Source organism: uncultured Paraglaciecola sp., from assembly GCF_913020055.1.
In the GTDB taxonomy this organism is placed as follows: Bacteria; Pseudomonadota; Gammaproteobacteria; order Enterobacterales; family Alteromonadaceae; genus Paraglaciecola.
In genome coordinates this window covers 1-42661 of sequence record NZ_CAJWCF010000032.1, presented here as the reverse complement: position 1 = coordinate 42661, position 42661 = coordinate 1, and the positions used below count along the sequence as shown (strand labels likewise).

41 protein-coding genes are annotated in these 42661 nt (G+C 39.8%); 22 read left to right on the top strand and 19 right to left on the bottom strand.

Features of this window, described 5'->3' with window-relative positions; all coding sequences use genetic code 11:
* Nucleotides 1–60: 60 nt before the first annotated feature.
* The 5 genes from QZ488_RS09000 to purM all read right to left on the bottom strand — a co-directional run bounded on the left by QZ488_RS09000 (nt 61) and on the right by purM (nt 5929).
* Entirely contained in the window at nt 61–423 is a 363-nt protein-coding gene (locus QZ488_RS09000; protein ID WP_293747772.1) for a histidine kinase dimerization/phospho-acceptor domain-containing protein, read from the bottom strand.
* A 446-nt stretch (nt 424–869) separates the two neighbouring features.
* On the bottom strand, nt 870–3335 hold the full coding sequence (gene fadE / locus QZ488_RS08995) for an acyl-CoA dehydrogenase FadE (RefSeq protein WP_293747770.1): 2466 nt from the start codon (nt 3333–3335) through the stop codon (nt 870–872).
* A gap of 169 nt (nt 3336–3504) precedes the next feature.
* A complete protein-coding gene (locus QZ488_RS08990) occupies nt 3505–4242 on the bottom strand; it encodes a DUF3108 domain-containing protein (protein ID WP_293747779.1) in 738 nt (245 codons plus the stop codon).
* Entirely contained in the window at nt 4235–4891 is a 657-nt protein-coding gene (gene purN, locus QZ488_RS08985) for a phosphoribosylglycinamide formyltransferase (RefSeq protein ID WP_293747768.1), read from the bottom strand. Before purN ends, QZ488_RS08990 begins: the two co-directional genes overlap by 8 nt.
* Nucleotides 4892–5929: a phosphoribosylformylglycinamidine cyclo-ligase gene (gene purM / locus QZ488_RS08980; protein WP_293747766.1), complete on the bottom strand. Its 1038-nt coding sequence runs from the start codon at nt 5927–5929 to the stop codon at nt 4892–4894.
* Between the two features lie 226 nt (nt 5930–6155).
* Here purM and QZ488_RS08975 point away from each other — a divergent pair, with 226 nt between their 5' ends.
* Together QZ488_RS08975 and hda are read left to right on the top strand one after the other, a co-directional pair.
* Entirely contained in the window at nt 6156–7271 is a 1116-nt protein-coding gene (locus tag QZ488_RS08975) for a DUF2066 domain-containing protein (protein WP_293747764.1), read from the top strand.
* Nucleotides 7259–7978 carry a DnaA regulatory inactivator Hda gene (gene hda / locus QZ488_RS08970; RefSeq protein WP_293747762.1) on the top strand — a complete coding sequence of 240 codons (720 nt, stop codon included), beginning with the start codon at nt 7259–7261 and terminating at the stop codon, nt 7976–7978. The genes QZ488_RS08975 and hda overlap by 13 nt, the downstream gene beginning before the upstream one ends.
* Here the strand turns inward: hda and QZ488_RS08965 are convergent.
* The 3 genes from QZ488_RS08965 to arsC are packed head-to-tail and all read right to left on the bottom strand — an operon-like array spanning nt 7962 to nt 9341.
* Complete coding sequence (locus tag QZ488_RS08965; RefSeq protein ID WP_293747760.1) at nt 7962–8396, bottom strand: DUF2069 domain-containing protein; 435 nt, start codon at nt 8394–8396, stop codon at nt 7962–7964. The genes hda and QZ488_RS08965 overlap by 17 nt on opposite strands.
* 1 nt (nt 8397) lies before the next feature.
* Nucleotides 8398–8991, bottom strand: a complete 594-nt coding sequence (gene wrbA, locus QZ488_RS08960; RefSeq protein WP_293747758.1) for an NAD(P)H:quinone oxidoreductase — start codon at nt 8989–8991, stop codon at nt 8398–8400.
* A complete protein-coding gene (arsC, locus tag QZ488_RS08955) occupies nt 8988–9341 on the bottom strand; it encodes an arsenate reductase (glutaredoxin) (protein WP_293747756.1) in 354 nt (117 codons plus the stop codon). Before arsC ends, wrbA begins: the two co-directional genes overlap by 4 nt.
* A gap of 100 nt (nt 9342–9441) precedes the next feature.
* Between arsC and QZ488_RS08950 the strand changes: the two genes are divergently transcribed.
* Nucleotides 9442–9909, top strand: a complete 468-nt coding sequence (locus QZ488_RS08950) for a TlpA disulfide reductase family protein (protein WP_293747754.1) — start codon at nt 9442–9444, stop codon at nt 9907–9909.
* On the opposite strand, the gene QZ488_RS08945 is transcribed toward QZ488_RS08950, so the two are convergent.
* Together QZ488_RS08945 and QZ488_RS08940 are read right to left on the bottom strand one after the other, a co-directional pair.
* Nucleotides 9895–11349, bottom strand: coding sequence for a M48 family metalloprotease (locus QZ488_RS08945; protein WP_293747752.1), 1455 nt, complete (start codon nt 11347–11349; stop codon nt 9895–9897). The genes QZ488_RS08950 and QZ488_RS08945 overlap by 15 nt on opposite strands.
* Nucleotides 11350–11453: 104 nt before the next feature.
* On the bottom strand, nt 11454–12110 hold the full coding sequence (locus tag QZ488_RS08940) for a hypothetical protein (protein ID WP_293747750.1): 657 nt from the start codon (nt 12108–12110) through the stop codon (nt 11454–11456).
* Nucleotides 12111–12178: 68 nt separating this feature from the next.
* Here QZ488_RS08940 and QZ488_RS08935 point away from each other — a divergent pair, with 68 nt between their 5' ends.
* Complete coding sequence (locus QZ488_RS08935; protein ID WP_293747748.1) at nt 12179–13246, top strand: AI-2E family transporter; 1068 nt, start codon at nt 12179–12181, stop codon at nt 13244–13246.
* Between the two features lie 43 nt (nt 13247–13289).
* Here QZ488_RS08935 and bcp read toward each other — a convergent pair whose 3' ends face one another.
* A complete protein-coding gene (gene bcp, locus QZ488_RS08930) occupies nt 13290–13754 on the bottom strand; it encodes a thioredoxin-dependent thiol peroxidase (protein WP_293747746.1) in 465 nt (154 codons plus the stop codon).
* Nucleotides 13755–13801: 47 nt separating this feature from the next.
* Complete coding sequence (locus tag QZ488_RS08925) at nt 13802–14380, bottom strand: ACT domain-containing protein (RefSeq protein ID WP_293747743.1); 579 nt, start codon at nt 14378–14380, stop codon at nt 13802–13804.
* 113 nt (nt 14381–14493) lie between these two features.
* Here QZ488_RS08925 and dapA point away from each other — a divergent pair, with 113 nt between their 5' ends.
* The 3 genes from dapA (at nt 14494) to QZ488_RS08910 (ending at nt 17694) form a co-directional block, all read left to right on the top strand.
* The gene (gene dapA, locus QZ488_RS08920; RefSeq protein WP_293747740.1) at nt 14494–15375 is read left to right on the top strand and encodes a 4-hydroxy-tetrahydrodipicolinate synthase; all 882 of its coding nucleotides are present in this window, start codon (nt 14494–14496) and stop codon (nt 15373–15375) included.
* A gap of 9 nt (nt 15376–15384) precedes the next feature.
* Complete coding sequence (gene bamC / locus QZ488_RS08915; RefSeq protein WP_293747738.1) at nt 15385–16491, top strand: outer membrane protein assembly factor BamC; 1107 nt, start codon at nt 15385–15387, stop codon at nt 16489–16491.
* 99 nt (nt 16492–16590) lie between these two features.
* On the top strand, nt 16591–17694 hold the full coding sequence (locus QZ488_RS08910; protein WP_293747736.1) for a phosphoribosylaminoimidazolesuccinocarboxamide synthase: 1104 nt from the start codon (nt 16591–16593) through the stop codon (nt 17692–17694).
* A gap of 24 nt (nt 17695–17718) precedes the next feature.
* Here QZ488_RS08910 and yfaE read toward each other — a convergent pair whose 3' ends face one another.
* From yfaE to ubiG, 5 genes are all read right to left on the bottom strand, one after another.
* Nucleotides 17719–17964 carry a class I ribonucleotide reductase maintenance protein YfaE gene (gene yfaE, locus QZ488_RS08905; RefSeq protein WP_293747734.1) on the bottom strand — a complete coding sequence of 82 codons (246 nt, stop codon included), beginning with the start codon at nt 17962–17964 and terminating at the stop codon, nt 17719–17721.
* A 43-nt stretch (nt 17965–18007) separates the two neighbouring features.
* Complete coding sequence (gene nrdB, locus QZ488_RS08900) at nt 18008–19138, bottom strand: class Ia ribonucleoside-diphosphate reductase subunit beta (protein WP_293747731.1); 1131 nt, start codon at nt 19136–19138, stop codon at nt 18008–18010.
* A gap of 75 nt (nt 19139–19213) precedes the next feature.
* Nucleotides 19214–21535 (bottom strand): class 1a ribonucleoside-diphosphate reductase subunit alpha, encoded by a 2322-nt coding sequence (nrdA, locus tag QZ488_RS08895; protein ID WP_293747727.1) that lies wholly within the window; start codon nt 21533–21535, stop codon nt 19214–19216.
* A gap of 443 nt (nt 21536–21978) precedes the next feature.
* Complete coding sequence (locus QZ488_RS08890) at nt 21979–22635, bottom strand: HAD-IA family hydrolase (RefSeq protein ID WP_293747725.1); 657 nt, start codon at nt 22633–22635, stop codon at nt 21979–21981.
* A complete protein-coding gene (ubiG, locus tag QZ488_RS08885; protein WP_293747723.1) occupies nt 22636–23352 on the bottom strand; it encodes a bifunctional 2-polyprenyl-6-hydroxyphenol methylase/3-demethylubiquinol 3-O-methyltransferase UbiG in 717 nt (238 codons plus the stop codon).
* A 422-nt stretch (nt 23353–23774) separates the two neighbouring features.
* On the opposite strand from ubiG, the gene gyrA reads away from it, so the two are divergent.
* From gyrA to pyrF, 9 genes are all read left to right on the top strand, one after another.
* Nucleotides 23775–26486: a DNA topoisomerase (ATP-hydrolyzing) subunit A gene (gene gyrA / locus QZ488_RS08880; protein WP_293747721.1), complete on the top strand. Its 2712-nt coding sequence runs from the start codon at nt 23775–23777 to the stop codon at nt 26484–26486.
* A gap of 118 nt (nt 26487–26604) precedes the next feature.
* Entirely contained in the window at nt 26605–27690 is a 1086-nt protein-coding gene (gene serC, locus QZ488_RS08875) for a 3-phosphoserine/phosphohydroxythreonine transaminase (protein ID WP_293747719.1), read from the top strand.
* The gene (gene aroA, locus QZ488_RS08870; RefSeq protein ID WP_293747717.1) at nt 27690–28970 is read left to right on the top strand and encodes a 3-phosphoshikimate 1-carboxyvinyltransferase; all 1281 of its coding nucleotides are present in this window, start codon (nt 27690–27692) and stop codon (nt 28968–28970) included. The genes serC and aroA overlap by 1 nt, the downstream gene beginning before the upstream one ends.
* 148 nt (nt 28971–29118) lie before the next feature.
* Complete coding sequence (cmk, locus tag QZ488_RS08865; protein WP_293747715.1) at nt 29119–29817, top strand: (d)CMP kinase; 699 nt, start codon at nt 29119–29121, stop codon at nt 29815–29817.
* Between the two features lie 102 nt (nt 29818–29919).
* On the top strand, nt 29920–31590 hold the full coding sequence (gene rpsA / locus QZ488_RS08860) for a 30S ribosomal protein S1 (RefSeq protein WP_293747713.1): 1671 nt from the start codon (nt 29920–29922) through the stop codon (nt 31588–31590).
* Between the two features lie 116 nt (nt 31591–31706).
* Nucleotides 31707–31997 (top strand): integration host factor subunit beta, encoded by a 291-nt coding sequence (gene ihfB, locus QZ488_RS08855; protein ID WP_293747710.1) that lies wholly within the window; start codon nt 31707–31709, stop codon nt 31995–31997.
* Nucleotides 31998–32169: 172 nt separating this feature from the next.
* A complete protein-coding gene (locus QZ488_RS08850) occupies nt 32170–32442 on the top strand; it encodes a LapA family protein (protein ID WP_293747708.1) in 273 nt (90 codons plus the stop codon).
* Nucleotides 32442–33611, top strand: coding sequence for a lipopolysaccharide assembly protein LapB (gene lapB / locus QZ488_RS08845; RefSeq protein ID WP_293747706.1), 1170 nt, complete (start codon nt 32442–32444; stop codon nt 33609–33611). Before QZ488_RS08850 ends, lapB begins: the two co-directional genes overlap by 1 nt.
* Nucleotides 33612–33621: 10 nt before the next feature.
* Nucleotides 33622–34320: an orotidine-5'-phosphate decarboxylase gene (gene pyrF / locus QZ488_RS08840; RefSeq protein WP_293747777.1), complete on the top strand. Its 699-nt coding sequence runs from the start codon at nt 33622–33624 to the stop codon at nt 34318–34320.
* A 2-nt stretch (nt 34321–34322) separates the two neighbouring features.
* On the opposite strand, the gene ald is transcribed toward pyrF, so the two are convergent.
* Nucleotides 34323–35456 carry an alanine dehydrogenase gene (gene ald, locus QZ488_RS08835; protein ID WP_293747704.1) on the bottom strand — a complete coding sequence of 378 codons (1134 nt, stop codon included), beginning with the start codon at nt 35454–35456 and terminating at the stop codon, nt 34323–34325.
* Nucleotides 35457–35582: 126 nt separating this feature from the next.
* On the opposite strand from ald, the gene lrp reads away from it, so the two are divergent.
* The 6 genes from lrp (at nt 35583) to serS (ending at nt 42281) form a co-directional block, all read left to right on the top strand.
* Nucleotides 35583–36068 (top strand): leucine-responsive transcriptional regulator Lrp, encoded by a 486-nt coding sequence (gene lrp, locus QZ488_RS08830; RefSeq protein ID WP_293747702.1) that lies wholly within the window; start codon nt 35583–35585, stop codon nt 36066–36068.
* 122 nt (nt 36069–36190) lie between these two features.
* Nucleotides 36191–38590 (top strand): DNA translocase FtsK 4TM domain-containing protein, encoded by a 2400-nt coding sequence (locus tag QZ488_RS21490; protein WP_366508999.1) that lies wholly within the window; start codon nt 36191–36193, stop codon nt 38588–38590.
* Nucleotides 38591–38611: 21 nt separating this feature from the next.
* Nucleotides 38612–39241: an outer membrane lipoprotein chaperone LolA gene (gene lolA, locus QZ488_RS08815; RefSeq protein ID WP_293747699.1), complete on the top strand. Its 630-nt coding sequence runs from the start codon at nt 38612–38614 to the stop codon at nt 39239–39241.
* Nucleotides 39242–39243: 2 nt separating this feature from the next.
* Complete coding sequence (locus tag QZ488_RS08810; protein WP_293747697.1) at nt 39244–40599, top strand: replication-associated recombination protein A; 1356 nt, start codon at nt 39244–39246, stop codon at nt 40597–40599.
* 1 nt (nt 40600) lies between these two features.
* Complete coding sequence (gene crcB, locus QZ488_RS08805) at nt 40601–40981, top strand: fluoride efflux transporter CrcB (protein ID WP_293747696.1); 381 nt, start codon at nt 40601–40603, stop codon at nt 40979–40981.
* 10 nt (nt 40982–40991) lie between these two features.
* Nucleotides 40992–42281: a serine--tRNA ligase gene (gene serS, locus QZ488_RS08800; RefSeq protein ID WP_293747694.1), complete on the top strand. Its 1290-nt coding sequence runs from the start codon at nt 40992–40994 to the stop codon at nt 42279–42281.
* 10 nt (nt 42282–42291) lie between these two features.
* Here the strand turns inward: serS and QZ488_RS08795 are convergent, their stop codons facing one another.
* The gene (locus QZ488_RS08795; protein ID WP_293747692.1) at nt 42292–42630 is read right to left on the bottom strand and encodes a TusE/DsrC/DsvC family sulfur relay protein; all 339 of its coding nucleotides are present in this window, start codon (nt 42628–42630) and stop codon (nt 42292–42294) included.
* Nucleotides 42631–42661 lie beyond the last annotated feature (31 nt).

The window sequence follows — 42661 nt, the reverse complement described above, 5'->3', positions numbered from 1 at the left end:
TAATGACTTTGAAAGACAAAACAATGAATTACAAAAAGTAGCTTAACTGGGGTGGTCGTTTTAGGTTGACCACGTCAAGGCGATGTCGAATAACTCTTTTGCTTTTTTGGTAGACAGATGGGAAGACAATAGTGACAAAGAACCAAGTACACCATTAATTGGCGTTCGAATTTCATGACTCATGACGGCAACAAATTCAGACTTTGTTTTACTAGATGCTAATGCTTCATTTTTAGCTAGCTCAAGATCTTTAGTGCGTTCCAAAATCATTTTTTCTTGGCTATTGGCGAGTTCTTTTAATTGTAAGTTGCTGTTATAAAGTTTTAAAGATTTATCTTCTAGCAATGATTCAGCTTCCTTACGGGCTTTTCTTTCTCGATAAAACCTTGTTATGGAAACTGGCTCGGCGTTATTTTCTGTCAAATTTAATTACTCCAATACATCAAGTAGACGTGTGCTGACATTTAATATAGACAAGTATTTAGAATATAGACCAAATAACTGCTTGATAGGTATCCTTGAAAAATAAAAAATGAAGACCACGTCAATTAGAGACTGCTTAAAAAGACACTTATTCTTAAAAATTGCAAAATAGCCGCTTTAAAATAAGCGAATCACTGTGGACGCTTCTTTTTGGCCCAACTACGTTTAATGTAAATTAGCTTAGTCGATACTCTTGAATATCATTGTATTTTTAGTGTTGTTTGTAGCTTGTTCACACAGTAAAGATAAACAAAAGGTGTGTGATTATTTTATTGGTAGTTTGAAATGGTTTAAAAAGGTTGTTGAAAAAATTATTAGAGGTAATGCTAATCTTGGTTTGTTATTTAATAATTAAAGCCCTGTTTAACAGGGCCTTAGAATAATGTTTAAGCTACTTTCTTCGCTCTGGGTTTTCTTTTCGGCTTTTCTTTTTCTACCGTTTGTACCAGTTCACTATGTTTGAAGTCATCAACATTGATGGTGCGTAATCGACCTTTTTCAGTTTCTCTTAGCAGTGTTGCCTGTTCTTCGGTAATCACTTCTAATTCGAGCCCTTTATCTGCCACTTTGTCTAATTCGGTAAACGGCAAATATTCTTTGGCTGCTTTACAAACCTTATTATAAATAGGCTCTGCTGCCAGTACATTTTCAAGAGTTTGCTCTAAATCTCCCATCAAATTACCTGGCACGCGAGACAAGTATTGGCCTGCACCTAATCGGCTACGAGCTTCACTTGGGGTCTGTAAAAGTCTGGCAATTTTATGCTCTAACTCGTCAGAAGGCCGTTTATATTTTTTGCCAAATGGCATGATGATTAATTTGAGTGCTTTACCCATTATTTTTGATGGGAAATTATCGAGTAATTCCTCTAAAGCTACTTCTAGTTTATGCAAACTGTCTTGCATCGCCCAGTGCACTAGAGGTAAATCGTCGGCTTTGCGTCCTTCATCATCAAAACGTTTCAAAACACATGAGGTGAGATACAAATAACTCAATAAGTCACCTAAACGCGCTGAAATGCGTTCGCGACGTTTTAATTCACCGCCTAAGACTGCCATTGCAACATCAGATAGAAAGGCCATATTCGAACTATAACGCTGCATTGAACGGTAGTAACCAGCAGTTTCGTCAGTAAATGGTGCTTTGGTTAATCTTGCAGCCGTTAAGGAGAACCATAAGCTGCGGAACAAGTTACTGATAGCAAAACCAATATGTCCAAATACTGCTTGGTCGAATTGTTCTAGGCTTTCGTCAGCATCAGGATTATTTGCCGCAAGCAATTCTGATAATACATAGGGGTGACAACGCATTGCACCTTGACCGTATATCATCATGTTACGGGTTAGGATATTTGCACCTTCTACCGTAATAGCAATAGGAGCACCTTGATAAGCTCGGCCCAGATAATTATTTTGGCCGAGCATTATTCCTTTTCCGCCGTGCACATCCATAGCGTCATTAACTAACTGACGCATCTTTTCGGTTAAATGGTATTTGCATATTGCAGAGATAACAGAGGGCTTTTCACCTAAGTCTACGCCTTTGGTTGAAAATGAAGTCACAGCGTCCATCAGATAGGCATTGCCACCAATTCGGCCCAACATCTCTTCAATGCCTTCCATTTTACCTACCGGCATTTTGAATTGACGGCGAATACGAGCGTAAGCACCAGTTGCAAGGGCAATACTTTTGGCTCCGCCGGCTGAAGTTGAAGGTAGGGTAATAACCCGGCCAACAGATAGACATTCGACTAACATGCGCCAGCCTTGGCCAATCATTGCATTGCCGCCAATGATGTAATCTAAAGGTACAAAAATATCTTGTCCTCTAATCGGCCCATTTTGAAATGGTACGTTTAATGGAAAGTGGCGATTACCAATTTCCATGCCTGCGGTGTCTCTGGGTAATAATGCACAGGTAATGCCTAATTCTTTTTCATCACCTAATAACCCGTCTGGATCATACATCTTAAAAGCTAAACCAATAACCGTTGCTACTGGGGCTAGGGTGATATAGCGCTTATCGAAGGTAAGACGCATACCGAGAATCTCTTCACCATTCCATTGGCCTTTGCACACTATGCCACTGTCGGGCAATGAACCAGCATCTGAGCCAGCTTCAGGTCCTGTTAGGGCAAAACACGGAATTTCGTCTCCTACTGCTAGCCTTGGTAAATAGTGGTCTTGTTGTTCTTTGGTACCATAATGTTGCAATAATTCTCCTGGGCCCAAAGAATTAGGTACACCTACAGTGGTAGACAGTACCGCACTGACACTAGACAATTTTTGTAATACGCGAGATTGTGCAAAAGCAGAGAAATCTAAGCCCCCGTATTCCTTTTTGATGATCATGGCGAAGAACTTATTATCTTTTAGGTACTGCCACACTTCTGCAGAAAGGTCGGCATTGATGTGAGTGACTTCCCAGTCATCACACATTTTGCATACTTCTTCTACTGGACCGTCTAAAAATGCCTGTTCTTCAGCGGTTAGGCGCGCTTGTGGAATATTATGCAGTGTTTGCCAATTTGGGTTGCCACTAAAAATTTCGCCATCCCACCAAACCGTACCGGCATCGATAGCATCTTTTTCAGTGCTCGACATTTCAGGCATGATTTTTTTATATATTTTTAGGATTGGCTCACTAATGTATTGCTTACGTACCGATTCAATATTCACAGGCAAGGCGGCGATTAAAAACGCTAACCAAGTAAACTCGCCTATCACACCGAAAATACTTCCCAGCACGAACAGGCAAAAAATACCGACAGTTGCATTAAACAACTTCATTCGAAAATAACTTACCGCGCCAAGTGATGCGACTACATATAACAACCAAATTAGGATTTGCATAAATACTCCAGTAAAAAGAGGTCAGACCAGACTTTTAACAATATATTCTTCTATGTAAAAATCAAGTTTAAGGATCAGTTTATAGCTATGTTTTGAATGGTTATTTTAAATAACATTGCATTAATTAAAATGATAACTGAACAACATCAGTATAGATGTCATTAGAGGTTTAGTTTTTTGCTTCTAATTGAGAATTTTCAGATTTGAAATATTTCAGACGAATCTCACCTTGTTCGTCACCATCTTTATATTGTTTAAGCTGTACTAACTGATAATTTAGTTGTGGAGAAAACCAAGCGATTGTTTCTCTTGATGAGTTTTTCCGCAAAATCATAACCTTGATGCCTTCAAGCATACCGAAAGGTAGGTCGAGTTGCTCCGTGCCTACTACTTTTAACTCGTAATGACGAAGTTCACCTCTATTGTTCACAATATTGTAGTCAAATTCACGTTTGCCTGAAGCTAGCTTTAATTGTACGTCTAAACGATAAAGTTGGTTATCTAGCTGGCCTAACCATTCAATTGGTTGAGCTTGGTTTACGGTGACTGTTGATTTTTCAGCATCAAATTGAATTTTGGTGCTTTTGTTGGAACCTGTGCCGCTGCGACTATAAGCATAGGTTTTTGGATGTAGTTGATTATTGTTTGCAGAAAAAAAGCTAGTTTCAGAGCGAACATCTGATAAAAAGAAAGCGGATACTTTTGAGTAATAGTCTAATCGATATAAATTGTCTTCATCAGCTTTAAGGCTAAGTCTGGCTTTACCTAAATTTCTACCAAAGCGATAAACCTTGTATTCAGCTTCAAAACCTACCAATTGGTCTGAGTCTGCATAAGCCCGATTATTTACGCCAAAAGTCAGCCCTAAAAACAGAGTTATCGATAAAAAACCAATAGCTTTACCCAATTGCATAACCCTCTTCAGCTAACACTTGATTGTCTAATACCGCTTTGTTGTCGATCATTTTTAGCCTTTCTTCACAAAACCATTTAATCACAAGTGGGTACATCTGACGCTCTTGTTGTTGTACTCTTTCTGCCAATTCTTTTGATTCTTGCTGGTCAAATATTGGCACTTTAGATTGCAACACTACGGGGCCGCCATCTAATTCAGGTGTCACAAAGTGAACCGAAGCCCCATGTTCTTTGTCATTTGCATCAATCGCACGTTGGTGTGTATTCAATCCTTTGTACTTGGGCAACAAAGATGGATGAATGTTCAACATCCTTCCACTAAAACGCTCAACAAAAGCTGGAGTTAGAATACGCATAAATCCAGCTAATACAATGAGATTCGGAGATAACTCTTCTATACAACTCGCCAATTTAGCATCATATTCTTCTCGACTAGCAAAACTCTTATGGTCAATAAAGATAGCTGGGATACCTGCATTTTTAGCGCGAACTAATCCAAATGCAGATTCTTGGTTAGCGATAACCGCTGAGATCCTAGCGTTAATTTTTTGCTGAGAAATATCATCGATGATCGCTTGTAAGTTCGAACCATTGCCTGAAACCAATACCACTATGGATTTTTGCGACGTATGTTCAGTCACTTAATTGATCTCAACCTGTTGCTCGCTGTCACTATTTTCAATATGGCCAATTTGCCATGCATTTTCACCGAGGCCATTTAATAGTTCAATGGCTTGGGCGGCTTTATCACTGGGTAATGCAATGATTAAACCGACTCCACAATTGAAAGTGCGATACATTTCATGGGTGGTTACGTTGCCTTTAGTTTGTAACCAATTAAATATTGCCGGCCACTGCCAACTATTACCATCAATCACCGCTTTGGTACCTTCTGGCAATACGCGTGGAATATTTTCCCAAAATCCACCACCGGTAATATGGGAAATGGCGTTGACTTGTATTTGTTCCAATAAGGACAATACGTTTTTGACATATATTCGAGTAGGCTCAAGTAAGTGTTCTGACAACGCTTTGCCTTCAAGCATTTCACTGGTATCACTAGCGGATACTTCTATGATTTTGCGGATTAAAGAATAACCATTTGAGTGTGGACCTGAAGAGGCTAAAGCAATTAGCGCATCACCCTGAGCTACCCGTGAACCATCAATCACATCATCTGCTTCGACAACACCTACGCAAAACCCAGCAACATCATAATCTTCACCATGATACATACCAGGCATTTCAGCTGTTTCGCCACCTATAAGTGCGCAGCCAGATAACTCACAACCTTTGCCAATGCCAGTTACTACTTCTGTGGCAGTATCTATATTTAGTTTTCCGGTAGCATAATAATCGAGGAAAAATAAAGGCTCAGCGCCTTGTACTATTAGGTCATTTACACACATGGCAACTAAGTCTATGCCAATACCAGCGTGTTGTTTTAAGTCCATTGCCAATCTGAGTTTAGTGCCTACACCGTCGGTGCCTGATACTAGAAGTGGTTTTTTATATTTTTCAGGTAGTGCACACAGGGCGCCAAAACCACCTAAACCACCTTTAACTTCAGGTCTGTGAGTTTTCTTTGTGACCGACTTAATTCTTTCGACTAGTTGATTGCCTGCATCTATATCAACCCCAGCGTCTTTGTAACTTAGTGATGAATTTTTATCGCTCACGTTTAATCCTCAATATGGCCGCAAAAAAAGAGCGCAGATTTTAGCAGCTTGGACAAATAATACCAACGACGGATATCGACATATATGCGCAAATAACTCTAGAATTTTCATTTTTGGGTGATTTGAGTATATAGATTGACAAACAATTGATGAATTTTGCTCGCAAATAAAAGACAATGCCTGATAGAAAAAATTTCGAATGTTGTTTTGAGGAGAGTTGGCCCAGATGCCAATAAAATTAAACCCAGTGTTATTCGTGATTTTACTCTTTTGGCTATTGTGCTGTCAAAGCCTCAAAGCTGAGGTAATCGATGATTTGTATGACGCTAAAATTGCAGTAGATGATCAGTCTGAGCGAATGCAAAATAATGCTTTTAGTCTAGCGCTTAAACAAGTGTTAATTAAAGTTGGTGGTAACAGTGACTTATTAACTAGCTCTAAAATTAAAAGTGCAGTCACAAAGGCAACACGATTTGTCAGGTCTTATAGTTACAATAAACAAGAGGCACAACTCTATTTGGTGATTAGCTTTGATCCAAAACGAGTAGAGAGTGTTATTCGCAGCGCAGGTTTTTCAGTTTGGGATAAAAGGCGCCCAGAATCACTCATTTGGTTAAGTATTAAGTCATCTGATGATGCTCCTCGACAAATAGCCACGCCTACCGAATACGCAGACATCTATCAACAATTGAATTTACGAGCGCAGCAAAGAGGCATTAGTTTGCTGTTTCCTTTGTGGGACTTAACTGATCTTCAAACATTAGGGGTATACGACATTTGGGGTGGGTTTACTAATCAAATAACCAAAGCTAGCGAACGTTATGCTGTCCCCTCTATTTTGTCAGCGAGAATTTACCTTAATGATACGCAATTAACTGATGATGCTAAGGACAGTATAACTGTAAATACAAACTCAAACGCAATATGGACCGCTGATTGGACCATGATTGAGGGGGGCGGTTTATTATCGGGCCAAGTACAAGGTGAAACTAGGTTAATCATCGCAGATGCCTTAGTAGATGCGCTAGCTGATCAGTTATCTCTTAAGTATGCGATTGACTTAACCCAAATTGATGGAGCAGATACTAGTGTTCAAATAGTAGTTAACAACATCGACTCACTTACCTACTACAGTCAGGCCTTGAGCTCATTAGAAAGTATGAGTGTTGTTAATGGCGCTACTTTGATTAAGCAGCAAGGCCCGCGTGCAACCTTTGAATTGGATTTATTGGGCGACGTGGATGATTTAACTAACGCCCTAAAATTACATCGTAAAATTAGGCCGGTTGTTGATGATTTTGGCCAACCTATAAATGGTTTGGAGTTCTTTTGGGTCAAGTAACTGGTCAGTTGTCATTGCCAATTGGTTTAAAAGATACAGAATCTTTTACTAGTTTTATTCCTGGTCAAAATGCTCAAGCATGTAGTCATCTAAACACGCTATTTAGGCAATTTGAAACGGATAAGGTCTCTAATTGGCTGACTTATTTGTTTTCTGATTCTGGTTTGGGCAAAAGCCATTTGTTATATGCGACTTGCCAACAAGCCGAGTTGGCAGGTGAACCTTGTGTGTATTTAAGCTTTAACGAAAAACAACTTATGTCACCTGATGTGCTTCAAGGGCTAGAACACTATCGCCTAATTTGTCTGGATGATATTGAGAGTTTACAGGGTGAAAGTGAATGGCAAATAGCGGTTTTTGACTTGATAAATAGGGTTAAAGAACAAAATGATGGTTGTTTGGTGATTACTGGAAATCAACCTCCTAACCAGTTGTCCTTAGAACTGCCTGATCTTGTATCTAGACTGTCTTGGGGCACAAATTTTCAACTCTATTCATTAACCGACGAAGAGCGACAAGAAGCGCTAATCGTTAAAGCCCAGCATCGCGGTTTGAACATGTCAAAAGAGGTGGCAAAATACTTGATTAATCATTGGCAACGAGATATGCCCGCTTTGGTCAAATCATTGGAAATACTTGATGAGCAATCACTGCAACAGCAACGAAAACTCACCATACCTTTTGTTAAGGCTATTTTTGATCTTTAGTTTTTAAACTTTCAAATGCGTGTTTTTCTTCAAGTAATTCTTCTTTTAATTTGCGTATGCCCAAGCCAAGTTCACGCCCTCTAATACGTGCATAGAAGCTACAACCAGTAAATAAAACACTACACAGTAATATTTCGACTAGTGCATACCATCTTTCGCCTTCGACAGCATACACAGCTGTCAATCCATGTAATAAATAATACATGACAATAAAGTTGGTCCAGGCATAGGTATAGGGTTTTCCTTCAAATAGTCCTTTAGCCGGCAATAAAATCGGCACTATCCAAAATAATATTGTGAACAAAGTAGAAGTGGGCTTATCGATGGTTAAAACAAAATGCCAGACCACTAACCAAACAATTAAAAGTAAATAACTGGTTAAGGTTAATCGTCGAAAAAAGCTGCTATTAAATGTCATATTAGGTATCCAGTTTTGCTGCCAATTTAGCCAGTCTTTGGCCTTGTGCTACACACAATTTTTGTTCATCTGTAGAGAGTTTGTTTTTGTTGTCGCCTTGGGCTAAATGTGTTGCTCCATATGGGCTTCCGCCAGTTAAGGTGGTATGTAATTCTGGGTTAGAGTAGGGCAGTCCACATAATACCATGCCATGGTGAAGTAACGGGATCATCATAGTTAGTAAGGTTGTCTCTTGACCACCATGCATACTGGATGTAGAGGTGAAAACACAAGCGGGTTTATTTTCTAATGTGCCTGCTAACCACTGAGCACTAGTGTCGTCTAAAAAATATTTTAACGGAGCGGCCATATTTCCGAAACGGGTAGGGCTGCCAAGTGCCAAAGCACAGCAGTCTTCTAAGTCTTGTTTGACTACATAAGGGTCACCCGAATGCGGAACTGAGTGTTGATCGTTAGCTATATTATTGCTGACTTCAGGAACACAGCGTAAACGCGCTTCTAGCCCCGATTTTTCTACCCCCAATGCGATGCTGTTTGCCATCGCTTGAGTCGCCCCGTGCCGGCTGTAATAAAGAATGAGTACTACCTGACTCATAAAATACTCAAAACAGATTCAGGAGGTCGGCCAATTGCGGCTTTGCCGTTGAACAAAACAATAGGTCGTTCAATGAGTTTGGGATGGCTAAGCATGGCGTTAATTAAGGCTTCTTCAGATAAGGTTTGGTCAGCCAAATTTTGTTCTTTATATGCATCTTCCCCTTTTCTGATTAATTGCCTTGCTGAAGAAAAACCTAATTGGCTAATTATTTCTGTTAGTTCATCTGCGCTTAATGGGTTGTTTAAATATTCAATAATTTGAGGCTCAAGTCCTTTTTCATTGAGTATTTGCAGTGTTTGGCGACTTTTTGAACATCTTGGGTTGTGTAATATTTTGAGTTCAGACATAAATTTTTTTCACTTCGAATGAGATTTCGTATTTATACGTAGTATTCTACATTTTATTTATTTTGTTACGAGAGTAACCAGCATTTAGGACACTGTTATTTTGAAAAAAATCGTCATTATATTGGCTGCGCTGTTGGCTTTGTTTGTTGGTGTATGGAGTCAACAGCAATTAAAAGTAGATTTTACGACTCTTGATGGACAGGGACATCGTTGGAGTCATTCACAAGGAAAGTGGAAAGTCGTCAATTATTTTGCCGAATGGTGCGCTCCATGTTTGCGAGAAATGCCAGAGTTGAACCAGTTCTATCAACAACATAATGAAAATATTGAGATTTTTGCTGTGAGCTTTGACCCGCTAGATAATTCCCAATTAAAGGTACTACAACAAAAATATACGATTCAATTTCCGATTATAGAAAGACTGAATACGCTGCCATGGGGCAAACTACCTAGCAGTTTGCCGACCACTTATGTTCTTGATGCTGATGGAAAAGTGCAAAAACAACTGAAAGGCGAACAAAGCGCTGAAAAACTAATTCAAACTATCAATCAGTTAAAGGGTTTGTAAGCGTTCTTGTGCAGTTCTAAATTGGTCAATTCTGGCTCTTATGCGTTGTTTTTCAATTTTACGTTCATTCGCATAATTGTAAGCAGTATGTAATTCATCTATCGCTCTAGGATAGGCTGCTACCATTGCATAAATTTCAGCTTTTACTTGGTGCATTTCTAGTTTTTGTTCGCTACTGCGATAGGCATCTGCTAATAACTCGTGTGCCAGCATATTATTTGGGTTGACTAATAAATAGTCTTTTAACAGTGTTGTTGCCCTGTCAAAATCTTTTGTTTTGATTAATACATTGGCTAAATTTAAGGTTAACACTCGGTTATAAGGCGCATGAATAATTTGCGCTGATAGTCTATCTATTGCTTGTTGATGTTGATCGGTTTCTATTGCAATGTCGGTATAGGTATCTAAATAAAATAAGTTATTAGAGTCTTTTTCTAACAGCCCGTCTATCAATTTAAGTGCGGGATCAAATTGTTCGTTGGCTAAATAAGATAACGCCAAACCATATTCTGCAGCCTGTTTAAATACATATGTTTGTTTTTGAATGATCTCTGAAAAGTATTCAATATTCCGTTTTGGGTTGGCATAGTAACGTGCCAAAACTCTGGTTTTAGCTAAGTGAAAATTGATGTTCTCTGGAATGTTACGTGGTCTAAATTGAGCTGCTCGTGTTCTCGCGTCTGCAATCCTAGATTCTGGTAATGGGTGAGTTAGTAGAAACGCTAATGGGGTGGATTTAAGCCGGTTTTTTTCAGCTAATATTGAAAAAAAGCTGCTTGCACCATTTGGATCAAAACCGGCATCAGCCAATATACTGATGCCGACTCTATCCGCTTCCTTTTCGTTTTGTCTGGTGTAATTGATAGAGGATTGTGCCGATGCTGCATTGCTAACTGAAAGCGCTGCCATGCCCGCTTCCGGATTAACCACAGCCAACATGATGCTGCCTAACAGACTCGCAATTTGTAATGGAGACGATTTTTGCCGTGCTTCCATGCTTCTAGCTATGTGTCTTTGGGTAACGTGACTGACTTCATGAGCCAATACAGAGGCTAATTCAGACTCGTTTCTGGCGTTAAAAATAAGCCCGGAATGAATGCCGATATGTCCACCAAAAAACGCGAATGCATTGATATCTGGACTATTAATAATAAAAAATTTATAAGGAAACTTAACGTTGTCTGCTTGCGCAACTAAACGATTACCAATGTCTTGAATATATTCATCCAACAGTGGATCGTTAATAACAGGTGCTTGACCACGTAATTGACGCATAAGTATGTCGCCAATTAGTACTTCTTTGTCTAAGCTGATAGCACTAGATGCGACAACACCTATTTCAGGTAAGTCATTTTTCTTGTTTACTGCGCTAACAGACATAGTGCCCAAAAAAACTATAATTAAGGCAGAAAAAACGGTGTTAGCAATAGGTTTTATCATAGATTCCGTCTGTTTTTATTAGGTTGATATTACATGGCCGTGCAGGTTAATAAATGTCTGAGTATATTATGGATCAACAAGCAGCTAATTAGTTCAATTTTACCTTATGCTGTTTTCATTTCTTTTAATTGTTGGTCAATATACAAAAATAATTCCTGAATTGATTTCCCACCATTTTCAACAACATGCAATGATTTGCTTAATAAATCAATTAACTGTTCTAGTAACATATGGGCATATTTTAGTAATTCCATGTCCGCTTCATCACCATGACGAATAGTTAGGCTAATAAAGTCACTTAGTTTTGGTATATTTAATAGGGGACCTAACGCAGAGGGATTAAATTCCAAAAAAGGTGAATCGGCATCAAAAGGTTTAATAAGGGCTTGAGGTTCACCTTTAAGCACGGGGAAACAATGTAAATCAAATGCATATTGGTTATGGTGCTTTTTCAGCGCTACACTAGGTTTACCTTGATTGCAGTTCGCCAAATGCCAGTTTTTTTTGTTTAGTAAGTATTTAATATTGTTATCAAAACCATCAGTAAATGTGCCTTCCAATTCTAATAGTTTATTTGCTATTATTTGAAAATTATCAGGAACCTCTCCTAAAGTGAGTGTTTTTTTTAGTCGTAAAATGGCTTTTACGTTGCCAAAACGACATGTCCAATCTAATTCCAAAAACAACCTCTCTTTATTTCTGTAATCTAAGTTAAGCCCTATTTTATCATGCCGGGGTTGTGTAATAATGTCCCCCATCATATAGGTGAGTTTCTCTTATCACCAACAACCAGTATTTGGCGATGCCTAATAATTTGTAAGGACAATAGATGTTAAACGTTTTTGAACGTTGGTATAAGCGAAAATTTTCAGATCCTGACTCAATGATGTTGCTATTGCTGCTGCTTATCAGTTCATTGTTACTGGCGGTTTGGGGCGGTATTTTAATGCCTGTTATTGTGGCTGCGGTGATTGCGTATTTATTAGATTGGCCAGTAGTCCAATTATGTCGGTTAGGTTTATCTCGTGGCTACACTACTGTTTTAGTACTATTCGGTTTTATTAGCTTATCGATTTTGACTTTTGTTGGTCTGGTGCCTGTTGTTGTTCAGCAGAGTATTAATTTGATAAAAGAAATGCCACAAATATGGGAGAAGGGGCAGGTTTGGTTACTAGAATTGCCTGAAACCTATCCGGATCTTGTACAGCTTACTCAAATTCAAGATGTCTTGGACAGTATCAATCAGCGAGTGGTGGTTTTGGTAGAGCAATTGTTATCTGCGTCATTTAGCTCTTTAGGTGGAGTTGGTGCTTTGTTGATATATATGATTCTAGTGCCATTGATGGTGTTTTTTATGGTTAAAGACAAAGAAATGTTGGTATCAAATATTTCTTCTTTGTTACCCAGTGAACGCCGACTGATCAAACAAGTGGGCAGTGAAATGAATATACAAATAGCTAACTATATTCGCGGTAAAGTCATTGAAATAGTGATTATTGGTACTGTATCTGCGGTGACTTTTGCCTTTATGGATTTACGTTACGCTTTATTGCTAGGTGTGTTGGTAGGGTTTTCAGTACTTATTCCCTATATAGGTGCTGCTGTAGTAACTATCCCTGTAGCCATAGTCGCTTTGTTTCAATGGGGTATAACACCTGAGTTTTGGTATTTGATGGTCGCCTACGGCATTATTCAGGCTTTAGACGGTAATGTGTTAGTTCCTATTTTGTTCTCAGAGGCGGTGAGTCTACATCCTGTGTATATTATCATCGCAGTACTGTTTTTTGGCGGATTATGGGGGTTTTGGGGCGTATTCTTCGCTATCCCTTTAGCAACGTTAGTCAAGGCGGTTGCCAATGCTTGGGCAAGTCCAAAGGAATTAGAAACTGAAATATAGCTAAGTTGGAGCCGAATTATTTCGGCTCCAACTTTAGTAGTGATTACTTTTGTAGATAAGCCAATACTACTTCATGATGGTTTTTGGTTTTGAATTTATCAAACACATGTTCAATGTTGCCGTTTTCATTAATTAAAAACGTAATACGGTGAATGCCGTCATATTCTTTACCCATAAACTTCTTAAGACCCCAGACACCAAAAGCATCAGCTAAAGCATGATCTTCATCTGATAAAAGGTCAAAATTGAGATTTTCTTTTTCTATAAATTTTGGCAATCTTTTAACTGCGTCAGGGCTTACGCCCAATACTGCAACATTCAACTCTGCCAATGCTGCTTGGCTATCCCGCAGTCCTTGTGCTTGTATTGTACAACCGGGGGTCATCGCCTTAGGGTAAAAATATAACAACACTTTTTTATTTTTAAAGTCGCTTAATGAAACCGTTTTATTATCTTGGTTAGGCAGTGAAAATTGAGGAGCAACATCGCCCGCTTTTAGCATTTGCATAAATATATTACCTTGAGATAGTATTAAAAAAGAGTAGTAACAGGTGATTAATGGTTTGGTTTAATCGAACCTTGTAAGTTTAGAGGGTGTAACAGCGCTTGAAGAGCAAGTTCAATTTTTTCAACTTCGAGCTCATGCGGGATTGAAATAACCATTTTGCACTTCATACGTTTATTTCTTGCTGAGTCGTTTTCATCTTTATCTAAAAACTTCAATCTAAATGCACTAACAGTTATATTGTGTAATGCGAAAAAATCGGTGATTTGGTCAATCAACCCAGGGGTACTCTCGCCATGAATAATGACATCGGCTAGGTGTTCGAGGTTTTGTTTGCAATGTTTTTTGGTGCGTTTCATCATCGACAATAAATTATGTTTCTGACACGTTTGCGGCAACAAACATTCGGCTTGGGAAATGGCACTTTGGCTACCTTCGATAATCATGGTAAGTGAAAAATCTTGACCATAAACGGCTTGGCGACTATCCAAAATATTGCATCCCACTCCAGAGACTGTGTCCGCCAATTTGCTTAATACGCCAAATTGGTCGGAACCTAGTATGGTAATGATGAGTTGTTGCTGCATTTTTAACCAATTTGTTGCTTTGAAATTGGCTATAACATACATGATTGTGGGTAGGTTGATCCAGTTTCAATTTTAATCAGCTAAACCGGCTATTCAATGCTTGTTTTTAAGGGGCCAGATCTTTACCATTAGGCGCTAATTTTTAGGGAGTTCAAATGTTTACTGGCAGTTTCGTGGCGCTAATTACGCCAATGCATGATAACGGGGAAATAGATTATCCGTCATTGAAGGCGCTCGTTGATTTTCATATTCAAAATGGGTCACATGGCATTGTGTCTGTTGGTACTACTGGCGAGTCTGCGACTTTACCCTTTTCTGAACATATCGAAGTGGTCAAACGCACTGTCGAATATGCTCAAGGTAAAATACCTATAGTTGCAGGAAGCGGTGCAAATTCTACCTCAGAAGCGATCTTTTTAAGTGAACAAATGGCAGGTACGGGCATTGAAGGATTTTTAAGTGTTGTACCTTATTACAATAAGCCACAACAAAAAGGCATGGTGGCTCACTTTAAGGCCATTGCTGATGCGACAGACTTACCGGTATTGTTATACAATGTACCCAGTCGTACGGTCGCAGATATGTTACCGGAAACAGTGGCTGAATTAGCTCTGCATCCTAAAATTGTCGGTTTAAAAGATGCAACAGGTGATATTGCGCGCTTGAAGGCAACTCAAAAACTAGTCGCAGACGATTTTATTTTATTAAGTGGTGATGATTTAACCGGTTGTGAATTTCTTGAAAACGGTGGTCATGGAGTGATTTCAGTCACCGCTAATGTTGCACCCAAACAAATGGCTAACATGTGCAATGCCGCTTTGAATAAGGATTTCCAGCTGGCAAAATCAATAGATAAACAAATTGCCGGGTTACATAGTGCTTTGTTTGTCGAACCGAATCCTGTTTTACCTAAATGGGCTTTGTATAAAATGGGGCTGACTAATTCAGCTTTTTTACGATTACCTTTAGTTGAATCGGAACTAGCTAGCCAAAATCATATCGAACAAGTCATGCGCAGTTCTGGCGTATTATCTTAAGGAGATTGCATGACCTATAAATTTCAACTAATTGGTGTGATAACAGCCACTCTGTTAACTGCCTGTAGTTCATTAGAAGAAAGAGAAGTAGCCAGTGGTTCATTTGACTATGTCAAAGAACAACCCGGGCAAAAAATTAAAATTCCAGATGATGTGGATACGCCTAGATTCAATGAGGCTTATAAACTTCCTGATTTAGGTGAAGATGCACCCAAAAACTCGATGGGCAAAGAGTTGAGTGTACTTTCGCCTTCATTGGTATTGCCAGTTGTAGCAGGTTCGCATATCGAAGAAGGTTCAAAAAATGCCACAGTATGGTTTGACCAAGTGGATGACAGTGTTCCTTTAGATACTGCAGTTTGGAATTCTCTGATTCGATTTTTAGAAATTGAGGGTATTGGTGTTGAAAAGTTTGATAAAGACAATCAACGCTTAATCACAGATTGGGTGGTAATGGACGAAAGCAAAGACAACAAATGGTATAGCTGGTCTAAGTCAGAGCGTACTGTTGGGCAGCGGTTTGAATTTTCTTTAATTAAGAAACCCCATGGTAGAACTGCGTCACTTAGTGTTGATTTGGTTGACTATAAAGAAAAAGTGGACATTCAAAGTACTGAGATAACTCAAGCTAGAGATAAAAGGCGAAACGAAGTCGACGTGTTAAATAGAGTCGTCAAAAACTATGAATTTGAAACAAAAGTCGCTGGTGTTAAACGTTTCCGTAAAATCCGTGAAGGTTTACAGATGGAGTTAGGCTTTGATCGTGATGGAGAGCCTGCTTTTGTTGTTGAAGCGGACTACGACACGACTTGGCCTAGATTTTTACTTGTACTGAGAAAATTGGGCTTTGATGTAAAAGATTATGACAAGTCTAACGGGTTATTGGATGTAAAATACAATGGTTCTGAAGACGGTTGGTGGAGCAATATTTGGTCTAGCGACAAAAATGAGTTCGACTTAGATACACAAGAGTATCGTATCAAAGTGGTAGGTTTAGGTAAAAAAACCTCTATCACAATGTTAGATGATGAGAATAAACCCTTCTTAGTGAATAAACTAACCGATTTGTATCCGAAATTTTCAAAGTTCATGTCGGCTGACGATCTAGATATATAATTAGTATACCTCTGGTTGCCAGCGCAGCCAGAGGATGTGTTTTTAAAGTAAACATCATTCAAACTTTGTACATTCTTCACCATAAGGAGTTGGCATTGCATGTCGATTGCGGATTCAATTTTATCGGTTAACAATGACCTACCAATTCGAACTGAACTTCCAGTACATAGTGGCAAAGTACGCTCTGTTTATTGGTTAACAGAACAAGACAGTCGTCGCCTAATTGAAGAAAAATCCTATCCAGTACCGATTGATACCCCTTTAGCCATTATGGTGATCAGCGACCGGATCTCAGCGTTCGATTGTATCTGGCACGGTGAAGGTGGCATGTTAGGTGTGCCTGGCAAAGGCGCTGCTTTAAATGCTATTTCTAATCATTGGTTTAAGTTGTTTAAACAACAAGGTTTAGCTGATAGTCATATTCTGGATATTCCTCATCCATTTGTTTGGATAGTGCAAAAAGCACAACCTGTGATGATTGAAGCAATTTGTCGTCAATATATTACAGGCTCAATGTGGCGAGCTTATGCAAAAGGTGAAAGAAACTTTTGTGGTATTCAACTCGAGGAAGGCCTCAGTCAAGACAGTAAATTGGCTAATTTACTGATGACACCTTCTACAAAAGGTATTTTAAAGGGGATCCCTAATGTACCTGAAGCAGATGATGTGAATATTACCCGTCAGAATATACTTGATAACTACCCAGCGTTTAATTTTAAAAGTCAAAGTGATGTTTCATTATATGAAAAACTGTTAACCGAAGGGTTCTCCCTGATTAGTCAGGCTTTGTCTGGGTTGGGTCAAGTGTTTGTGGATACCAAGTTTGAGTTCGGCTATATCAAAGATTTAGAAGGTAATGATAAGTTGATTTATATGGACGAAGTTGGCACGCCAGATTCCTCCAGAATTTGGGATGCACAGCAATATGCACAGGGCAGTGTGGTAGAAAATTCTAAAGAAGGGTTTCGTCAGTTATTGCTAAACCATTTTCCTGACCCAGATATTTTGCTAAACAAAGAACGAATGCCTGAGCGCCAAGCATTAGCGACAGACAATGCTTTACCTGTAGATGTCTTGATGCAGGTTTCTAAAACCTATATTGAAATAGCAGAAAAAATTACCGGACACTCTCTGGTGTTAAGTAACAATCCTAAGGCTGAAATTATTCAGATACTCCGTGACGAGTATCAATTAGTTGATTAACGAGTGTTTTAACTAAACCAAACCCTAGCCAAGCTTTATTTCAATATTACTTATTGGAATACAGCAACAGGGTAATATTTCATCATCATCGATAAACGCCAATGGGTCGGTGGTGTATTCAACTTTTCCGCAGATCAATTTGCTCCTACACGCACCACAATAGCCTTCGCGGCAATGATATTGGACCTCAATTTGGTGAAGTTCGATGGTTTCTAGTAGTGTCTTTGAGGCAGTATGTTGGACAGTTTTATGATCTTTTATACTAACCATAAAACTGTCGTTGTTTTTACTCATTTTATTTATAAATCAGGGGTTATAAGTCAAAGTCACCAAAATCTTCGGCATTGACTTCAGAGTCAATTTGACCGACTAGATAAGAGCTGATTTCTGACTCTTGAGGGGCAACTTGCACGTTATCAGAACTTAAATAGTTATTCATCCATGGAAGAGGGTTGCTCTTTACATCAAATGGTTGGCCTAAGCCTATGGCTGACATACGGTGATTAGCAATAAATTCTACGTATTGGCATAAAATTTCTTTATTTAGACCAATCATTGATCCGTGTTGAAACAAAAATGCCGCCCATTCTTTTTCTTGCTCTACTGCATTTAGGAATATCTGGGTGGCTTGTTCTTTACATTCCTCTGCTATTTCGGCCATTTCTGGATCATCTTTGCCTTTTGCCCATAAGTTCAACACATGCTGAGTCGAGGTTAAATGTAGGTTTTCATCACGGGCAATTAAGCGAATGATTTTGGAGTTACCTTCCATTAATTCGCGCTCTGCAAAGGCAAAGGTACAAGCAAAGGACACATAAAAACGAATCGCTTCTAAGGCATTGACTGAATTCATGCATAGATAAAGCTTTTTCTTAAGTTCACGCATCGTGATTGTATGACTCACACCATCGACTACGTGTGTGCCTTCTCCTAACGTTTGCCATAACTGGGTGGCAAAAATGAGGGAATCGTAATACTGAGAGATATCAGCCGCACGCTTTTTGATTTCTTCATTTTCTACTATGTCTTCAAAAATACTGCTGGGATCACCAAATAGGTTACGTAAAATATGAGTGTAAGAACGAGAGTGAATAGTCTCAAAAAATGACCAGGTCTCTACCCATGTTTCTAATTCTGGAATGGAAATGATCGGCAAAAAAGCGATGTTAGGACTTCTACCCTGAATTGAATCTAACAATGTTTGATATTTCAAATTAGAAATAAAAATATGCTTTTCTGAGTCACTTAACTTTTGAAAGTCGACTCTGTCTTTACTGACATCAACTTCTTCAGGACGCCAAAAAAAGCTAATCTGTTTTTCGATCAATTTTTCAAAAATATGATGCTTTTGTTGGTCATAACGTGCCACGTTTACTGGGTTGCCGAAAAACATCGATTCTGTCAGTGGGTTGTTATTTATTTGACTAAAAGTGGTATATTTCATTAATTATTTTTGCCATTAAGAATTCGAAACGCTTAGAAAAAGCTGCCTTCTTAAGTAGAAAGCAGCTTACTGAATTTAGATTTTACATGCGCCGCCAGCACAGTCGTCATCTTCTTCAATGACCACTTCTTTTGGTACAAACTTCTGACTCGTACTAGCAAGTTCATTCTGAGTCGCATCGTCAGCACCATCACGGGTATTGTGGTAATACAAGGTTTTCACCCCTAGTTTGTAACTGGTTAGTAAGTCTTGAAGTAATAACTTCATTGGTACTTTGCCGCCTTCGTATTTATTCGGGTCGTAGCTAGTGTTGGCAGAAATGGTTTGGTCAACAAACTTTTGCATGATACCCGCTAGCTGTAGATAACCATCGTTCGACGGTAAGTCCCATAACAACTCGTATTTGTCTTTAAGTCTTTCGTATTCGGGTACAACTTGTTTTAACACACCATCTTTACTGGACTTAACACTGATATGTCCTCGAGGTGGCTCGATTCCATTCGTGGCATTGGATATTTGCGAGGATGTTTCTGAGGGCATCAAAGCCGACAGTGTACTGTTACGTAAGCCGTATTGTTTAATGTCTGATCTAAGTGAATCCCAATCGCAATGAAGTGGTTCGTCACAAATTTTATCGAGGTCTTTTTTGTAGGTATCAGTTGGCATTAAACCTTGGAAATAAGTGGTTTCGTTGAATTTAGGACACGCACCTTTTTCTTTGGCTAAGTTACAAGAGGCCTGCATTAAGTGATATTGCATGGCTTCAAAGGTTCGATGAACTAAACCATTTGCGCTACCGTCTGAATATTTCACTCCATTTTTGGCGAGGTAATAAGCAAAATTAATCACACCTATACCCAATGTACGACGCCCCATGGTGGCATTGAACGCCGCTGGAACAGGGTAATCTTGGTAATCTAACAAGTTGTCGAGTGCTCGCACAGCTAAGTCAGACAATTCAGCAAACTCATCCAGGCTTTCAATCGCACCTAAGTTAAATGCAGATAACGTACATAAGGCTATTTCGCCATTCTCGTCATTCACGTGTTCTAGAGGTTTAGTCGGTAAGGCAATTTCTAAACACAAATTGCTCTGACGAACCGGTGCCAATTTAGGGTTAAATGGGCTGTGAGTATTACAGTGATCAACATTTTGTAAGTAGATACGACCAGTACTGGCACGCTCCTGCATAAATAAGCTAAATAATTCAATGGCTTTAATATGCTTTTTACGGATGCTTTCGTCTTTTTCGTAGTGCACATATAAACGTTCAAATTCATCTTGGTCGGCAAAAAATGCGTCGTACAGACCAGGTGTGTCAGAAGGGCTGAATAAGGTAATGTGCTGATCTTTGATTAAACGGGTATACATCAATTTATTAAATTGCACACCGTAGTCTAAGTGACGTACACGGTTTTCTTCGACACCACGGTTATTTTTCAATACTAAAAGTGATTCGACTTCTAAATGCCACAAGGGGTAAAACAATGTCGCTGCACCGCCTCGGACACCACCTTGTGAACAACTCTTAACCGCTGTTTGGAAGTGCTTATAAAAGGGAATACAACCAGTGTGAAAAGCTTCACCACCACGAATAGGACTACCTACAGCGCGAATACGTCCTGCATTGACACCAATACCAGCACGTTGGCTAACATATTTGACTATGGCACTCGCTGTGGCATTAATGGAGTCTAAACTGTCTCCAGCTTCAATTAATACACAAGAACTAAATTGACGGGTAGGGGTTCTAACACCGGCCATGATAGGCGTTGGTAATGAAATTTTGAATTTAGACGTGGCATCATAAAAACGTTTGATGTAGTCCATACGTGTATCTTTTTCATAGTTAGCAAACAAACAAGCTGCGACTAATATATATAAGAACTGTGCACTTTCGTAAATTTCGCCAGTCACTCGGTTTTGGACTAAGTATTTGCCTTCGAGTTGTTTAACTGCCGCATAACTAAAATCCATATCCCGCCAATGATCGAGATATTCATTTATTTCATCAAATTCGGCAGCGCTGTAATCTTGCAATAAATGCTGGTCGTACTTACCTTTGTCCACCATGCTTTTAACATGATCTTTCAAAGTCGGTGGCTCAAAACGACCATAGGCCTTTTTACGCAAATGAAATATGGCTAATCGCGCGGCTAAATATTGATAGTCTGGACAATCAGTCGAAATTAAATCGGCAGCAGAGCGTATCAGTGTTTCGTGTATATCAGCCGTTTTAATACCGTCGTAAAATTGAATATGCGCTTTGATTTCAACTTGTGAAACGGAAACGTTATTTAAGCCTTTTGCAGCCCATTCGATTACTTTATGGATTTTTTCCAGATCAATAATCTCACGTTCGCCGGTGCGTTTAGTGACGTATAAATTGTTATTCATGTTTTTAGCCGTTCTTTATTATTTTAAGCCGTATAGATGACTTTTATTTAGCGTGAAAATGCAATGTTAGAGTTGCTTACCCCTAAGCCCTTTATGTTTGTTAATACGAACACATTTTTTGCTTTTTTAAAGTTTTTGTTATATTTGTGTTTTCGTATTCAACATAACACAAGATAATGAGGTTTTTGATGCAATGCAACCCAACATGTGGTGGTTTTATGTTCGATCTTGGTGCAGTAAATAAAAGGTTAGTAGTGACTCACCTAAAAGCGCCTTTTGAGTTTCGGTTAATAGAAATGCAAGACAATATTTAACATATTTTTTTTATTAAACTTTTTTAATGTAAAAAACGAGATTTATGAATTTATGGATATATGGGGGTGAAAGCTGGGCTAAGGCACTAGATGTCGTGTTTTTCAATGATTGGTCTTCGACTTGTTGACTTAAAAATAGGCTAATAAATCGCTCGGGCTATGAATGCTAAGGTCTGCGTTCCACTCGACAGTTTGTTGTTTGTCTGAGATATAACCGTATTGGGCAATAACGCTAACCATATTAGCTGAGTTTGCTGCTTGAATATCTCTTTCAGCGTCGCCTATGTACCAAGTGTTGGGTAAGGCCAAAGAAAGTTTTTCTTCGGCATGTAATAAAGGTAGAGGATGGGGTTTTCTTTCGCTTAATGTATCGCCACTAATAATCACTGCACAATTTTGTAACAGAGGAAATGACGTAACCAGTTTTAAGGTCAAAAATTCTGGTTTGTTGGTGACAATTCCCCAAGGGATCGCATTTTGATTCAGATTCAATAGAAGGTCTTCAATACCGACAAAATAGTCAGTATCTACACAAATATTGTTATCGTAGTAATCTAAAAACTGCTGACGCAAACTAGCAAAGTCAAAGTTTTTAAGATCATCGCCAAAACCTAATTCGAGCATGCCTTTGGCTCCATCGGAAGCAATGTTGCGGTAGGTCTCATGAGCCACTTCAGGGCGCTCCAAATCTCTTAGAATATGATTTAGCGCATTTCCTAAATCTTTAGCAGTATCGAGTAAGGTGCCATCAAGATCGAATAATATCGCATTAGGTCTATTTAACATTTAAGCGTCGCTATTTTGGCAATGAATTATATAATTAACATCCACGTTATTTTTGGATAGATAATATTCTTGGCTTATGGGGTTCATATGTAAGCCAATCATTCTGTGCACTACCAGTTGAGTGTCGTCTATCCAAGATATCAATTCTGATGGTTTAATAAATTTATCGTGTTGGTGTGTACCTTTGGGTACTAGCCCTAACACGTATTCGGCACCAACAATGGCCATCAAGTAAGATTTAATATTTCTATTTAAGGTAGAAAAAAACACATGCCCACCAGGTTTGACTAAACGATAACAGGCGTTGACCACTGAGCTAGGGTCGGGCACGTGTTCTAACATTTCCATACAGGTCACCACATCAAACTGAGCGGGGTGTTTATCGGCAAACTCTTCGGCGGTAGTCTGCTGATAATTGACGCTTAAGCCAGATTCTAAACCGTGCAAACGAGCGATTTCTAAAGGTGCTTCACCCATATCAATGCCCGTTACTTGGGCACCATGACGCGCCATGCTTTCAGCTAAAATGCCGCCACCACAACCCACATCTAATACTTGTTTATTTGACAAACCATCACTATGTTGCTGGATATAATCTGTTCTTAAAGGATTGATTTGATGTAATGGTTTGAATTCACCAGCAAGGTCCCACCACCTTGAAGCTAATTCAGAAAACTTTTGGATTTCGTTATGGTCGACATTTTGTTTATTGATCATTTGGCCTGATTATCATTCTTATCTTAAACAACGCCCATCTTAATCTACTATCCGAGTAAATAAAATTGCCAACGCTGGATAAATAACGATTAAAAACCGTCTCAAAGAAAACGTCTAGGACACTCCACGTCTTCATTAAGTTTTTTCAGAAGGCAAGGCATTGACGAACCTTGAATTGAAGCGTCCCTGTGGTCCTGAAACGTGATTTTTGACATAATGTGGATAGATACTGTCTGTTTGAACACTATATGAGCGACTTGCAGCTATTCATTTTAATTTGTAGGTGATAGAATCGAGCGGTTGAAAATAAAGATAAATTTGAGTGGGAACGTAAACCTAATTTTAAGTCCTAGCTTATAATTGACCAAACGAATTTCACTTGATTAATATTTTAATAATAACGATTAGGGACAAGGCTGTATATGACTGATCACGCCCATGAAATTCTTCCAATTAATATAGAAGAAGAACTTAAAAACTCTTATCTCGACTATGCGATGAGCGTTATTGTTGGCAGGGCGCTGCCTGATGTACGAGATGGCTTAAAGCCGGTTCACCGCCGGATTTTGTTTGCCATGAACGAATTAAAAAATGACTTTAACAAACCTTATAAGAAGTCTGCCCGTGTAGTAGGTGACGTAATCGGTAAATATCACCCTCATGGTGATTCAGCTGTTTACGAAGCTATCGTACGTATGGCGCAGCCTTTCTCCCTTAGGTATATGCTAGTTGATGGCCAAGGAAACTTTGGTTCTGTAGATGGTGATTCAGCTGCGGCGATGCGTTACACCGAAATTCGTATGGCAAAAATAGCGCACGAGTTATTGGCTGATTTAGAAAAAGAAACTGTTGATTTTGTACCTAATTACGACGAATCAGAATTTATTCCTAATGTTTTGCCAACCAGAGTCCCTAATATATTGATCAATGGTTCTTCAGGCATTGCGGTAGGTATGGCGACTAATATACCGCCACACAACCTAACTGAAGTGGTTAATGGTTGTATCGCTATGGTTGATAACCCAGATATAACTATCGAAGAATTAATTGAACACATTCCAGGACCTGATTTCCCCACTGCTGCATTTATAAGTGGTAGAAAGGGTATTGAAGAAGCCTATCGTACTGGTCGCGGCAAAATTTATATGCGCGCCCGTGCAGAAATTGAAACCGAAGATAACGGTAAAGAAACCATTATTGTTCACGAAATCCCTTACCAGGTGAATAAAGCGCGATTAATTGAAAAAATCGCCGATTTGGTTAAAGAAAAGAAAATTGAAGGTATTTCTGCCTTACGTGATGAGTCTGATAAAGACGGAATGCGTATTGTTGTTGAAGTAAAACGCAACGAATCAGGCGAAGTACTGTTAAACCACCTTTATTCTCAAACCCAAATGCAAACCGTATTTGGTATCAATATGGTGGCGCTAGATAAGACTCAGCCTAAGATATTTAATTTAATGGATATCTTAAAGGCGTTTGTATTACATCGCCGCGAAGTGGTTACAAGACGTACCGTATTTGAACTGAAAAAAGCTCGTGAACGTGCTCATATTCTTGAAGGTTTAGCGATTGCGTTGGTTAATATTGATCCAATCATTGCTATGATAAAGGCCTCTAAAAGTCCCGCTGAGGCCAAAGTATCTTTGACCGCACAAGGTTGGTCTTTAGGCGATGTAGCTGAAATGCTTGAACGAGCTGGTAACGATGCTGCACGTCCAGACTGGTTAGAGCCAGAGTATGGTATTCGTGATGGGTTATATTATTTAACTGAACAACAAGCTCAAGCTATTCTTGATTTACGTTTGAATAAGTTAACTGGTTTGGAACACGACAAAATATTGTCCGAATACAAAGAGTTACTTGAAGTTATCGCTGAGTTATTACACATCTTAGGAAGCCCTGAACGTTTGATGGAAGTTATTCGTGAAGAGCTTGAACAAGTGCGTGATGAATATGGCGATGAACGACGCACAGTTATTACTGCCGCATCTCACGATATTGATATTGAAGATTTAATCGAAAGAGAAGAAGTGGTAGTCACTTTATCTCGTGAAGGTTATGTTAAGTATCAAAAACTCAATGATTATGAATCTCAGCGTCGTGGTGGACGTGGTAAGTCTGCTACTAAGATGAAAGATGAAGATTTCATTGAGAAGTTATTGGTAGCTAACACCCATGATCATATTTTGTGCTTCTCTACGCGTGGCCGTTTGTATTGGTTAAAAGTGTATCAATTGCCCCTAGCCAGCAGAAACGCTCGTGGTCGTCCAATAGTGAATATTCTTCCTCTTGAAGAAAATGAACGTATTACCGCTATTTTACCTATTCAAGAATTTGAAGAAGGTAAATATGTATTGATGGCAACTGCCAACGGTACAGTGAAGAAAACTGCATTAACATCATATTCTCGTCCAAGAGCGAACGGAATCATTGCCGTTAATTTGAACGATGGAGATGAGTTGATTGGTGTGGATATCACCAACGGTGAAGACGACATTATGTTGTTCTCTGATGCAGGTAAGGTAGTACGTTTTAACGAGAAACAACGTGAAGCGGAAACTGGCAATGTTAAACTTGATCCAGAAACAGGCGAAGAGTTACTTGCGTTACGTCCGATGGGAAGAACTGCGACAGGTGTGCGCGGTATTCGCCTAAAAGACGGACAAAAAGTCATCTCACTGATTGTACCTAAAGGTGACGGTGCAATTTTGACCGCAACTGAAAACGGTTTTGGTAAACGTACGCCAGTGGCAGATTACCCAGCGAAGAGTCGTGCGACTCAAGGTGTGGTATCAATAAAAGTCTCTGAGCGTAACGGAAAAGTAGTTGGCGCAGTACAGGTCAATGAAAGTGATGAAATCATGCTTATCAGTGACCAAGGTACACTCGTTAGAACCCACGTTGAAGAAGTCTCAACTGTTGGCCGTAATACTCAAGGTGTGCGCTTAATACGCACCATTGAAGGCGAACACGTTGTTGGTTTACAACGTATCGACGAAATCGAAGTGCCTGAAGTTGAGTTAATCGAAGGCGAAGAAGCTGAAGTGATTGAAGCAAGTGCTGTTGAAAGTACTGGCGACAAAACTGGCGACAAAACTGATGACAACGCTGAAGAAAACAAAGACGAATAAGTGAGTCCAATTTTTTATATTGAAAAATATGGAAACTAACTAATTTATAGGTACTAATATCCCTAAATTAGAAACAATAACGAGTGGCTGATGCCACTCGTTTTTTTTTGGTAGATAAATGACAAAAATTTATAACTTCTGTGCAGGTCCTGCCATGTTACCCACAGCAGTGATGGAAAAAGCACAAGCAGAGTTTTTAGATTGGCAATCTTTGGGCCGTTCTGTGATGGAGATTAGTCATCGCAGTAAAGAGTATATTGCGCTGGCTGAGACAGCAGAACAAGATCTAAGGGAATTACTCTGTGTGCCTGCTAACTACAAAGTTCTGTTTGCTCAAGGTGGTGGGCGAGGTCAGTTTTCTGCTGTTCCAATGAACTTGCGTGAAAGAGGTGATTCAGCTGACTTTTTGCTGACGGGGTCTTGGTCTGAAGGAGCAATAAAAGAAGCCGGTAAATTTTTAAAAACCAATGTGGTGGCGGGCGTTGTCATTCAGGATGGTTTAAGTACTGTCCCTCATATTACCCCCTCACAAATTGATCAAAAAAGTGCTTATGTACATTATTGTTCAAATGAAACCGTCGATGGTATCGAAATAAATGACATCCCAGATTGCGGCGATGTGCCATTAGTAGTGGATATGTCTTCTAATATTTTGTCTCAACCCATAGATGTCTCAAAGTTTGCGGTGATTTATGCAGGTGCTCAGAAAAACATTGGTCCATCAGGTTTATCTGTTGTTATTGTCAGAGATGATTTATTAGATTTTGCGATGCCTGAAATACCGACCTTTTTGCATTATAAAACCATGGCTAAGCATGACTCCATGTACAATACGCCACCTACTTATTCATGGTATCTAGCGGGGCTAGTCTTTAAATGGCTTAAAGAACAAGGTGGAGTTGAAGCTATAGCCAAGAAGAATGCTGAAAAAGCAGCGCTATTGTATAAATGTATTGATGAAAGTGGTTTCTATCTAAACAAAGTCCACGCAGATTTTCGCTCAAAAATGAACGTTACTTTTCATCTGCCTAATACGGACTTGGACGCTATTTTTATAGCAGAATCAGAACAAGCAGGATTAACCGCACTCAAGGGCCACCGTAATGTAGGTGGCATGCGCGCCAGTATCTATAATGCTATGCCTATCGAAGGTGTTTTAGCGTTAACCAAATTTATGCGAGATTTCGCTAGGAGACACAAATAATGGAAAAATTACATCTTGCACCGATTAATCTGGTAGGTGGGACGGTGAATGTACCGGGGTCAAAAAGTTTGTCTAACCGTGCGTTGCTGCTCGCTGCATTGGCCAAAGGCGAAACGCATCTCACGAACTTGCTAGACAGTGAAGACATTCACCATATGCTTAATGCCTTGACCAAATTGAATGTTAGTTATCGTTTATCTGAATGTAAAACCCAGTGTTGGGTAACAGGTAATGCAGGTGTGTTCAATGTGCCTGAGCCTGTTAGTTTATTTCTAGGTAATGCTGGTACAGCTATGCGACCACTTTGTGCTGCGCTTGCATGTAGCATTGGAGAGTTTGAGCTGACAGGTGAGCCTCGAATGGAAGAGCGGCCAATAGGTGCTTTAGTTGATTCTTTGCGCCAAGCAGGAGCTGACATAGAGTATTTAAAAAATGATGATTATCCTCCTTTATCAATTAAAGGCCATGCCTTACAAGGTGGCAGTATCACAGTGGATGGCAGTGTTTCTAGCCAATTTTTAACAGCTTTGCTAATGAGTGCGCCTCTGTTCAAGCAAGACACTACTATTGAAATCAGTGGTGATTTAGTCTCAAAACCTTATATCGATATCACATTGCACACTATGGCGCAGTTTGGCATTGAAGTTGAAAACCAAAACTATCAACGGTTTGTGGTTAAAGGACTACAGCAATATAAAGCTCCCGGTCATTTTATGGTGGAAGGCGACGCATCATCAGCTTCGTATTTTTTAGCGGCAGGCGCGATAAAAGGTGGCACAGTTAAAGTTACTGGCATTGGCAAAAATAGTATTCAAGGTGATATTCGTTTCGCCGAAGTATTGGAAAAGATGGGTGCAAAAGTGAATTGGCAAGATGACTTTATTGAAGTCACTAGTGCACCATTGACCGCAGTCGATTTAGACATGAATCATATTCCTGATGCCGCTATGACCATTGCAACAACGGCACTTTTTGCAACTGGCACAACGTCAATTAGAAATATCTACAATTGGCGAGTGAAAGAAACCGATCGTTTAGCTGCAATGAGTTGTGAACTTCGTAAAGTAGGTGCGACAGTAGAAGAGGGTGAAGACTATATAACTATTACTCCGCCAAAACAGTTACTACATGCCGAGATTGATACATACAATGATCACCGTGTTGCTATGTGTTTCTCATTAGTTGCCTTAAGTGACACCGCAGTCACAATCAATGATCCCAGTTGTACGGCTAAAACCTTTCCAGACTATTTTGATAGGTTTGACACTATTTGTAAGTAAACTTTACAGCAAGGGGCTGTTGCCCCTTGATTTATATTGATTTTAACCCGCATACATTTATTGTTAAAAAATTGTCACTATAGTGTCATTGCTTATCTAGTATCTATCCGTATAATTGCGCCCGATTTTCTTAAGCTCAGGAGAGCGCATGTACACAGAACCTGTCATCACAATCGATGGGCCAAGCGGAGCAGGTAAGGGAACTGCCAGTACCTTGTTGGCTAAAAAGCTTGGTTGGCACTTCTTAGACAGTGGGGCTATCTACCGTGTCTTAGCCGTTGCCTCAATCCATCATCAAATACCAGCCGATGACGAGATAGGTTTGTTACCTTTAGCAACAGGCTTAGATGTAAACTTCGAAACAACAGGCAATGGCGTCAGGGTGATCCTTGAAGGCGAAGATGTTAGCGATACTATCCGTACTGAAGAAGTAGGCGCTACCGCCTCAAAAATAGCTTCTTTACCTTCTATTAGAGAAGCGTTACTCAGACGTCAAAGAGGCTTTAAACAAGCACCAGGGCTAGTGGCAGATGGAAGAGATATGGGAACAGTTGTTTTCCCTGAAGCTCAAGTTAAAATCTTCTTAACGGCCAGCGCTGAAGAACGTGCCGATAGACGCTTTAAGCAGTTGAAAGATACGGGGCATGATGTTAGCATACTGCGCCTTTTGGATGACATAAAAGCGCGTGACGAAAGAGATGCGAATCGAACCGTTGCCCCCTTAGTGCCAGCAAAAGACGCATTGTTTCTAGATTCAACCAAGTTGGATATAGGGCAAGTGATTGAAAAGATTGAAATATTTATTGAAGAGAAATTAACTAAAGCATCTACCTCAATAAATAGTTAAGTAGTAAAAACCTGCCAAGTTATGGATGATTTGGTTATGAATAACAACCCCGCGCTCACTGGATTGTAACGTGGATGTCAAAAAGAAACTTATTAAAACACTATGATTGAAAATTTTGCTGATCTATTCGAAGAAAGTTTAAAAGTAATTGAAACCCGTCCTGGCTCTATCGTTAAAGGTACTATCGTATCAATTGATAAAGATATCGTGCTTGTTGATGCTGGTCTTAAATCTGAAAGCGCCATCCCTGTAGAACAATTTAGAAACGCCGAAGGCGAACTAGATGTTGTTGTAGGTGATGTAATTGATGTCGCTTTGGATGCCATAGAAGATGGTTTCGGTGAAACAATTTTATCTCGCGAAAAAGCGAAACGCCATGAAGCTTGGGTAGAATTAGAAAAGGCTTACACTGAAAAAGAAACCATCATAGGTGTTATTAACGGTAAAGTTAAAGGTGGCTTTACGGTTGAAGTGAACACAGTTCGTGCTTTCTTACCAGGTTCTTTGGTTGATGTACGTCCAGTTCGCGATACGACTCATCTTGAAGGAAAAGAATTAGAGTTTAAAGTTATCAAACTTGACGCTAAACGTAACAACGTTGTTGTTTCTCGTCGTGCGGTTATCGAAGCAGAAAGCAGTGCCGAACGTGATACGCTTCTAGCTAACCTTGAAGAAGGTCATGAAGTTAAGGGTATCGTTAAGAACCTTACTGATTACGGTGCGTTTGTTGACTTAGGTGGCGTAGATGGTCTTCTACACATCACAGATATGGCTTGGAAACGTGTTAAGCACCCAAGTGAAATCGTTAATGTTGGTGATGAAATCAACGTTAAAGTATTAAAATTCGATAAAGAAAAATCTCGTGTTTCTCTTGGTATGAAACAGATGGGCAACGATCCTTGGCAAGAAATTGCTAACCGTTACCCTGAAGGCGCTAAATTAAGCGGTGCTGTGACTAACCTAACTGATTACGGTTGTTTCGTAGAAATCGAAGACGGTGTTGAAGGTTTGGTTCACGTTTCAGAAATGGATTGGACTAACAAAAACATTCACCCTTCTAAAGTGGTTAACCTTGGTGACGTTTGTGAAGTTATGGTGCTTGAAATTGACGAAGAACGTCGTCGTATTTCTCTTGGCCTTAAACAATGTATTCCTAACCCTTGGGAAGAATTCGCTAAAGCACAAAGCAAAGGCGACAAAGTTAGCGGTAAGATCAAATCTATCACTGATTTTGGTATCTTCATCGGTCTTGATGGCGGCATAGACGGTCTAGTTCACTTGTCTGATATCTCTTGGAATAAGACTGGCGAAGAAGCGGTTCGTGACTATAAGAAAGGCGACGAAATATCTGCTGTTGTTCTTCAGGTTGATCCAGAGCGTGAACGTATCTCTCTTGGTGTTAAACAAATCGAAGAAGACCCGTTCAACCAGTACATAGCTGATACTAAGAAAGGTACTATCGTAACTGGAATGGTTACTGCGGTTGATGCTAAAGGTGTAACTGTTAAGCTTGGTGAAGAAGTTGAAGGTTATATCCGTGTAGCTGATTTAGCACGTGACCGTGTTGAAGATGCATCTACAGTTGTTAGCGTTGATACAGAAATCGAAGCTAAGTTCATGGGTGTTGATCGTAAGAATCGCATCGTTAACTTATCTGTTAAAGCGAAAGACCATGCAGATGAGAAAGACGCACTTGATAAAGTGAATCAACAAGAAGAAGTTGGTTTCACTAACGCATTTGCTGATGCATTTAAAGCAGCTAAAAGCGACTAATTGACGTCATAAGCAAGCGTGTTAATTATTTTTTGAAACATGAATAGTTTTGACAAATAACTTAACGCGCTTATTATCGGTACTAACAGCTTTTTTGATTGACGGAGAGTTTACTAATGACTAAGTCAGAACTTATAGAAAGACTGGCCGATAAAATGCGTCAGGTTCCAGCCAAAGACGTGGAATCATCGATAAAAGAAATGCTAGAACAGATGGCGCAAACCTTACAAAAAGGTGAACGTATCGAAATTAGAGGTTTTGGTAGTTTTTCTTTGCATTATCGTGCACCACGCGTTGGTCGTAATCCGAAAACCGGTGAAACTGTGAAGCTTGATGGTAAATACGTTCCACATTTTAAACCAGGTAAGGAATTACGTGAAAGGGTCAACGAGAGTTTAGTTAGTTGATTTTTTGGTAATATTTTTTAAAAACGGCACTCCAATTAGGGTGCCGTTTTTGTTAGAGTTACACAATGTTCTATCACTTCATTTTGTAGACCACATTGAATAATCAAAGTAGTAGTCGAAACCAAACTAGCCATCAATGCCATGTTAGATTAGAAAACCCAAAGGGGGCGAAATGAAAGTTAAAGGATTATTGTTATTACTCTTTGTATTGTTAACGCTTATTATCGCTGGGTTTATCGGTTCACAGAATAGTCATTTAGTGTCTATCAACTATATATTGGCCGAAACAGACATGCGTATGTCAGTATTATTGGCCATAACATTCTCTTTAGGCGTTTTATTCTCCGTGTTGCTAATTATCGGTTATATCTTGCGATTAAAATGGCGTATAAGTAGCTTAGAGCGCAAAAATAAAAAACTCTCAATGCCCGCTAACGTTTCATAATGTTAGAACTCCTCTTTCTATTACTCCCAGTTGCCGCCGGATATGGTTGGGTGATGGGTCGAAACAGTGCTCGTCAGGCACAACAGCGACATTCAAGTATCTTAGCCAAACATTATTATAGAGGGCTAAATTTCCTTCTTTCAGATGAGCCCGATAAAGCGGTTGATACACTGATTAAAATGATCGATTTAGATAGTGATACGGTTGAAACCCATATCGCAATGGGCAAGTTTTTCAGGCACAGAGGTGAGCTAGATCGCGCTATTAGAGTGCATCAAAACTTAGTCAGTAAAGAACAAATCTCAGCGCTACAAAGAGAATCTGCGTTATATGAATTAGGTCGAGATTATATTTTGGCTGGTTTTTTAGAACGTGCAGAAAATGCCTTTTTACAGTTATTAAATAGCCAAAAACATTTCTTAAATGCACAAGTCCAACTATTCAATATTTATCAAACCACCAAAGAGTGGAAAAGAGCGATTGAACTAGCAGAACAAATGATTGGTGCAGGCGGTGACAGTGATGAGTTATGTAATAGAGTCGCACACTTTTACTGTGAACAAGCCTGTATTGAGATTAAAGACAATAACCTGATTGAAGCAGAAGCAAACCTTAAAAAAGCAGTGGTTGCCGATGAAAAAGCGGTTCGTCCTTGGCTTTTGTTAGGTGAAATTGCTATGCAACAACAAAAATATAGTGACGCTATTGATTGTTTGAGTGAAATTCCTAGCCGAGACGTGAGTTGGTTAAGTGAGGCTATTCCTCTAATCGAAGAGTGTGCTGAGCGGTTAAATGACGATGTAAAACTGAATAAAGTATTGGATGAATACTGGCAGCAATGTGCGACTGCCTACTTGGCTAAAGTTAAACTTATGGCTAAAGATGGCGAAGCAGAAAATGCCGCACAAGTATTACTAGAACAACTAAAGAAACATCCCACCATGAAAGGATTCAAAACCTTAATGGGACTTTACATTGATTTACAAGATCATGAGCAATCGACTAATAGTTTGGTATTGCTAAAAGAATTAGTAGAAGAGCAAATAGAACAACGGCCTAAGTATAAATGTCATAGCTGTGGGTTTGCTGGTAGCAAAATTCACTGGTTATGTCCTTCATGCAAAAAATGGGGTGTGGTTAAACCAATTAAAGGCCTAGACGGGGAGTAGTGTGATAAATATTAAAAGAGATCCTAAAGTTGTAGTAGCGCTTGATTTTGATCAACAGAATAAGGCCGATGCGTTTGTTGATAAGCTTGACCCAACAATGTGCAAACTAAAAGTGGGCAAGGAAATGTTCACGCATTTTGGCCCTAGTTTTGTAAGGTCTCTAGTTGATAAAAATTATGATGTTTTTCTAGACTTAAAATTTCACGATATTCCTAATACTGTCGCTAAGGCTTGCCAAGCCGCTGCTGATTTAGGTGTGTGGATGGTCAATGTGCATGCATCAGGTGGTCCAAAAATGATGGAATATGCCAGAGAAAGTCTTGATAAGTATACGACTAACAGACCTTTACTGATTGCTGTCACAGTTTTAACTAGTATGGATCAACAACAATTAACGGCTATCGGTATTAATTCCACACCAGAAGAACACGTGTTGAAGTTAGCTAAATTGACACATGATTGTGGTTTGGACGGAGTAGTGTGTTCGGCGCAAGAGTCGACATTACTCAAATCAAATATTGCCAAAGATTTTCAGCTAGTCACACCTGGAATTCGCCCTGAAGGATCAAGCAAAGGCGACCAAATGCGTGTAATGACGCCTAAACAGGCAATTCAAGCGGGTTCTGATTACTTGGTTATTGGTCGACCGATTACTCAATCAGCCGACCCTCTCAAGACCTTAATTCAGATCAATGCCACTATTAGCTAATACTACAGTGTTTCTAACGCCGTTTTAGCGTCTAAATATTCAAGGTTAAGCTCTTTACCTAACGCATCTACAACCGCTTTATACGTGACTTTACCTTGATGAACATTTAAACCATTTAATAAATGTGGGTCATCTAACATGGCTTGTTTCGGGCCTTTATTGGCTAAAGCAAGTCCAAAGGGCAAAGTTGCATTATTCAGTGCCATAGTGGATGTACGGGCCACACCACCTGGCATATTGGCTACACAATAATGTACTACGTCATCAATGATATACACCGGATCTTGGTGAGTTGTGGCCTTTGATGTTTCAAAACATCCACCTTGATCTATAGCAACGTCTACTAACACAGAGCCAGGTTTCATATTTTTGATATGTTCTCGGTTGAGTAATTTAGGTGCGGCAGCGCCAGGGACTAAAACGGCACCCACAACTAAGTCTGCTCTAGATGAATAATATTCAATGGCTTCTGCCGTTGAGAATACGGTGGCTAAACGACCTTCAAAGATATCATCTAATTCGCGTAATCTATTTAAAGAGCGATCAAGTATGGTGACATCAGCGCCTAAGCCCATTGCCATTTTAGCGGCATTCAAACCTACTACACCACCACCAATGACTAACACTTTACCGGGGGCTACACCGGGTACGCCGCCTAATAACGTACCGCTACCACCTTGGGCTTTTTCTAAATAATGCGCACCGGCTTGCACCGACATTCTTCCTGCCACTTCACTCATAGGCGCTAAAAGCGGTAAGGTGTTTCTATTGTCTGTCACAGTTTCATAGGCAATACAGGTTGCGCCTGACTCAACTAATAACTGAGTTTGTACTGGATCGGGTGCTAAATGCAGATAAGTATATAAAGTTTGACCTGGACGTAACATCTTACATTCATTTGGCTGAGGCTCTTTGACCTTTACAATCATATCCGCCTTGGCAAATATTTTTTCTGCGCTGTCAATTATCTCTGCACCGGATGCAATATATTGCTCATCGGTAAAGCCTATAGAATGTCCTGCTTGAGTTTCTACCCATACTTGGTGTGAGTGATGTACAAACTCTTTGACCGCTGCTGGGGTCAAACCGACTCTATATTCATGGTTCTTAATTTCTTTTGGTACACCGATTAACATAATTTGCTCCAGCGATAGGGATATTTTAGGCAAAAAAGTATAGGTGAATATTTAAAGTAAGTTGTTGGGTATTTAGTCTTTCAAAAGTATAATATTTTGTAGATTACTCATTCGTCGGAATATTCTATGCTTATAAAAACGCCTAAACACCTTGATAGAATTGATAGAAACATTCTTATTGAATTGCAAAAAAATTCAAAAGTCACTAACGCAGAGCTTGCCAATAAAGTGGGGCTAAGTGCTAGCCCTTGTTTAGAAAGAGTTAAGCGCTTGGAAACTCAAGGTTATATTAAGGGGTATCATGCTCGCGTCGACCCATCGATGTTAGGTGCCGGCATGTTGGTTTTTGTAGAAATTACCTTAACTAAAACATCAGTTGATATATTTGAAGAATTTTCTGCTGCGGCTCGAAAGCATGAAGATATCCAAGAATGTCATTTGGTTTCAGGCAATTTCGATTTTTTACTTAAAGCAAGGGTGGCTGATATGTCCAGTTATCGTAAGTTATTAGGCGATACATTATTACGTCTACCGGGCGTCAGTGAATCCCGAACTTATGTAGTAATGGAAGAGGTAAAGGAGTCAACACAGGTGAAAATTAGCTTGAAATAAAATTACTGCCCCAGTATTGATTAATTACCGAGCGAAAGCCCTATGCTAACTAGGATTTTTTTGCCTGCGCTGGTATCTTATAGCTCTAGCATAATAATAATTAAGAAAAGATAACTATTTATATGGCGCGACTCACAGGCATTCAAAGGATTATGGAAGTTGGCATGATTATCAGTTGTGTCTTCGCTTTTTTTCTATTGTTAGCTATGGCCTCTTTTCACCCTGCCGATCCCGGATGGAGCCAAGCTGGACTTCAAAGTGACGTCAATAACTGGGTAGGGCCAATTGGCGCATGGTTTGCCGATATCTTATTTTTTACCCTTGGTTCTTTTGCTTATAGTTTGCCATTTTGTTGCGCATTTTTAGGCTGGTTCTTATTTCAACAAACCAAAACCTTATTAGAGATAGATTACTTAACTATTGGGCTAAGACTTATAGGCGTTATTTTATTCGTATTAGGGGCGACTGGGTTGTTAAGCCTGAATATGGAAGATATTCATAATTACACTTCAGGCGGTATGGTGGGTGATGTTTTAAGTTCATCACTGATCCCCTATTTTAGTATGGTAGGTACAACACTTTTACTTCTGTGTTTCTTCTGTACGGGTTTTACCTTATTAAGTGGTGTGTCGTGGGTGGCGATTGTCGATAAAATCGGTGAGTTGGCGATACTCACCAGTCGTTTTATTTATCGCTCTCCGGCTAAACTGAAAAATTCATCGATTCCTCTGCTATCTTTCAAAAAAGCTGAGCCAGCCACTTTAGCGCCAGCTAATAATGATTTTTGGGGCAGTGAACCGCAAAGTAACAGTTTTGAACAAACAAGTGATGAACCCTATGCAGCAGAGCCTGCCGTTCCACAAAGTATTCTTGATGAACCAGAAGAGGAAAAGAAAAGCCCTGTTTCCATTTCTGAATTGAAAAAGAAAATTAGCCTTTCAAGAAAATCACCAAAAGTAGAGCCTGTCATAACAGGCGTTGAGCCAGAAGCTGAAACTATTTCAGGTGAAGTGAACGATGAAGAGCAGGGGCCTATGCCGTCTTTTGACCTACTTGAACGGGCGGATAAAGTTAAGAATCCCATAACACCAGAAGAGTTAGAAATTGTCTCTCGTTTGCTTGAAACAAAACTCGCCGATTTTAATATTGAAGCGCGAGTGGTAGGTGTGTATCCGGGTCCTGTTATCACCCGTTTTGAAATGGATTTAGCGCCGGGCGTTAAAGTCAGCAAAATTACCACCTTATCTAAAGATTTAGCGCGATCTATGTCTGCTATATCCGTGCGCGTAGTGGAAGTTATACCAGGTAAATCTGTTATCGGTTTAGAGCTGCCAAATAAAAAACGCGACATGGTGCGTTTAAGCGAAGTGATCAGCACTGACGTATTCCAATCTTCTGATTCGCCATTAACTATGGTCTTAGGTGCGGATATTTCAGGTAAACCTGTAGTCGTAGATTTGGCAAAAATGCCGCATCTGTTAGTGGCAGGTACCACAGGCTCGGGTAAGTCTGTTGGTGTCAACGTGATGATCTTGAGTCTGTTATACAAATCTACGCCTGAAGATGTGCGTATGATCATGATCGACCCTAAAATGCTGGAATTGTCAGTTTATGAAGGCATACCACACTTATTATCAGAAGTAGTAACAGACATGAAAGAAGCAGCCAACGCGTTACGTTGGTGCGTGGGAGAAATGGAGCGTCGCTATAAATTGATGTCAGCTCTTGGGGTAAGAAACCTAAAAGGTTATAACACCAAAGTGCTTAACGCGATTGAAGCGGGTGAACCCATTCGCGACCCATTGTGGAAGTTTGAAGAAAGCATGGAAACCGAAGCGCCTTTCCTAGAAAAACTGCCAGCCATAGTGGTTATCGTTGATGAATTTGCCGATATGATGATGATTGTTGGTAAAAAAGTAGAAGAGCTGATTGCCCGTATTGCACAAAAAGCCCGTGCTGCTGGTATACATTTAGTGTTGGCAACACAAAGACCTTCTGTAGATGTTATTACTGGTTTGATTAAAGCTAATATTCCTACCCGAATAGCGTTTCAGGTGTCCTCTAAAATTGACTCTCGGACCATCCTCGATCAAGGTGGAGCAGAAGCCTTGTTAGGGGCAGGGGACATGTTGTATTTACCCCCAGGTACAGGTGTGCCGACTCGTATTCATGGTGCATTTGTTGATGATCACGAAGTGCACGCTGTTGTGGCTGATTGGAAAAAACGTGGTGCACCACAATACATCGATGAAATCTTAAATGGTGATGCCAGTGCCGAAATTCTATTACCTGGCGAACAACCGGAAGACTCAGATCAAGAATACGACGTATTTTATGATGAAGCGGTAGCCTTTGTCACAGAAACTCGACGTGCTTCCGTTTCAGGTGTGCAGCGAAAATTCAGAATTGGTTACAATCGCGCAGCCAGACTAGTGGAACAAATGGAACAAAGTGGCGTCGTAACTTCACCCGGGCATAATGGTAATCGTGAAGTATTAGCCGCTGCAGCTCCTAGAGATTAACCCTACAAGAAGTAATTATTAATGAACAAGTTTACCCAGTTCAAAACGCTATTTTTATTTATCGCAATTTTATTGAGCAGTCCATTTTCCTTAGCAACAGAGATGGATGCAAAACAACAGCTGAAAGTTAAGTTGGCTGAATTAAAAACCTATCAAGCCAATTTTACGCAAACAGTGGTCGATATTGAAAACACTGTGTTGCAACAAGCCAATGGACGAATAGTGTTGCAACAACCGAACAATTTATATTGGGAATTGTTTGAACCGAATGAAAGTGTGTTATTGGCTGACGGCACAAATATCTGGAATGTTGACCCGTTTTTAGAGCAAGTGGTGGTTTACGGGGCAGACTCAGCTCTTGAAAATAACCCTTTAATTTTATTAACGGATCCTGACAGTAGTAAGTGGCAAGAATTTGAAGTCAGTCAATCAGATAATCAATTTGTCATTACTCAGAAAGAGTTAAATGGGGGGATTGAGTCGTTACGTTTGGTTTTTAACGGCGACACTTTAGTTGAGTTAGAAAGCGTAGATGGGCAACAACAAAAAAGTTTATTATTGTTTTCTGAGATAAAACAAAACAATTCATTACCCAAAGATACCTTTATTTTTGTGAAGCCTGATGGGTACGAGTTGGACGACCAGCGATAATTATGACCGCAGAATTTGACTTTGCTGACACACAAGACTCGGTTGCACAATTCGCACCTTTAGCCGCTCGTATGCGTCCAAAAGTGATCGAACAGTATTTTGGTCAGCAACATATCATAGGTCCAGATAAACCATTAAGAGCGGCACTATTGCGTGGTCAATGCCACTCAATGATCTTATGGGGGCCGCCAGGTACAGGCAAAACAACTTTAGCCGAATTAGTAGCCAACCATTGCCAAGCGCATATTGAACGATTATCAGCGGTTAGCAGCGGTGTTAAAGACATTCGCCAAGCGATTGATAACGCCAAACATTACGCCAGCCAACATAAACAACGGACCATTTTATTTGTCGACGAAGTACACCGTTTTAACAAAAGTCAGCAAGATGCGTTTTTACCTTACATCGAAGATGGGACTGTGACTTTTATCGGTGCTACCACCGAAAATCCTTCTTTTGAACTAAACAATGCTTTGTTGTCCAGAGCCAGGGTTTATGTGCTTAAAAGCTTAAGCGAAGAGGATCTGAGTGACGTCATTACACAAGCATTAACTGACAAAGAACGTGGACTAGGGCTGACTGATATCACCTTAGATGAGCACGCTAAGTCTATGCTGATTGATATGGCAGCAGGTGACGCGAGGCGTTTGTTAAATTATTTGGAGCTCAGCGCTGATTTTTTACCCTCAGATTCAGTAGACAAAATCCTAACCGTAGATATGGTAAAACTAGCGGTTGGTGAAAAGGTCGCACAGTATGATAAAAATGGTGATCAATTTTACGACTTGATTTCAGCTTTTCATAAGTCGGTACGCGGTTCAGCGCCCGACGCCGCGCTGTATTGGTATGCAAGAATGTTAGTTGCTGGCTGCGATCCTCTGTATGTAGCCAGACGTTTGTTGGCCATAGCCACAGAAGACATTGGTAACGCTGATCCCAAAGCCATGCAAATTTGTCTCAATGCGTGGGATATTTTTCAACGTGTCGGGCCATCTGAAGGTGAAAGAGCGATTGCCCAAGCTACACTTTATTGCGCCAGTACAGCAAAAAGTAATGCAGTGTATATGGCGTTTAATGCCGCCGTAAAACACGCAACAGACACACCTGATTGTGCGGTGCCAGAACACTTAAGAAACGCACCCACTAGCCTGATGAAAGACTTAGGGTACGGTAAAGAATACCGCTATGCCCATAATGAGGAACATGCTTATGCAGCAGGCGAAAATTATTTTCCTGAAGAATTACGCGATACCCAATATTATCAACCTAGCTCACGTGGGTTAGAGAAAAAGCTCCAAGAAAAATTAAAATATTTAAAGGATCTAGATTTGCACAGCACAGAACAAAGGTATAGTTAGTATGCATACAGCTAACATGTATATTTTTATCGCCCTAGGAGGGGCAACAGGCGCATGTTTGCGATATTTTCTTTCGCAACTGATGCTTCAATGGTTTGGCAAAGGCTTTCCTTTTGGTACACTTCTGGTCAATGTTGTGGGTTCATTTTTCTTAGGCTTTTTGTATTCTCTGCTGGAACATGGTCATTTAGAAACGGCTCTATGGCGAACAACAGTTGGAATTGGTTTTCTTGGTGCTCTCACCACATTTTCCACATTCTCAGTAGACACGTTAGTGCTCTTTCAACAGGGCCTGTGGTTTAAAGCCGCACTTAACGTAACATTAAATATATTGTGCTGTTTATTTGCGGCATGGTTAGGCACTCAATTAGTTAAAGGTTAGATAAAACAAAATGTTAGATCCAAAATATTTACGTGGCGATATTCAACAGACTGCTGAAAAATTAAAAAGAAGAGGTTTTGAATTAGACGTAAATTCCTTTATTGAATTGGAAGAAAAGCGTAAATCACTACAAGTACGCACCCAAGAATTACAAAACGAACGTAATGTTCGTTCTAAATCTATTGGCAAAGCTAAAGCGTCGGGTGAAGATATTCAGCCGCTTTTGGCCGAAGTGGGTAAATTAGGTGATGAGTTAGACTCAGCAAAAGCCGAGTTGTCGGTATTGTTAGATGAAATTACTGCGTTGTCGCAATCTATTCCCAATTTACCTGATGATTCAGTACCGCAAGGTGAAGATGAAGCAGGTAACCTTGAAATCAGTCGCTGGGGTACACCTCGTGAATTTAATTTTGAGATTAAAGATCATGTCGACTTAGGTGCAAATTTAAGTAAAGGTGTGGACTTTGATGCGGGGGCAAAATTAGCGGGTTCACGTTTTGTGGTGATGCGTGGGCAAGTTGCTCGCCTTAATCGTGCCATTGCTCAATTTATGCTGGACTTACATACCGAAGAACACGGTTACGAAGAAACTAATGTACCTTTATTAGTTAATCAAGAAAGTATGACAGGCACAGGTCAATTTCCTAAGTTTGAAGGCGACTCTTTCCATACCAAACCTGCTACAGAAGAAGGGCAGGGCTTGTCGCTTATCCCAACTTCAGAAGTACCATTAACCAATATTGCCCGTGACGAAATCTATTCGATTAAAGATTTACCGCTAAAAATGACGGCTTTTAGCCCTTGCTTTCGCAGTGAAGCAGGTTCACATGGTCGTGATACTCGCGGATTAATTCGTTTACATCAATTTGAAAAAGTTGAATTGGTGCAGTTAGTTGAACCTACAACCTCATTTGATGCGTTAGAAGAACTAACAGGTCATGCCGAGAAAGTACTTCAGTTATTAGAATTACCATATCGTAAAATGTTGTTATGTACCGGTGATATGGGCTTCGGTGCCTGTAAAACCTATGATTTAGAAGTGTGGTTACCCGCTCAAGATACCTACCGTGAAATTTCTTCTTGTTCAAACATGTTAGATTTCCAGGCCCGTAGAATGCAAGCTCGTTATCGCGGTGCACATGGTGATAAGCCTGAGTTATTACATACTCTAAATGGCTCAGGATTAGCTGTAGGACGTACTTTAGTGGCCATCTTAGAGAATAATCAGCAAGCTGATGGCTCTGTGACTGTGCCAGAAGTATTGTGGCCTTATATGGGTGGGTTAGAAAAAATAGGTTAGTTTTTAAAGGTTATAAACATTTAGCAGGTTTAGGTAAACCTGCTATTTTTGTTGCCTGTTTGGCTGGGCCTTTTGGAAACAATTTAAACAAATAACGGCTATTACCTTTTTCAGGGCCAAATTCATTGGCCATGGCTTTAACTAAAGCTCGCATCGCTGGGCTGGTATTAAATTCTAGGTAAAACTGACGCACAAATTTCACCACTTCCCAGTGATTATCGGTTAACTCAATGTTTTCCGTTGCCGCCAGTTCAGGCGCTAATTCTTCCTGCCAGTCTTGTACATCCAATAAATAACCGGCTTTATCGGTAGCAATCGTTTTACCTGAAAACTCAAAATAATAATCCATTGTTTCTACCAGCTCACTACATTGTCATATT

Excerpts from the sequence above, each read along its gene's own strand:
- QZ488_RS08850 (WP_293747708.1), top strand. The coding sequence starts at position 32,170 with ATGAAAGTTAAAGGATTATTGTTATTACTCTTTGTATTGTTAACGCTT.
- bamC (WP_293747738.1), top strand. The coding sequence starts at position 15,385 with ATGACCTATAAATTTCAACTAATTGGTGTGATAACAGCCACTCTGTTA.
- serS (WP_293747694.1), top strand. The coding sequence starts at position 40,992 with ATGTTAGATCCAAAATATTTACGTGGCGATATTCAACAGACTGCTGAA.
- lolA (WP_293747699.1), top strand. The coding sequence starts at position 38,612 with ATGAACAAGTTTACCCAGTTCAAAACGCTATTTTTATTTATCGCAATT.
- rpsA (WP_293747713.1), top strand. The coding sequence starts at position 29,920 with ATGATTGAAAATTTTGCTGATCTATTCGAAGAAAGTTTAAAAGTAATT.
- QZ488_RS08940 (WP_293747750.1), bottom strand. The coding sequence starts at position 12,110 with ATGATGGGGGACATTATTACACAACCCCGGCATGATAAAATAGGGCTT.
- QZ488_RS21490 (WP_366508999.1), top strand. The coding sequence starts at position 36,191 with ATGGCGCGACTCACAGGCATTCAAAGGATTATGGAAGTTGGCATGATT.
- fadE (WP_293747770.1), bottom strand. The coding sequence starts at position 3,335 with ATGCAAATCCTAATTTGGTTGTTATATGTAGTCGCATCACTTGGCGCG.
- yfaE (WP_293747734.1), bottom strand. The coding sequence starts at position 17,964 with ATGGTTAGTATAAAAGATCATAAAACTGTCCAACATACTGCCTCAAAG.
- dapA (WP_293747740.1), top strand. The coding sequence starts at position 14,494 with ATGTTTACTGGCAGTTTCGTGGCGCTAATTACGCCAATGCATGATAAC.
- QZ488_RS08795 (WP_293747692.1), bottom strand. The coding sequence starts at position 42,630 with ATGGATTATTATTTTGAGTTTTCAGGTAAAACGATTGCTACCGATAAA.
- crcB (WP_293747696.1), top strand. The coding sequence starts at position 40,601 with ATGCATACAGCTAACATGTATATTTTTATCGCCCTAGGAGGGGCAACA.
- QZ488_RS08975 (WP_293747764.1), top strand. The coding sequence starts at position 6,156 with ATGCCAATAAAATTAAACCCAGTGTTATTCGTGATTTTACTCTTTTGG.
- arsC (WP_293747756.1), bottom strand. The coding sequence starts at position 9,341 with ATGTCTGAACTCAAAATATTACACAACCCAAGATGTTCAAAAAGTCGC.
- cmk (WP_293747715.1), top strand. The coding sequence starts at position 29,119 with ATGTACACAGAACCTGTCATCACAATCGATGGGCCAAGCGGAGCAGGT.
- lrp (WP_293747702.1), top strand. The coding sequence starts at position 35,583 with ATGCTTATAAAAACGCCTAAACACCTTGATAGAATTGATAGAAACATT.
- QZ488_RS08935 (WP_293747748.1), top strand. The coding sequence starts at position 12,179 with ATGTTAAACGTTTTTGAACGTTGGTATAAGCGAAAATTTTCAGATCCT.
- ald (WP_293747704.1), bottom strand. The coding sequence starts at position 35,456 with ATGTTAATCGGTGTACCAAAAGAAATTAAGAACCATGAATATAGAGTC.
- serC (WP_293747719.1), top strand. The coding sequence starts at position 26,605 with ATGACAAAAATTTATAACTTCTGTGCAGGTCCTGCCATGTTACCCACA.
- QZ488_RS08925 (WP_293747743.1), bottom strand. The coding sequence starts at position 14,380 with ATGTATGTTATAGCCAATTTCAAAGCAACAAATTGGTTAAAAATGCAG.
- QZ488_RS08945 (WP_293747752.1), bottom strand. The coding sequence starts at position 11,349 with ATGATAAAACCTATTGCTAACACCGTTTTTTCTGCCTTAATTATAGTT.
- QZ488_RS08965 (WP_293747760.1), bottom strand. The coding sequence starts at position 8,396 with ATGACATTTAATAGCAGCTTTTTTCGACGATTAACCTTAACCAGTTAT.
- gyrA (WP_293747721.1), top strand. The coding sequence starts at position 23,775 with ATGACTGATCACGCCCATGAAATTCTTCCAATTAATATAGAAGAAGAA.
- ubiG (WP_293747723.1), bottom strand. The coding sequence starts at position 23,352 with ATGATCAATAAACAAAATGTCGACCATAACGAAATCCAAAAGTTTTCT.
- QZ488_RS08910 (WP_293747736.1), top strand. The coding sequence starts at position 16,591 with ATGTCGATTGCGGATTCAATTTTATCGGTTAACAATGACCTACCAATT.
- nrdA (WP_293747727.1), bottom strand. The coding sequence starts at position 21,535 with ATGAATAACAATTTATACGTCACTAAACGCACCGGCGAACGTGAGATT.
- bcp (WP_293747746.1), bottom strand. The coding sequence starts at position 13,754 with ATGCAAATGCTAAAAGCGGGCGATGTTGCTCCTCAATTTTCACTGCCT.
- nrdB (WP_293747731.1), bottom strand. The coding sequence starts at position 19,138 with ATGAAATATACCACTTTTAGTCAAATAAATAACAACCCACTGACAGAA.
- lapB (WP_293747706.1), top strand. The coding sequence starts at position 32,442 with ATGTTAGAACTCCTCTTTCTATTACTCCCAGTTGCCGCCGGATATGGT.
- aroA (WP_293747717.1), top strand. The coding sequence starts at position 27,690 with ATGGAAAAATTACATCTTGCACCGATTAATCTGGTAGGTGGGACGGTG.
- ihfB (WP_293747710.1), top strand. The coding sequence starts at position 31,707 with ATGACTAAGTCAGAACTTATAGAAAGACTGGCCGATAAAATGCGTCAG.
- QZ488_RS08810 (WP_293747697.1), top strand. The coding sequence starts at position 39,244 with ATGACCGCAGAATTTGACTTTGCTGACACACAAGACTCGGTTGCACAA.
- wrbA (WP_293747758.1), bottom strand. The coding sequence starts at position 8,991 with ATGAGTCAGGTAGTACTCATTCTTTATTACAGCCGGCACGGGGCGACT.
- QZ488_RS08890 (WP_293747725.1), bottom strand. The coding sequence starts at position 22,635 with ATGTTAAATAGACCTAATGCGATATTATTCGATCTTGATGGCACCTTA.